56 protein-coding genes, 1 tRNA gene and 2 pseudogenes (1 of these 59 cut by a window edge) are annotated in these 54316 nt (G+C 62.8%); 31 read left to right on the forward strand and 28 right to left on the reverse strand.

Annotation, left to right across the window (positions count from 1 at the left end; all coding sequences use genetic code 11):
• A pseudogene (locus tag PH551_RS27260) lies at positions 1 to 232 on the reverse strand (SDR family NAD(P)-dependent oxidoreductase); the annotation flags it as partial.
• Positions 233 to 250: 18 nt separating this feature from the next.
• Between PH551_RS27260 and PH551_RS27265 the strand changes: the two are divergent.
• Positions 251 to 877: pseudogene (locus tag PH551_RS27265) on the forward strand (SDR family oxidoreductase); the annotation flags it as partial.
• 385 nt (positions 878 to 1262) lie between these two features.
• On the opposite strand, the gene PH551_RS27270 reads toward PH551_RS27265, so the two are convergent.
• Genes PH551_RS27270 through PH551_RS27280 form a run of 3 tightly spaced genes read right to left on the reverse strand, consistent with a single transcriptional unit; the run spans position 1263 to position 2446 of the window.
• Positions 1263 to 1556, reverse strand: coding sequence for a hypothetical protein (locus tag PH551_RS27270; protein ID WP_285195805.1), 294 nt, complete (start codon positions 1554 to 1556; stop codon positions 1263 to 1265).
• 31 nt (positions 1557 to 1587) lie between these two features.
• Positions 1588 to 2151, reverse strand: coding sequence for a DUF2971 domain-containing protein (locus PH551_RS27275; RefSeq protein WP_285195806.1), 564 nt, complete (start codon positions 2149 to 2151; stop codon positions 1588 to 1590).
• Complete coding sequence (locus PH551_RS27280) at positions 2111 to 2446, reverse strand: hypothetical protein (protein ID WP_285195807.1); 336 nt, start codon at positions 2444 to 2446, stop codon at positions 2111 to 2113. Before PH551_RS27280 ends, PH551_RS27275 begins: the two co-directional genes overlap by 41 nt.
• Before the next feature lie 695 nt (positions 2447 to 3141).
• Here PH551_RS27280 and PH551_RS27285 point away from each other — a divergent pair.
• Positions 3142 to 3657, forward strand: a complete 516-nt coding sequence (locus PH551_RS27285; RefSeq protein WP_285195808.1) for a hypothetical protein — start codon at positions 3142 to 3144, stop codon at positions 3655 to 3657.
• Between the two features lie 283 nt (positions 3658 to 3940).
• Here PH551_RS27285 and PH551_RS27290 read toward each other — a convergent pair.
• Positions 3941 to 4015 (reverse strand) — tRNA-Gln (locus tag PH551_RS27290).
• Positions 4016 to 4181: 166 nt separating this feature from the next.
• Between PH551_RS27290 and PH551_RS27295 the strand changes: the two genes are divergently transcribed.
• Genes PH551_RS27295 through PH551_RS27305 form a run of 3 tightly spaced genes read left to right on the forward strand, consistent with a single transcriptional unit; the run spans position 4182 to position 7280 of the window.
• Complete coding sequence (locus PH551_RS27295) at positions 4182 to 5090, forward strand: MBL fold metallo-hydrolase (RefSeq protein ID WP_285195809.1); 909 nt, start codon at positions 4182 to 4184, stop codon at positions 5088 to 5090.
• Between the two features lie 22 nt (positions 5091 to 5112).
• A complete protein-coding gene (locus tag PH551_RS27300; RefSeq protein WP_285195810.1) occupies positions 5113 to 5562 on the forward strand; it encodes a thiol-disulfide oxidoreductase DCC family protein in 450 nt (149 codons plus the stop codon).
• Positions 5559 to 7280, forward strand: coding sequence for a saccharopine dehydrogenase family protein (locus tag PH551_RS27305; protein ID WP_285195811.1), 1722 nt, complete (start codon positions 5559 to 5561; stop codon positions 7278 to 7280). The genes PH551_RS27300 and PH551_RS27305 overlap by 4 nt, the downstream gene beginning before the upstream one ends.
• Before the next feature lie 299 nt (positions 7281 to 7579).
• Here PH551_RS27305 and PH551_RS27310 read toward each other — a convergent pair whose 3' ends face one another.
• A complete protein-coding gene (locus PH551_RS27310) occupies positions 7580 to 7978 on the reverse strand; it encodes a VOC family protein (protein ID WP_285195812.1) in 399 nt (132 codons plus the stop codon).
• 103 nt (positions 7979 to 8081) lie between these two features.
• Between PH551_RS27310 and PH551_RS27315 the strand changes: the two genes are divergently transcribed.
• From PH551_RS27315 to PH551_RS27330, 4 genes are all read left to right on the forward strand, one after another.
• Positions 8082 to 8789, forward strand: coding sequence for a helix-turn-helix transcriptional regulator (locus tag PH551_RS27315; protein ID WP_285195814.1), 708 nt, complete (start codon positions 8082 to 8084; stop codon positions 8787 to 8789).
• Between the two features lie 207 nt (positions 8790 to 8996).
• On the forward strand, positions 8997 to 9326 hold the full coding sequence (locus PH551_RS27320; protein ID WP_350223865.1) for an NUDIX hydrolase: 330 nt from the start codon (positions 8997 to 8999) through the stop codon (positions 9324 to 9326).
• Between the two features lie 114 nt (positions 9327 to 9440).
• Positions 9441 to 10439, forward strand: coding sequence for an extracellular catalytic domain type 1 short-chain-length polyhydroxyalkanoate depolymerase (locus PH551_RS27325; protein WP_285195816.1), 999 nt, complete (start codon positions 9441 to 9443; stop codon positions 10437 to 10439).
• 114 nt (positions 10440 to 10553) lie between these two features.
• Entirely contained in the window at positions 10554 to 11249 is a 696-nt protein-coding gene (locus PH551_RS27330; protein WP_285195817.1) for a peroxiredoxin-like family protein, read from the forward strand.
• 356 nt (positions 11250 to 11605) lie between these two features.
• Here PH551_RS27330 and PH551_RS27335 read toward each other — a convergent pair whose 3' ends face one another.
• On the reverse strand, positions 11606 to 12514 hold the full coding sequence (locus PH551_RS27335; protein WP_183706725.1) for a DUF1499 domain-containing protein: 909 nt from the start codon (positions 12512 to 12514) through the stop codon (positions 11606 to 11608).
• Between the two features lie 220 nt (positions 12515 to 12734).
• On the opposite strand from PH551_RS27335, the gene PH551_RS27340 reads away from it, so the two are divergent.
• Entirely contained in the window at positions 12735 to 13121 is a 387-nt protein-coding gene (locus PH551_RS27340) for a hypothetical protein (RefSeq protein ID WP_085777257.1), read from the forward strand.
• Positions 13122 to 13128: 7 nt separating this feature from the next.
• Here the strand turns inward: PH551_RS27340 and PH551_RS27345 are convergent, their stop codons facing one another.
• Positions 13129 to 13374, reverse strand: a complete 246-nt coding sequence (locus PH551_RS27345) for a hypothetical protein (protein ID WP_097597612.1) — start codon at positions 13372 to 13374, stop codon at positions 13129 to 13131.
• A gap of 104 nt (positions 13375 to 13478) precedes the next feature.
• On the opposite strand from PH551_RS27345, the gene PH551_RS27350 reads away from it, so the two are divergent.
• Both PH551_RS27350 and PH551_RS27355 read left to right on the forward strand, forming a co-directional pair.
• Positions 13479 to 13676 carry a hypothetical protein gene (locus tag PH551_RS27350; protein WP_085777255.1) on the forward strand — a complete coding sequence of 66 codons (198 nt, stop codon included), beginning with the start codon at positions 13479 to 13481 and terminating at the stop codon, positions 13674 to 13676.
• Positions 13677 to 13968: 292 nt separating this feature from the next.
• Complete coding sequence (locus PH551_RS27355; protein WP_198175505.1) at positions 13969 to 14244, forward strand: hypothetical protein; 276 nt, start codon at positions 13969 to 13971, stop codon at positions 14242 to 14244.
• Positions 14245 to 14263: 19 nt separating this feature from the next.
• Here PH551_RS27355 and ppdK read toward each other — a convergent pair whose 3' ends face one another.
• Positions 14264 to 16930: a pyruvate, phosphate dikinase gene (gene ppdK / locus PH551_RS27360; protein WP_285195820.1), complete on the reverse strand. Its 2667-nt coding sequence runs from the start codon at positions 16928 to 16930 to the stop codon at positions 14264 to 14266.
• Between the two features lie 899 nt (positions 16931 to 17829).
• Here ppdK and PH551_RS27365 point away from each other — a divergent pair.
• Together PH551_RS27365 and PH551_RS27370 are read left to right on the forward strand one after the other, a co-directional pair.
• Entirely contained in the window at positions 17830 to 18813 is a 984-nt protein-coding gene (locus PH551_RS27365) for a phosphotransferase enzyme family protein (protein ID WP_285195823.1), read from the forward strand.
• Positions 18814 to 18974: 161 nt separating this feature from the next.
• Positions 18975 to 19628, forward strand: coding sequence for a glutathione S-transferase family protein (locus PH551_RS27370; RefSeq protein WP_285195824.1), 654 nt, complete (start codon positions 18975 to 18977; stop codon positions 19626 to 19628).
• A 528-nt stretch (positions 19629 to 20156) separates the two neighbouring features.
• Here PH551_RS27370 and PH551_RS27375 read toward each other — a convergent pair.
• The 9 genes from PH551_RS27375 to PH551_RS27415 form a co-directional block, all read right to left on the reverse strand.
• Positions 20157 to 23618, reverse strand: a complete 3462-nt coding sequence (locus PH551_RS27375; RefSeq protein ID WP_285195825.1) for a chromosome segregation SMC family protein — start codon at positions 23616 to 23618, stop codon at positions 20157 to 20159.
• A gap of 255 nt (positions 23619 to 23873) precedes the next feature.
• Positions 23874 to 24644 (reverse strand): DsbA family protein, encoded by a 771-nt coding sequence (locus tag PH551_RS27380; protein ID WP_483315448.1) that lies wholly within the window; start codon positions 24642 to 24644, stop codon positions 23874 to 23876.
• A 151-nt stretch (positions 24645 to 24795) separates the two neighbouring features.
• Positions 24796 to 25095: a type II toxin-antitoxin system RelE/ParE family toxin gene (locus PH551_RS27385; protein ID WP_285195873.1), complete on the reverse strand. Its 300-nt coding sequence runs from the start codon at positions 25093 to 25095 to the stop codon at positions 24796 to 24798.
• Positions 25088 to 25363 (reverse strand): type II toxin-antitoxin system ParD family antitoxin, encoded by a 276-nt coding sequence (locus PH551_RS27390; RefSeq protein WP_285195828.1) that lies wholly within the window; start codon positions 25361 to 25363, stop codon positions 25088 to 25090. The genes PH551_RS27385 and PH551_RS27390 overlap by 8 nt, the downstream gene beginning before the upstream one ends.
• Before the next feature lie 191 nt (positions 25364 to 25554).
• Entirely contained in the window at positions 25555 to 26556 is a 1002-nt protein-coding gene (locus tag PH551_RS27395) for a substrate-binding domain-containing protein (protein WP_285195829.1), read from the reverse strand.
• A 26-nt stretch (positions 26557 to 26582) separates the two neighbouring features.
• A complete protein-coding gene (locus tag PH551_RS27400) occupies positions 26583 to 27518 on the reverse strand; it encodes an ABC transporter permease (RefSeq protein WP_097597634.1) in 936 nt (311 codons plus the stop codon).
• A 13-nt stretch (positions 27519 to 27531) separates the two neighbouring features.
• Positions 27532 to 29019, reverse strand: a complete 1488-nt coding sequence (locus PH551_RS27405; RefSeq protein ID WP_285195830.1) for a sugar ABC transporter ATP-binding protein — start codon at positions 29017 to 29019, stop codon at positions 27532 to 27534.
• Position 29020: 1 nt separating this feature from the next.
• Positions 29021 to 30025, reverse strand: coding sequence for a LacI family DNA-binding transcriptional regulator (locus PH551_RS27410; RefSeq protein ID WP_285195831.1), 1005 nt, complete (start codon positions 30023 to 30025; stop codon positions 29021 to 29023).
• A gap of 35 nt (positions 30026 to 30060) precedes the next feature.
• Positions 30061 to 30207 (reverse strand): hypothetical protein, encoded by a 147-nt coding sequence (locus PH551_RS27415; protein ID WP_285195833.1) that lies wholly within the window; start codon positions 30205 to 30207, stop codon positions 30061 to 30063.
• 52 nt (positions 30208 to 30259) lie between these two features.
• Here PH551_RS27415 and PH551_RS27420 point away from each other — a divergent pair, with 52 nt between their 5' ends.
• Positions 30260 to 30703 (forward strand): RbsD/FucU family protein, encoded by a 444-nt coding sequence (locus PH551_RS27420; RefSeq protein WP_285195835.1) that lies wholly within the window; start codon positions 30260 to 30262, stop codon positions 30701 to 30703.
• Between the two features lie 46 nt (positions 30704 to 30749).
• On the opposite strand, the gene PH551_RS27425 is transcribed toward PH551_RS27420, so the two are convergent.
• Complete coding sequence (locus PH551_RS27425) at positions 30750 to 31241, reverse strand: DUF721 domain-containing protein (protein WP_285195836.1); 492 nt, start codon at positions 31239 to 31241, stop codon at positions 30750 to 30752.
• Between the two features lie 96 nt (positions 31242 to 31337).
• On the opposite strand from PH551_RS27425, the gene mutY reads away from it, so the two are divergent.
• The 3 genes from mutY to PH551_RS27440 are packed head-to-tail and all read left to right on the forward strand — an operon-like array spanning position 31338 to position 33417.
• Positions 31338 to 32429: an A/G-specific adenine glycosylase gene (gene mutY / locus PH551_RS27430; protein ID WP_285195837.1), complete on the forward strand. Its 1092-nt coding sequence runs from the start codon at positions 31338 to 31340 to the stop codon at positions 32427 to 32429.
• A gap of 2 nt (positions 32430 to 32431) precedes the next feature.
• On the forward strand, positions 32432 to 33046 hold the full coding sequence (locus PH551_RS27435) for an HAD family hydrolase (protein ID WP_183705295.1): 615 nt from the start codon (positions 32432 to 32434) through the stop codon (positions 33044 to 33046).
• A gap of 5 nt (positions 33047 to 33051) precedes the next feature.
• Positions 33052 to 33417: a nuclear transport factor 2 family protein gene (locus tag PH551_RS27440; protein WP_285195838.1), complete on the forward strand. Its 366-nt coding sequence runs from the start codon at positions 33052 to 33054 to the stop codon at positions 33415 to 33417.
• 229 nt (positions 33418 to 33646) lie between these two features.
• On the opposite strand, the gene PH551_RS27445 is transcribed toward PH551_RS27440, so the two are convergent.
• The 3 genes from PH551_RS27445 to PH551_RS27455 all read right to left on the reverse strand — a co-directional run bounded on the left by PH551_RS27445 (position 33647) and on the right by PH551_RS27455 (position 35574).
• Positions 33647 to 34777, reverse strand: coding sequence for a site-specific DNA-methyltransferase (locus PH551_RS27445; RefSeq protein ID WP_285195839.1), 1131 nt, complete (start codon positions 34775 to 34777; stop codon positions 33647 to 33649).
• Between the two features lie 120 nt (positions 34778 to 34897).
• On the reverse strand, positions 34898 to 35248 hold the full coding sequence (locus PH551_RS27450; protein ID WP_285195840.1) for an antibiotic biosynthesis monooxygenase family protein: 351 nt from the start codon (positions 35246 to 35248) through the stop codon (positions 34898 to 34900).
• On the reverse strand, positions 35245 to 35574 hold the full coding sequence (locus PH551_RS27455; protein WP_285195841.1) for an NIPSNAP family protein: 330 nt from the start codon (positions 35572 to 35574) through the stop codon (positions 35245 to 35247). The genes PH551_RS27450 and PH551_RS27455 overlap by 4 nt, the downstream gene beginning before the upstream one ends.
• 68 nt (positions 35575 to 35642) lie before the next feature.
• On the opposite strand from PH551_RS27455, the gene PH551_RS27460 reads away from it, so the two are divergent.
• Positions 35643 to 36326, forward strand: a complete 684-nt coding sequence (locus PH551_RS27460) for an ArsR/SmtB family transcription factor (protein ID WP_285195842.1) — start codon at positions 35643 to 35645, stop codon at positions 36324 to 36326.
• A gap of 51 nt (positions 36327 to 36377) precedes the next feature.
• On the opposite strand, the gene PH551_RS27465 is transcribed toward PH551_RS27460, so the two are convergent.
• Entirely contained in the window at positions 36378 to 36809 is a 432-nt protein-coding gene (locus PH551_RS27465; protein ID WP_285195843.1) for a hypothetical protein, read from the reverse strand.
• 270 nt (positions 36810 to 37079) lie between these two features.
• Complete coding sequence (locus tag PH551_RS27470; protein ID WP_221113489.1) at positions 37080 to 37301, reverse strand: hypothetical protein; 222 nt, start codon at positions 37299 to 37301, stop codon at positions 37080 to 37082.
• 254 nt (positions 37302 to 37555) lie between these two features.
• On the opposite strand from PH551_RS27470, the gene PH551_RS27475 reads away from it, so the two are divergent.
• Genes PH551_RS27475 through PH551_RS27485 form a run of 3 tightly spaced genes read left to right on the forward strand, consistent with a single transcriptional unit; the run spans position 37556 to position 38980 of the window.
• Positions 37556 to 38128 (forward strand): hypothetical protein, encoded by a 573-nt coding sequence (locus tag PH551_RS27475; RefSeq protein WP_085777238.1) that lies wholly within the window; start codon positions 37556 to 37558, stop codon positions 38126 to 38128.
• 54 nt (positions 38129 to 38182) lie between these two features.
• Positions 38183 to 38527, forward strand: a complete 345-nt coding sequence (locus tag PH551_RS27480; RefSeq protein ID WP_285195844.1) for a hypothetical protein — start codon at positions 38183 to 38185, stop codon at positions 38525 to 38527.
• Between the two features lie 9 nt (positions 38528 to 38536).
• On the forward strand, positions 38537 to 38980 hold the full coding sequence (locus PH551_RS27485) for a hypothetical protein (RefSeq protein WP_097597665.1): 444 nt from the start codon (positions 38537 to 38539) through the stop codon (positions 38978 to 38980).
• Positions 38981 to 39195: 215 nt separating this feature from the next.
• On the opposite strand, the gene PH551_RS27490 is transcribed toward PH551_RS27485, so the two are convergent.
• Positions 39196 to 40095, reverse strand: a complete 900-nt coding sequence (locus PH551_RS27490) for a LysR family transcriptional regulator (RefSeq protein ID WP_285195845.1) — start codon at positions 40093 to 40095, stop codon at positions 39196 to 39198.
• A 118-nt stretch (positions 40096 to 40213) separates the two neighbouring features.
• Here PH551_RS27490 and PH551_RS27495 point away from each other — a divergent pair, with 118 nt between their 5' ends.
• Together PH551_RS27495 and PH551_RS27500 are read left to right on the forward strand one after the other, a co-directional pair.
• The gene (locus PH551_RS27495) at positions 40214 to 41605 is read left to right on the forward strand and encodes an MFS transporter (RefSeq protein ID WP_285195846.1); all 1392 of its coding nucleotides are present in this window, start codon (positions 40214 to 40216) and stop codon (positions 41603 to 41605) included.
• 156 nt (positions 41606 to 41761) lie between these two features.
• Complete coding sequence (locus PH551_RS27500; protein WP_285195847.1) at positions 41762 to 42451, forward strand: HAD family hydrolase; 690 nt, start codon at positions 41762 to 41764, stop codon at positions 42449 to 42451.
• A 1592-nt stretch (positions 42452 to 44043) separates the two neighbouring features.
• On the opposite strand, the gene PH551_RS27505 is transcribed toward PH551_RS27500, so the two are convergent.
• A complete protein-coding gene (locus tag PH551_RS27505) occupies positions 44044 to 44691 on the reverse strand; it encodes a hypothetical protein (RefSeq protein ID WP_285195874.1) in 648 nt (215 codons plus the stop codon).
• Positions 44692 to 44954: 263 nt separating this feature from the next.
• Here PH551_RS27505 and thrC point away from each other — a divergent pair, with 263 nt between their 5' ends.
• The 7 genes from thrC to PH551_RS27540 all read left to right on the forward strand — a co-directional run bounded on the left by thrC (position 44955) and on the right by PH551_RS27540 (position 52913).
• Positions 44955 to 46379 carry a threonine synthase gene (gene thrC, locus PH551_RS27510; protein WP_285195848.1) on the forward strand — a complete coding sequence of 475 codons (1425 nt, stop codon included), beginning with the start codon at positions 44955 to 44957 and terminating at the stop codon, positions 46377 to 46379.
• A gap of 3 nt (positions 46380 to 46382) precedes the next feature.
• On the forward strand, positions 46383 to 47678 hold the full coding sequence (locus PH551_RS27515; RefSeq protein ID WP_285195850.1) for a M16 family metallopeptidase: 1296 nt from the start codon (positions 46383 to 46385) through the stop codon (positions 47676 to 47678).
• 28 nt (positions 47679 to 47706) lie between these two features.
• Positions 47707 to 48321 carry a GNAT family N-acetyltransferase gene (locus tag PH551_RS27520; protein WP_285195851.1) on the forward strand — a complete coding sequence of 205 codons (615 nt, stop codon included), beginning with the start codon at positions 47707 to 47709 and terminating at the stop codon, positions 48319 to 48321.
• Complete coding sequence (locus PH551_RS27525) at positions 48318 to 51230, forward strand: sensor domain-containing phosphodiesterase (RefSeq protein ID WP_285195853.1); 2913 nt, start codon at positions 48318 to 48320, stop codon at positions 51228 to 51230. The genes PH551_RS27520 and PH551_RS27525 overlap by 4 nt, the downstream gene beginning before the upstream one ends.
• Before the next feature lie 84 nt (positions 51231 to 51314).
• Positions 51315 to 51734 (forward strand): hypothetical protein, encoded by a 420-nt coding sequence (locus PH551_RS27530; protein WP_285195854.1) that lies wholly within the window; start codon positions 51315 to 51317, stop codon positions 51732 to 51734.
• Positions 51735 to 51837: 103 nt separating this feature from the next.
• The gene (locus PH551_RS27535; RefSeq protein ID WP_097597683.1) at positions 51838 to 52146 is read left to right on the forward strand and encodes a Dabb family protein; all 309 of its coding nucleotides are present in this window, start codon (positions 51838 to 51840) and stop codon (positions 52144 to 52146) included.
• Between the two features lie 74 nt (positions 52147 to 52220).
• Positions 52221 to 52913: a molybdate ABC transporter substrate-binding protein gene (locus PH551_RS27540; protein ID WP_285195875.1), complete on the forward strand. Its 693-nt coding sequence runs from the start codon at positions 52221 to 52223 to the stop codon at positions 52911 to 52913.
• 132 nt (positions 52914 to 53045) lie between these two features.
• Here the strand turns inward: PH551_RS27540 and PH551_RS27545 are convergent, their stop codons facing one another.
• Together PH551_RS27545 and PH551_RS27550 are read right to left on the reverse strand one after the other, a co-directional pair.
• On the reverse strand, positions 53046 to 53945 hold the full coding sequence (locus tag PH551_RS27545; RefSeq protein ID WP_285195855.1) for a metal ABC transporter solute-binding protein, Zn/Mn family: 900 nt from the start codon (positions 53943 to 53945) through the stop codon (positions 53046 to 53048).
• Between the two features lie 16 nt (positions 53946 to 53961).
• On the reverse strand, positions 53962 to 54316 hold the final stretch of the coding sequence (locus PH551_RS27550; RefSeq protein ID WP_285195857.1) for a metal ABC transporter permease. 518 nt of this gene lie beyond the right edge of the window; only the last 355 of its 873 coding nucleotides appear in the window; its start codon lies off the right edge, out of view; its stop codon occupies positions 53962 to 53964.

A 54316-nucleotide genomic window follows, 5' to 3' on the forward strand; every position in this document is an offset into this window, starting at 1 on the left:
AGGCCTGGCTGGCGCTCCATGGCCGCTTCTTCCAGTCGATATCGTCAAGTGCGCTGCGGCCGCTGCGGTGCATGCCGCTGGTGAGATAGATCAGCCGGTGGGGCCGCGTGATCCAGGCGGTGAGGAGATAGGGGGCGAGCGTGTTGACCGCCAGCGTCTTGGCGTGGCCTTCCGGTGTGTCGCCGCGGCTCTTCTCGAGGTAGATGCCGGCATTGTGGATAACGGCGTCCATGCGGCCGATGGCGTTGACCTCTTCGGCGATCTCGCCAGTGCTACGGAAACCCGCTCGATCGCCGAAGAGGTCAACGCCATCGGCCGCATGGACGCCGTTATCCACAATGCCGGCATCTACCTCGAGAAGAGCCGCGGCGACACACCGGAAGGCCACGCCAAGACGCTGGCGGTCAACACGCTCGCCCCCTATCTCCTCACCGCCTGGATCACGCGGCCCCACCGGCTGATCTATCTCACCAGCGGCATGCACCGCAGCGGCCGCAGCGCACTTGACGATATCGACTGGAAGAAGCGGCCATGGAGCGCCAGCCAGGCCTATTCCGAAAGCAAGCTCTACATCGCCACCCTCACCGCCGCCATCGCCCGCCACTGGCCCGACGTCCTCAGCAACGCCGTCGATCCCGGCTGGGTGCCGACAAAGATGGGCGGCGCCGGCGCGCCGGATGATCTGGAGATGGGGCATCTGACGCAGACCTGGCTTGCGACGAGCGAGGACGAAGCGACGAAGGTGAGCGGCGGGTATTGGTACCACCGGCAGCAGCGGGAGGCGGCGGCGGAGGTGAATGATGTTGGGTTTCAGGATGCGTTGGTGGAGAGGTTGGCGGGGTTGACGGGGGTGCGGTTGGTTGAAAAGCGGGATTAAGGCGCGAGACGCCGATTGCCCTTATGTCCGCCCAGCTCTTGCAGGGCGGCTCTATTTCCGCTCCCCAGAAAGCAAGCCGAGCGTCCGGAGCCGGACGCTGATCTACGGGGATGCCGATGCGGATATGCACGACCTCATGCAGATTGCCGCGCTTTCGGGGCTGCGGTTAGAAGAGATCGGGCAGCTACGCATGTGGGACTGTGCCGCCGACTTGTTCGATATCACCCGGTCCAAGACCAAGACAGGAGTTCGGAAGGTGCCAATCCACCCGGGGTCGTGGCGCGGCGTACGAAAGATCAACCACAGGACGCCTACATATTCCCCGACTTCGAAGCCTCGGGATGGGACGACGCACGCGCAATGGCGGTCTCCAAGCAGTTGCGCGCTATTTTGCAAATGCGGCAACTAGCGTAAAAAGCGCTGCAAGAAACGCTGCAATGACAGACGCAAGCATGAGCTTCGACTGCCGCTTCATCTCGGCAATTGCTGCGCGTTGCTCGTTCGTGCCGCTTATCGTCGCTTCAAGTAGCTGTTTCTGAAGCTCCAAGTTCTGTTGTTCTAATATATACAAACGTCTTCTGATTTCCGTATCGCGCCAATAGGACATTTGCGATCCCGGTTGCTCGCTCGCATCCCCGAAAACTTCGTCATCAGACCTGCGAGACCATTCGCCGGACATTGCTCTTCCTCCTATAATCCCAACCGAATTCCTAGGCTTTGGCCAGTTCATACGATTTGCCAAACAGTATTGGTTGCGCAACGAGAAGCTGTGCGTTGGGATAACTCGCCGCCATAATATCGCGAGCGCGCGTCGTCGCCTCTTGTGATGCCTTCGGCCCAAGAATAACTGCCGATACTGCGTCCCGTGGAAAGGACATAAGGTGAATCGGGTCAGCGGCGCTTCCAACAGTCTTTTCGATATGTTGTATCCCGCAGTACAGGCGCCATTCCTGCTCGTATGACCACTCAGCAGATTTAGAAATGAAGGCTCCCTGCGGATCCTGAAGCACCTCTTCTAGATCCGCGTCCAAATAGGAAACTCTTTGAAGCCTTGTTGCGGAGCCGTCTCCCCGCCGTCGGAACCATTGGTGGTTCGTATCGAATTGGATGACGAATCCCGAGTTATTTCCAGCGTAGTGCGCCCACATGACGGGGCTTTGACATGTCGCGGAAAGAGAAAAGCACAGCAGGTCGCCAGAGTAGCGTTTTAGAAGTGAAGCGATGGTCTCGGGGTCATTTAGCTGGCTGGCGAGCATTCCGATCGAGGCTTTCATCTCCCTGCCGCAGGTGATCATCTAGCGAACGTCCGTATGCCTTCCCGAAAAATTCTTTTGCTAAATGAACAGGAAATACTCCAAGGCCGATTTCCTGAAGGTGAGCTGCGATGCGGTCATCTAGCTTCTGACTATGCATCTCCTCTTCAAGCATAGCACCCATGAATTCCATGAAACGCGGTCCCGCGAATTTATCGAAAGTCCGCCTGACTTCAAATAAGTCGTTGGTGTTCATCAGGTGCGTGAAGCGAACGGTCGCGGCTTGTAGTACGTCGTCAAGACGATCGGCGACCATGTACTTGTAAAGACTTGTCGGAGGGCTCGGAGAACCGCCTAGGTCGGACAGCAATTGTGTTCTTTCGGATCGCAGCTACAGATACTCGGCGAGTGCCGCCAGTTCGGCTCCAAGTTATATCCCTGTGCGTAAAAGAGTGAAAGTCCACAACTTCTTGTCGTTAATCTTTAACCGAGATATTTTTAGGTGTCATATTTTCGAGGCGTCCCTCCTGATCGATGCACACAGTTTCCTCCATGCGGGTGCGGCCGACTTTTGATCTTCTGCGACTTGCGGCCGGCACTAGGCACAAGCTACCCAGAAGCGTTCGAACTTTTTGGGACCATGCCGTTGCCGTCTGCTCTTGATACACTGGAAAAAACAATCGAAAGGCGCATTCCCGGCGCCACCTCGACTGCCACGATTTGGCGGTCTGCTGTCTTTGCCGCTTGCGAAAAGGTCTTGGCGGCGGGCTTGTTGGATAAGGATGCGCTGTCGCGAATTAACGGGACGAACGACGGTCTATATTGGGGCGCCATTGTCTGAAATCCTTCTCGCCGATCGCTTGCTTCACGCGGGCATGAAGCCAATGCACCAAGAGCCGGGACCAGATTTCCGCCTGGAGCATGGCGGTAAGACAATGTGGGTGGAAGTCATTACACCACTTCCAGCGAACATTCCGGTCGAATGGTTGGAACACGCGCCTGGCAAATGCAGTGAGCTTCCCCGCAGAAGCTGTTCTTCTTCGATGGACGGCGGCGATCAAAGAGAAAGCTGAAAAGCTTCGAGGAAATCCTTCACAAGGAAAGGCTGGTTACTTAGCCTCCGGGATAGTCAAGGAAGAAGACGTTTACGTTATCGCGGTCAACGGCTTGTTGTTGCGTGGCGGCGGTTTCGGGCAAGGCGATGGTTTTCCGCAATTAGAGGGCATATCGCAGCTTCCCCTCGCGGTCGAAGCGACTTATGCGGTCGGCCCCTACACCATGCAAATCGACCGGAATACGCTGCAGCAGGTTTCGGCGGGGCATTCACATCGCCCGCGTTTAGCAAGACCTAAGGGCGCAGACGTGCCCGCTGATACATTTCATGATCCGAGTTTTGCGACCATTAGCGCTATATGGGCAGTTGATATCGGTTACAGCTCAACGCTTCACAAACAGCAGCCGATGGCCGTGGTGCATAACCCCCCACGCGAGGAACCCGTTGCCGTCTCGGTTTTTGCCCGCGCATGACGAATTCACTCTTCAACTCACCGCCGACGAAATGTCGGTCAATCGTCAAGACGGGCGTGAATCAGGACGTCCGCTCATCATTGTCCCATAGGGTGTACTCCAACGGACGCTACCCTTGACATACCTGAGGAGGGCAACGCATTCCTCTTCCGTCGTGAAGCGGGGCGGCAAAAAACAGCGGGGTCAGAACGGTGGGGCAGTTAATCGGCCCATCCCGAACCAATCGACCTCGCCAACTGATTCCGAACCGACTTTCCCGATCTTCTCGATCCGAAAAATAGACTGGCTGGGGCGCCTGGATTCGAACCAGGGGATGGCGGTACCAAAAACCGCTGCCTTACCGCTTGGCTACGCCCCACCAGAGCTTGAGCGGCGAACCGCTTGCTCAGAAATCGACGCCTGATTAGCAAAGCTCTTTGCCTGTCACAATGACTAAGTTGCGCCTGCGGCAGATTTATGCGCGCGAAGCGGCGGGCGGCGTGCTAGCATAAGGCGATATTATCAACCTGAGATCATCGTCCCGCATGGAAAGTCCCGCATTTGACCTTGCTTTCGAGCCGGCCTATGGGCGGGCCGTGCCGGTTGCTCCCGATATCTTGCGCATCACGGCGGAAAATCCCGGGCCGTTTACCTTTTTCGGGACGAACAGCTATCTCGTCGGCTCTTCCTCGCTTGGCGTCATCGATCCCGGGCCGGAGGACGAGGCGCATTTTCAGGCGCTGATGGCGGCGATCGGCGGGCGTGATGTGACTCATATCTTCGTCAGCCATACACATCGCGATCACTCGCCGCTTGCCCGCCGGCTGCAGGCGGCAACCGGCGCGGTGACGGTGGGGCAAGGGCCGCACCGGCCAGCGCGGCGGCTGCGGGAGGGCGAGGTCAATCCCTTTGCCGAAAGCGCGGATATGGACTTCGTGCCCCATATCGCGCTCGGCGACGGCGAGACGATTGCGGGCGATGGCTGGGCACTGACGGCGGTGCTGACGCCGGGGCATACGGCCAATCATGCCGCCTTCGCGCTCGAAGGCCGCGAGATCCTCTTTTCCGGCGATCATGTCATGGCCTGGTCGACCTCGATCGTCGCACCGCCGGATGGGTCGATGGCGGATTACATGGCCTCGCTCGACAAGCTGATAGAGCGCGAGGACGGCCTGCTGCTGCCCGGCCATGGCGGGCCGGTCAACGAGCCGAAGACTTTCCTGCCGGCGCTGAAGGCGCATCGGCTCAAACGCGAGCAGGCAGTGCTGGCGCGGGTCGCGGCCGGCGATCGGGAGATCGCGGAGATGGTGAAGGCGATCTATCGCGATACCGATCCGAAGCTGCATGGGGCGGCGGCGCTTTCCGTGCTCGCCCATATCGAGCATCTCATGGAGCGCGGCGAGATTGCAGCAGATGGGCCGCCCTCGCTTGCCGCGCGCTATTGGCCGGGGTAATGAAAGGCGGAGGGAGATCTGCATGGGCCGCGCCGATTACAGCTATCGCACCGATCCCGCCGTTCCCGCCTTTGCCGATGACCGGCCGCTGATCGTTTTCGATGGCGAATGCGTCTTCTGCTCCGGCTGGGTGAAATTCGCGCTGAAGCACGACAGGCAGCAGCGCTACCGGTTCCTCGCGGCGCAGACGCCGCTCGGGCAAGCGCTTTACCGGCATTACGGCCTCGATACGCGCGACTACGAAACCAATATCCTCATCGAAGGCGGCCGCGCCTTCTTCAAATCCGACGGCACGATCCGCATGGTGGCAAGCCTCGGCTTTCCCTATTCGCTGGTCAGGCTCTTCCGGCTCCTGCCGCGGCGCGCGGCGGACGCGATCTATGAATTCATCGCCCGCAACCGGCTGAAGATCGCCGGACGGCAGAGCTGCATGGTGCCGACACCGGAGCAGCGCAGCCGCTTCATCGCATGAGCGGCGGCACCTTTTCCCTGCTGATCATCGGCGGCTACGGCAGCTTCGGCGGCCGGCTCGCCCGGCTGCTCGGCGAGGAACAGCGGCTCAGGCTGCTGATCGCCGGCCGCTCGCTCGAAAAGGCCGATGATTTCGTCTTCGATCTCCGGTCGCCGAAAGGTGGCGCCGGGCGGCTCGGCAATAACGATCTCGGCGCCTGGCTGCAGGCGGTGGCCTTCGATCGCGACGGCGATCTCCGGGAGCAGCTGACGCGGCTCAGGCCCAATCTCGTCGTCGATGCCTCCGGGCCGTTCCAGAGCTTCACCGGCGACGGCTACAAGGTGGTGCGAGCCTGCATCGAGCTCGGCATCGATTATGCCGATCTCGCCGACAGCAGCGGCTTTGTCGCCGGCATCGGTGGGCTCGATGCTGAGGCGAAGGCCAAGGGCACCTTCGTGCTCTCCGGGCTCAGCAGCCTGCCGGCGCTCTCCTTTGCGGCGCTGGAGGCGATGGCGCCGCATTTCTCCCGCGTCGAAAGTGTGGCGGCCGGCATTGCCCCGTCGACGCATGTCAGGATCGGCCTCAATGTCGTGAGAGCGATCGCAAGTTATGCCGGCAGGCCGGTGGCGCTGCTGCGCGAGGGGCAGCCGGCCAAGGGGCGCGGGCTGATCGACGAGATGCGGGTGACGATCGCGCCGCCCGATGTGGCGCCGCTCGCCAGCCGCACTTTCCTGCTGGTCGATGCACCCGACCTGGTGCTGCTGCCCGGCCGCCTTGCCGGCCTGCAATCCACCTTCACCGGCGTCGGCACCGAGCCGCAGGCGCTGCAGCGGCTGTTGAGATTTGCCGCCCGGCTGGTGGAGGTCGGGCTGCTGCCGTCGCTCACGCCGTTCGCCCGGGCGTTGCAGGCGGCCAGCCATCGCTTCGCCGTCGGCGCCCATCGCGGCGGCATGTTCGTGCGCCTGGGCGGCCTCGATCGCGATGGGCGGCGGCTGACGGCGGATTGGTCCGTGATTGCCGAAGGTGACGACGGGCCGTTCATTCCGGTTCTCGGCGTCGAGGTGCTGGTGCGCCGGCTGCTCGACGGCCAGCGGCCGGAAAGCGGCGCGCGGCCGGCGGCGGGGGAATTATCGCTTGCGGATTTCGAAGCGGCCTTCAGCCACTTCTCGATCGCTTCAGGCATCCGGCTGGATTACCGGGAAGAGCCGCAGCCGCTCTACCGCCGCATCCTCGGCGACGCCTGGGAGAAGCTGCCGCCGGCGCTGGCGGCGATCCATGGCGGCGGCACCCGCCTTGCCTCCGGCCGGGCGCGGATCGAGCGCGGCAGCGGGCTCCTCGCCCGGCTGATCGCCGGTCTTATCGGCTTTCCCGCCGCCGGCGAGGATGTGCCGGTCGCGGTGCGCTTTGCCGCCGATGGCGAGAGGGAGATCTGGACGCGGTCTTTCGGCAGCAAGACCTTCCGCAGCTGGCAGGCTGAGGGCACCGGCCGCGAGCGCCACCTGCTCGCCGAAGTCTTCGGGCCGTTCCGGGTGCTGTTGGCGCTGGTGCCGGAGGGGCAGAAGCTCAGGCTCGTGGTGCGCGGCTGGCGCTTTTGCGGCATCCCGCTGCCGCTGTCCCTGGCGCCGGGTGGGGATACCTACGAGGAGGAGCGCGACGGGCGGTTTCATTTCCATGTGGAGATCGGCGGCCGACTGACGGGGCTGGTGGTGCGGTATTCCGGGTGGCTGGTGCTGGAGTGAGGGGCGGCGGCCAGCGCGCTGCTGTCCCGTTCGTGACGGTTGCCCCTCACCCTAACCCTTGCCGGGGTCGAGCCACTGGTCTCGACCCGTCCTGCGGACCCCCGTAAAACGGGGCGAGGGGACGTGCCCCGCGTGAGTTTGGTGGGGAACAAAAAGGTTGCGGCATGTCCCCTTCGCCCCGCGCGCGGCGGTCCGAAGGACGGGTCGAGGCCCGTGACTCGACCCCGGTCGGTGGCGGCAGCCGGATGAGGGGCGGGCGGCGTTCTCCGTGCGTAGGAGGCGGTTTCGCGGGCGGCCGATCAACGGCCGGCGAAACGCCGTCTGGCGGCGTCGGTGACGGGCGTATAGAGGGCGACGCGAGTTCCCTCGGGATCGGCAAACTGCGCCGTCCGGTTGCCCCATGGCAGATCCTTGGGTGCGTGCACGACCGTGACCTGGTCCTTGAGCCGGGCGAATTCCGCATCGACATCAGAGACCATGAATTCGAGAATGGCTGTCCGGTTGGCACCCGGCTCCGCGCTGCCCTCGCTGAACAAGGCCACCGTTTCGGCGCTGCCGATGGCGAGTGTGGCGCCCGGTGTGACGATCTCGGCGAAGACGGGCGCAAGCCATTCGGCGCGACAGCCCGTCACCAGTTCATAAAAGGCCACCATGCCGTCTATATCGGCGGCGATCAGGCGGGTGGATGCGAATTTCATGATCTTCTCCCTGCGTGCGCGACGATGGCTGCGCTGCAATTTCTTGGCTTGCCTTTGTGACACAGCCGTGCTGACAGCGTTGTGGCAGCAGGAGTCAGCAGGCATGCGAAAAGCGGATCGGCTTTTTCAGATCATCCAGATTCTTCGCCGGTCGAGCCGGCCGGTGACCTCATCGGCGCTCGCGGATGAACTGGAGGTCGCCAGGCGCACCGTCTACCGCGACATCGCCCATCTGATCGCCCAGCGCGTGCCGATCCAGGGCGAAGCGGGATTCGGCTACGTGCTCGATCCGCGATACGACATGCCGCCGCTGATGCTGACGCCCGAGGAGATCGAGGCGGTCGTGCTCGGCGTGCAGATGGCGGCAAGCCTGAATGATGCGGCGATGCGCACTGCCGCCAGCGATGTCATGGCCAAGATCACATCGGTCATGCCGCCGGACCTGCTTCCCTATATTGCCGAGCCCGCGGTCGGCATCAGACCGGAGGCTATCGGCGGCGATGCGATGGTCGACACGCGGCCGCTGAGATCGGCGATCAGGGAAGGCCGCAAACTTGAACTCGATTATCGCGCGGCGGATGGGACGGTCAGCAGCCGCATCGTCTGGCCCGTGCTGCTCGGCTATGCCGAGGCGCACAGCCTTCTGATCGCCTGGTGCCAATCGAAACAGGCCTTCCGCCACTTCCGCACCGAACGGATCCTCAAGGTCGAGATCCTCGCTGAATCCATCGGCATGTCCAGGAGCCGGTTGCGGCAGCAATGGCAGCAGTGGCGCGATGCCGAAATGCGCAAGCCGGGTGGGCTGCCGTAACTGTTTCCGGCCGGCGAGCGACGTCACTGCCTTATCGGGTTTTCGCAAAAGATCGGAACCAACGACGGCATTGCGAGCTTCTTGTGACGGTCGGTTTCGGACGACAACTTGAACTCCGGCTGCCAGTGGAAACAACTCAACGCGGAGCAGACTGTCACGGTTCGATGCTACAGCTCTGATGAAAGACAGGAAAAATCGAAAACAGCCATGCTGCACGGTGACGATCAATCCAACTCGACAATCGCAACCGACGTTCCGCAGGCGGGTGCGATCTGTTATCGAAGAAACGGAAGCGGGCAGCTTCGCATCCTTCTCGTGGGAAGTCGTCGGCATGGACGATGGGGCGTTCCGAAAGGCAATCTCGACCCCGGCGAGACGACATCGGCAGCAGCGAGGCGGGAATCCTTCGAGGAAGCGGGCGTCGTCGGCGACGTGGAGGCGACAGCCTTCGGTTCATTCAGCTACCACAAAGACAGCTCGCCGCATCACTACCATGTCACCGTTCACCTGCTGCACGTCGTCGAGGGCGCAAGCTGATTTCCCGGAGAAGGGCATGCGCAAACAGAAATGGTTCCCTTTGAAAATCGCGATCCGAGACGCCGCACAGCCCGGCTTGAAGGCTCTGCTTTCCAGGCTTGAAGGCGTGGCCCTTTGAAGCTCGGCTTCACCAAATCGCTGTCGAGATTGTTGAAGACGCGACGGCGAGCCGTACGTCTGCTGGAGAAGACATGGAGTCCGCTTCGCCACAAGCCATCGAGGCAGGAGCGACCGAGGCTCCAGACGACCTCCGCATTTGGCAGCAACCCCGGAAGGCTTGTGATGAAGACCTTCGTGCCCGCCGATCTGCCAGGCAAGCCGGCCCTTGTGGTGGTGCTTCATGGATGCCGGCAGACGCCGGAAAGCCTGGACGCCGCCAGCGGCTTCTCGAGACTGGCCAGGGAGAGAGGCTTCGTGGTGCTTTACCCGCAGCAGACCCACGCCAACAATGCCCAGAAATGCTTCAACTGGTTCCGTCCGAGCGAGGTCGCTCGCGATCGCGGCGAAGTGCTTTCCATCAAGCAGATGATCGACCATGCCCTCAAACGACATCGAGCCGATCGCACGCGCGTTTACATTGTCGGCCTTTCTGCCGGCGGAGCGATGACAGGTTCATTGGTCGCCAACTATCCCGATATGTTTGCAGGCGCCGCTATCGTCGCCGGAATGCCGGTTGGCGCCGTGCGCGATGCAATGTCAGCGCTCCATGCGATGAAGTCCGGCGCTGCACTGCCCGCGGATGGCTGGGGCGCAAGGATTGCCGAAATCTCCCCTCGCCAACGGTCCTGGCCGCCGATCAGCATCTGGCAGGGGACTGCGGATCGCACGGTCAACCCGGCAAATGCGAGGGCTTGCGTCGATCAATGGCTTGAAGCGAACGCTGTTGATCGAAGCAGCGTCCGTGTCGAGAAGAAGCCCTGGGGCGAGTTGTCCTCTTGGAACGTCGCAGGCGCCCGCCCCGTATCGCTCTATTCGATCCATGGCATGGGGCACGGTCTTCCGGTCAAGAGTCGAAAGCCGGCCCCCTCAGGAGCGACAGACCCATTCGTGTTGGCAGCTGAGATCTCGGCTCCGATCGAACTGATGCGTCTGTGGCGTCTGCCGAGGCGGTAAGCACGCCTGGCCACTCCAGCCGATCTCAACACCGGGCGCTGGGTCTTCTTGCAACGAGTGCTATATTCAATTCCGGTCGTTTCACCTGAGACGATCCGGGAAAGGAATTCTTCCATGGGAGACCAGAAGCGCCCGCTGCAACCCGGAAACACCGCGCCCGCGTTCGAACTCGCCACGGCCAATTTCGAAGGAACGGTTTCGTTGGCCGACTTGAGCGGTCGGCCGTTCCTGATCGGCTTCTTTCGCGGGCTGCACTGCCCATTCTGCCGACGCCAGCTCGAACAGCTTGCCGGCATAGCGCCCATCCTCAGCGCCGCCGGGGTGAAGACCGTGGCCGTTATCAACACGCCGGTGGAACGCGCTCGCCTGTATGTCCGCCACCGCCCGACGCCGGTGACGCTCTTATGCGATCCCGACTGCCACACGCATCGCGCCTATGGCGTGCCGCATGCCGAGTTCCTGCCCGAGGGCAGCAGCGAACAGCCCGAATGGCCGTATCTCGCGACGATGGCGCAGTTCCAGGCGGCGCGCATCAACCCCACCGGCGAGTTCCCGGAACCGCTCCAGCCGATGGAAGCCAACACGGTGCTCAACGCCAAGGACCGCTTCGAGCTTGATGAAGCCGATCATGCGATCTTCGCCAAGCACGCCACCCAGCTCGTCGGGCACTTCCTGGTCGATCAGAACGGCACCATTGCCTGGGCGCAAATCGAGGCGCTGGACGGACCCAGCAGCCTTTGCATTTTCCCGACGGCAGCGGAGATCATCGCCGCCGTGGGTGAGCTTGGACGCGAGGTTGCAGGGGCGTAGCCGGATGATTGGCGGCGCTCTGGCGGCCCGATTCACGTGGGCAAGGAACGGAGCTCGCGGCACGTCCCCTTCTCCCCTCGGGGAGAAGGTGCCGGCAGGCGGATGAGGGGGCCACACGGTACATTCTCGCATCACAACCCTAGGCGAGAATTTTCGAAGGATGCGCAGCTGTTTGGAAAGATCAGCGCGACCAGCCCCCTCATCCGCCCTACGGGCACCTTCTCCCCGAGGGGAGAAGAGGGGATCGACAGGTTGCGGCATATCAGCCTATTCCGGCCTTCGCTTTGGGCTCATGGCGTTCGCCGCTGCAATCGATTCACTGGATCGATTGCTGGCGCCTCTGGCGGCACCGCGGCTCACCCACCCGCAATCCCCAGAAGTTCGGCGTCGAGCGCCTTCAGATAATCGCCGGCGATTTCGGCGCTGAGGCCGAGGTCGTGCTGGCCGTAGCGGGAGGCGACGCGGATGTCGACGAAGGTGGTTTCGGCCTCTTCGCGCAGCCGGATCATCATATCGAAGCGCAGGCCGAGGATCAGCGTGCGGGTGGTGGCCTGCAGCGTCACGCCGTTGGCGCCGCGGATCAGCTTGGCGACATCGTCATCATAGGGGCGCGGCGTCGGCACCGGGATGATGCCCGGCGCGTCGGTCACGGCCTCGTCGCCCGGGGCGGGCTTTGCCGGTCTGTCCTCGAGATCACGGTCCGGCTCTGATGTGCCGGTGCTCCTGACGATCGTAAAGCCGCTCTGTTTGGCAACCTTGCGCACCGCTTCCAGCACGCGGTCGAGCGCGCCCTCATAACGCCGGCCGGTCAGTTCCGGATAGGCCTCCATCTGCTTCTCGCGATCTTCAGGCGTCACCACCGGATTGCGCTTCAGCCAGATCTGGTCGGATTTCGGCGGCGATAGCCAGTCCGGTGCCGACACCGGATCGGTGGAGACGTCGTAGATCGCAGGCAGGCTGATGTAGCGTTCGGCGGCCACAGCGCCAATACCAAGCGGAAAGGCGGCATAGATCAGCGCCGCCAGCGCGGCGAGCCCGCCCTCGGCGCCGGTCATCCAGAGGCTGCGCAGGCCGAGCGCGGCCAGCATTGTAGCGAGCAGCGCGCAACCGGCGGCAAAGATCAAAAGCAGCACCAGATACGGCGTGGCGAGCCCGCCGAAGCGGTGGGCGATAAGCACGGCGAGCGCCAGAACCAGCGAAAATGCCCCGAGCAGCCGCGAAAAGCGGGCGGCGCTGGAAACGGGGCGGTCGTAGCGGATGGCCATCAAACTTACCGGTTGCTCGTCAGCGCCGCGCCATGAACCACGCAAATCGCCTTATCATTGTTTAGTGCAAGATTCGGCTGAATTGAAACTGTTGTCGCAAGCATATCCGCTGGAATCTGCGGTGAAGCTGGAGCCCTTCTTCATGAGCCCTTGCTGATATGCCAAAAAAAGGCCATTCTGCCGCGGTTTCATCTCCAGGGTCACGGACAGGAGAGACGGGATGATTTCACCCGAGATAGCAGCAAGGCCGCAGGCGTCTGCGCTTGGCGCGATCGATCACACCGAGCCGTCGCTGCCGATGGAGCTCGTCGAGCTCGAACTGTCGCTCGAAGGTTATGCCGGCGGTGACGCCGGCTTCTGCGAGGCGGTGCGCCAGGCAGCCGGCCGTTCCGGCGGCGAACTGCTGTTCGACCTGCCGGCCGCCGGCCTGATCGAGGATTGCCGGCGCATCGCCGTCTTGCGCATTCCCGATGGCGAGAACATGCGCGTCGTGCTGGCGCTGCTCGATCACAACGGCACCGAGATCCGCATGCAGGCGCCCGACGAGGAGACCGCCCATCTCGTGCGTTTCGCCGACGCCTTCATCGAGGTGCTGGAGCGGATCTGAGCGCGACCTAGCGCCGCTCGGCCGCGGCTTCCGCCAGGCTGCGGAAGGGAAACTTGCGCCCGCATTCGCATTTGATCATGAAGCTTTCCTGGTGGTTGGAAGCCCGCTGCACGCCGAAGCCGCGCGGCAGGTGATCGACCGTGAAATCCGGATGCTTGCGCTTGGGATCGTCGATCTCCGAGGCCTCGGCAAAACCCGCATTGCCGCATTGCGGGCAGTTCAGTTTCTTCGAGAATCGATCGCGGATGGCCATGCTCGTTTCCAATATTTGCAAGCCCCTCATACAGAGGAATCGCCATCGGCGAAAGTGGAACCATCTGCCCGGGCTGCCGTTCCTTTTTTCAAAAGGAGGCGATCATGCCGAACAGAGACCCGATACCGACACCGACTACTGACACACCGCGCGGCCCGACGCCGACGCCGGGCGTCCCCGACCGCACCCAGGAAAAACCGCCGCTGACGCCGGCCCAAGACCCGGGCGACACCAAGAACCCGCAAGACCCGCCGCTCGACCCGGCGCTCTTGCCGATCGGGGATCCGGCCGGGGCGGCTTGAGTCTGGTGAGAGCGTTATCATCACTTGTGGGGAAGATGTGCGGCAGGCCTCGGCGTCGCCGGCCCCCTCATCCGGCTGCCGCCACCTTCTCCCCGCTGGGGCGAAGGGGATGTGTCGCGAGGTCTCGATTCCCTCTTCTCCCCAGTGGGGAGAAGGTGCCCGTAGGGCGGATGAGGGGGCCGCACGGCACACCGGTCACTTCATCTAGCCATCTCAGCGACCGCCGGATATCACTCGCCTTGACGCCCTCGCCCGAATGGCATTTCCTCAGGGAAAAGCAAGGACCAACCCGATGCGCCTCCCCCTTCTCCTCACCCTCCTCGCCGTGACCGCCGGCCTTTCCGCCTGCCAGACGATGACGCCGGAGGAGCGGCGGGCGGCGGATGAGCAGAAGTGCCTGAGCTATGGTTTCCGCCGCGGCACCGATGCGTTCGCCACCTGCCTGCAGCGCATCGAGCTCGACCGGCGGGCCGAATCGCGGGCTGCGAGTGCCGAGCTGATGCACAGCATGGCCTGGGATCTGAACGGGCCATACGTCTACCGCGATCACTGGCGCTATCACCACTGACGGCAGCCCTCGGCCGGTTTTACCGGTTTTCCGAAATGACCGCCTGCGCCGCCGCCAATCTGGCGATCGGCACGCGAAACGGCGAGCAGGAGACGTAATCAAGGCCGATCGCTTCGCAGAAGCGGATCGAGGCCGGATCGCCGCCATGTTCGCCGCAGATGCCGAGCTTCATGTCGTTGCGGGTGCGCCGGCCGCGCTCGGCGGCGATGCTGATCAACTCCCCTACCCCATCGAAATCGAGCGAGATGAAGGGGTCGTGCTCGATGATGCCCTTGCGCTGATAGGTGGGGATGAAGGCGGAGGCATCGTCGCGCGAAATGCCGAAAGTGGTCTGCGTCAGGTCGTTGGTGCCGAAGGAGAAGAATTCCGCCGCCTCGGCGATGACATGGGCGCGAAGGGCCGCGCGCGGCAGCTCGATCATCGTGCCGACGAGATAATCGATCTTCATGCCGGCTTCTCGCATCACGTCGCCGGCCACCGTATCGATGCAGGCCTTGACGTAATCGAGCTCGGAGCGCAGGCCGACGAGCGGCACCATGATTTCAGGCACGACGGCCGCCCCGGTCTCCTTAGCTGCGGCGACCGCCGCCTCGAAAATGGCACGGGCCTGCATCTCGACGATCTCGGGATAGGAGATCGCCAGCCGGCAGCCGCGATGGCCGAGCATCGGGTTGAACTCGTGCAGCGCATCGACGCGCTGGCGCAGCGCCGAGGCCTCCATGCCCATGGCAAAGGCAACCTCGGCGACCTCGTCGTCGGTCTTCGGCAGGAATTCGTGCAGCGGCGGATCCAGCAGGCGGATCGTCACCGGCAGGCCGTGCATGACAGTGAAGAGGCCGGTGAAATCGGAGCGCTGCATCGGCAAGAGCTTGTCGAGCGCCAGCCGCCTGCCCTTCTCATCCTCGGCGAGAATCATCTCGCGCATCACATGGATGCGCTCGCCCTCGAAGAACATGTGTTCGGTGCGGCAAAGGCCGATGCCCTCGGCGCCGAAGGAGCGGGCGGCGCGCGCATCGGCCGGCGTATCGGCATTGGTGCGCACCGTCATCCGCCTCGCCCGGTCGGCCCAGCCCATGATGCGGCCGAAATCGCCCGACAGCTCCGGCTGGATCATCGGCACCTCGCCCTTCAGCACCTGGCCGGCTGAGCCGTCGATGGTGATGATGTCGCCCTTCTTCAGGGTGACGCCGATGCCGAGCAGCCGTTCGTTGCGTTGATCGATGCGCATGGTGCCGGCGCCGACAACGCAGGGAATGCCCATGCCGCGGGCGACGACCGCCGCATGGCTGGTCATGCCGCCGCGCGTCGTCAGGATGCCTTCGGCCGCATGCATGCCGTGAATATCCTCCGGGCTGGTCTCGACCCTAAGCAGGATCACCTTGCGGCCCTCGGCTTCCGCTTCGACAGCTTCTTCCGCGGTGAAGACGATGGCGCCGGTCGCGGCCCCCGGCGAGGCCGGCAGGCCGGTGCCGATCACCTGGCGGTTGACGCGCGGATCGATCGTCGGATGCAGGAGTTGATCGAGGCTCGACGGTTCGATGCGCAGCACCGCCTCCTCCTCGGTAATCACTTTCTCGTCGACCATGTCGACGGCGATCTTCATCGCCGCCCGGGTCGACCGCTTGCCGGCGCGTGTCTGCAGCATCCACAGCTTGCCGCGCTCGATGGTGAATTCGATATCCTGCATATCGCGGTAATGCATCTCGAGCTCGCTGCAGATGCGGGTGAGCTCGCGGAAGGCCTCCGGCATCAGCTTTTCCATCGAGGGCTTGTCGGAGCCGGAGGAAAGCCGCCCCTCCTCGGTGATGCTGTGCGGCGTGCGGATGCCGGCGACGACATCCTCCCCTTGCGCATTGACGAGGAATTCGCCGTAGAGCGCCTTCTCGCCGGTCGAGGGGTTGCGGGTGAAGGCGACGCCGGTGGCCGAGCTATTGCCGAGATTGCCGAAGACCATGGCCTGGATATTGACCGCCGTGCCCCAGCCTTCGGGGATATTGTGCAGCTGGCGATAGGTGACGGCGCGCGCGCTCATCCAGCTGGAAAAGACCGCGCCAACCGCGCCCCAGAGCTGGACTTCCGGATTCTGCGGGAATTCCCGATCGAGCTCCTCCTCGATCAGCCTCTTGTAGAGCGAGACGATATGCTGCCATTCGGTGGCGCTGAGTTCGGTATCGAGTTCGTGACCGAGCTTGGCCTTCTCGTCTTCGAGGATCTCCTCGAAGGCGTCGTTGCCGAGGCCCATGACGACGTCGGCATACATCTGGATGAAGCGGCGGTAGCTGTCCCAGGCAAAACGTGCGTCGCCGGCATCGTGGCCGAGCGCCTGCACCGTCTCGTCGTTGAGGCCGAGGTTCAGCACCGTGTCCATCATGCCGGGCATGGAGACGCGAGCGCCGGAGCGCACGGAGAGCAGCAGCGGCTGGCTGGTGGATCCGAAATGGCGGCCGGTGATGGCCTCGATCGCAGCTATGCCGGCGCGCACCTCGGCCTTCAGCCGGTCGTCGATATGGCCGCCATTCGTGTAATAAGTGTTGCAGGCGCCGCTGACGATCGTCAGCCCCGGCGGGACGGGAAGACCGAGAGCGCACATTTCAGCGAGGTTGGCGCCTTTGCCGCCGAGAATCTCATGGTCGCGCGCGCCACCCTCAGCCTGTCCGTCGCCGAACCTATAGACCCACTTGGTCATCTTCCCCCCAACACCACAAAAGGATCAGCGTGATCCCTCAGTTTGCTGACATGTCTTGCTCCCCTCGCCGTCATCCTCGGCCTTGTGCCGAGGATCTGCTCCATATCGACTGGCTGCAGATGCTCGGGACAAGCCCGAGCATGACGAAGGAGAAGTTTAACAAACACCGACAGCGTCTGGGAAATCAGCTTAATGCCTTGGAGTTGAAATGAAAATCGACAAATGCGGCGAAAATGCTGCGTCGCACAATATTTTCACCATCACTGGCGGCTGAAAGCCATATAACCCCGCCTGAAGAAGGCATAAAAAAAGCTTTGCGGGACTGCAACAATGTCCCGCAAAGCCTTGTTTCCGTCCGGCCAGGAAAACCGGACGGGGGGTCCCTCAACCCAGGGCGATTTCATGGACCCGCCCTGATCTTTGTTTTCCGCAACTCCTCAAGAGACGCTTCGCATTTCCAGGGATTGCTCAAACAGCTTCCAGGTCCTTGCCCTCTACCTGAAAAGCGCATCGCAATTCGACAAATCCGCAACTTTGACCGCCCCGCTCTTCAGCAAAGTCATCAGGTTGCGTTGAAACAACTTCTAATGCAAGTCAGAGAAAAGAGCATCACCCAAATGGGTTAGGGACCGCAAGACAGCCGACCTTTTTTGGTGTTTATCGCCGAATGCGGGAAAATTGCACGCGGTCGGTTCTTCCCCCGGCCTCAGCTGCGGGTCCTGGTCGGCGCGTGCCGGCCATAAGACGGCCGCTCGGCCAAGCTCCGCGAGTGCTTTCCGGCCACAGAACGAATCCATCGACGCCTTGGCGGACGGCGCACCGGACACAATCAAGCGTTGCAACTATCACAGAATACCTTATCTTGTCAGGCCTCCGCAGATCCCACCCCGGACGTCCAGATGCTCGATTTTGAACCGCAATATTCCACCCCCGGGGTCGAAACGATCGGGCGGTTCATCGATCGGCATTACGGCCTTGCCGGACCGGTGGACTGCCGCCTGCTCAATCGCGGTCTCAACGACAGTTATCTGGTCATCGACAGCATCGGCGAGCGCTATGTATTCCGGCTTTCACATCGCCGCAGCCGCGGTCCGGCCGACGTCAGGACCGAAACGGCTTTCCTCAGACATCTCCAGGAGGCAGGCGTGCCGGTCGCAGCGCCCATGCCGACGCGAGACGGCTCCTTCTTCCTGCAGGGACAGGCGCCGGAGGGGCTGCGCGAAGCTGTGCTGTTCAGGGAAGTTTCCGGCCGGGAGCCGGGCGCGGCAGATGCGGGCGATGCCCAGGCGAATGGCAGGACGCTTGCCCTGCTGCACAATGCGGCGCAGACGTTCTCGTTCGAGGGAGCGCTCTATCGGCTCGACCTCGAACACCTGCTGCATCGCCCCCAGGCTCGTATCCGCGACAGCGGCCTCGTCGAAGACGCGGATGTGCTTCGCGACCTCGAAAGCATCGCCATGCGCACCGCAAAGGCGATAGACGCGTTCAGAAATCTGACCTGGACCCAATGCCACGGCGACTGTCACGGCTTCAACGCGCGCATCAATGACGCAGGCGAAGCGGTCTTTTTCGACTTCGACGACGGCGGGCCGGGATATCTCGCTTACGATCTGTCGGTCTTCCTCTGGGCAAAGGTTTCCTTTGGCCGGAGCTTGACGCCGATGTGGACGGCCTTCATCAACGGCTATCGCGCCATCCGGCCGATAACGCCTGACGATTTCGAAGCCGCTCTCCGCTTCGTGATCGTCCGCCACTTCTGGCTCATGGGCGAATATGCCAGTCGCTCGAACGAATGGGGAAGCACTGATGTCGGCTGGATCGCGCGGCAGGCGGATTTTCTCAAGACCTGGGAGGCAGAGTGCTTCGGCGATCGCCTGTTCTGACGGACGACTCGCCATGAATCCGTAGGGGAAATGGGCGTCAGGAACTATCTCATCGAAGGCGTTTCCGGCAGCGGCAAGACCGCCGTGGTCGATCGCGAATAGAAGATGTCGGATTCCCGTTTGGCCGCACGTCTTCAATACAAGGAGCCATGGAGGAAACGATGACGATCACCATCACCGCCTTTGAACGTTCGCCCGATCGGGGCCGCGGCCTGGCGCGCGACATGCGGGTTCGCTGGGCGCTCGAGGAAGCGGGCCAGCCCTATGAGGTTCGCCTCGTCACGTTCGAGACAATGAAGCAACCGGCGCATCTGGCGCGCCAGCCTTTCGGCCAGATCCCGACCTATGAGGAAGGCGATCTCACCCTGTTCGAATCCGGCGCGATCGTGCTGCATATCGCCGAGCGGCATGGCGGCCTGTTGCCTGCAGATGCCAATGGCCGGGCGCGGGCGATCGCCTGGATGTTTGCCGCGCTCAACACGGTGGAGACGCCGATCTTCGATCACAGCCTCGCCAGGATATTGGAGCGCGACGAGCCCTGGTACGAGCAGCGCCTGCGTGCCCTCGAAGGCAGCATCCGCAGAAGGCTGGACAGCCTTTCCACGCACCTCGACGATGCCGACTGGCTCGACGGTGCATTCAGCGCCGGTGACTTGCTGATGGTGTCGGTGCTGCTGCGGCTGAAGTCATCCAATATCCTCGACGATTATCCCAGCCTCGCCGCCTATGTCGCCCGCGCCGAAGCACGGCCGGCCTATCAACGCGCCTTCGCCGCGCAGCTGGCGGTTTTCCAGGCCGCATCGGCGGCGGGCTGACCAGGGATCATGGCGGGTCGGTGAACAGCGAAGGAGTTGCACCGCAGAGAAATAGAGGCCGCCTGCTTGGTATGGATCCGAGGGTCAAGCCCTGGGATGACGGAGAGTGTGGTTGGTTTTGTTGCCAGACGCACCGGCGATGCAGCTTGCTCCGCCGCGCCTGCCGTAGCTTCACCACCCCTCCGCCCTCAAGTTTGTACCATTTCTCGTCCGTCGCCCCGGCACCACCTCTCCTCCGTCAACGGGCACCACCTCCTCCGTCATCCCAGGGCTTGACCCTGGGATCCATGCGGCTGGCACTGGGTGAACAGCGAAGGCGTCCCACGGCAGAGAAATAGAAGTCCGCGTGTTTGGCCATGGATCCCAGGCTCAAGCCCTGGGATGACGGAGAGTGTGGTTGGCGTTCTCACCACGCACCGGCGATGCAGCTTGCGGCTCTGCGCCGGCCGTAGCTTCATCGCGCCCCGCACCAACTCTCATTGGTAATCCGAGGGCTTGACCCTGGAAGCACAGCCTCCTCGCAAGACCTCAGGCAATTTCGCGCAGGCGTTCGGCTGTCTGCAGGTCGACGGAGACGAGGGTGGAGACGCCTTGCTCGGCCATGGTGACGCCGAAGAGGCGGTTCATGCGGGCCATGGTGATGGGATTATGGGTGATGATGACGAAGCGGGTTTCGGTCGAAGCCGCCATTTCGTCCATCAGGTTGCAGTAGCGCTCGACATTGTGGTCGTCGAGCGGCGCGTCCACCTCGTCGAGCACGCAGATCGGCGCCGGGTTGGTGAGGAAGACGGCGAAGATCAGCGCCATTGCCGTCAGCGCCTGTTCGCCGCCCGACAGCAGCGTCATCGTCTGCGGCTTCTTGCCGGGCGGGCGGGCCAGGATTTCGAGGCCGGCCTCAAGCGGATCGTCGGATTCGATCAGCTGCAGCTCGGCGGTGCCGCCGCCGAAAAGATGGGTGAACAGCCGCTGGAACTGGCCGTTGACGACGTCGAAGGCGGCGACCAGGCGCTCGCGGCCCTCGCGGTTCAGGCTCTGGATGGCGCCGCGCAGCTTGCGGATCGCGTCGATGACGTCGTCGCGCTCCTTGATCAGCGCTTCGAGCTTCTCGCTCAGCTCCTTCTGCTCCTCGTCGGCGCGCAGGTTGACGGCGCCGAGCCGTTCGCGCTCCATCTTCAGCCGCTCCAGCTCGCGCTCGACCTCGCGCGGATCGGGCAGCGCCTGCATCGGCTGCAGGCCGGCGAGCCGAAGCGCCTCATGCGGCGGCACGTTCAGCGCCTCGCGGATGCGGACTTCACTTTCGTGCCGACGTTCGCGGGCCGAGACCAGGCGCTCCTCGGCGCGGCCGCGGCGTTCGCGGTATTCGGCAAGCTCGGAAAGCGCGGTCGCCGCCTTGTGATCGGCATCGCGCTGGATGCGTTCGGCTTCGGCCAGAAGATCGCCGGCATTGCGGCGCGCCTCCTCGGCCTTCTGTAATTCGCTGAGCAGGGCGCGACGCTTGTCGTCGAATTCGTCAGGCGCCATTTCGAGATCGGCCGCCTCTTCGCGCGCCTCTTCCTCGCGCTCGCGCAGTGTCGCGACATGATCCTCGCCGCTTGCCGCCCGCTGGCGCCAGGTCTCGCGTTCCTGGCCGATCGCCATGATGCGACGCTGGCGGGCTTCGTTTTCCCTCGCCAGGCTTTCATGACGGGCGCGGGCCTCGGCGAGCGTGCCGCGGTCGGTCGCCACCTCCGCCTGCTGGAAGCGCAAGCGCTCGTCGATCTCGGTCAGGTCAGGCGCGTCCTCCAGCTCGATGCGGGCATTTTCTTCCTGGACGCCGATCTCTTCCAGCTGCGCGCCCAGCTGGCTCGCAGCCTCGCTGACGACATCGCGGCGGCGGATGAGATCGCCGGAAGCCCGCTCGGCCGCAGCCAGCGCCTCGCGCGCTTCGGCCAGATGGCGCGCCGACAGCCGGCTCATGTCGCGGGCCTCGGCCAGCCGCCGCTCCTCGAGGCGGATCGCTTCGGCCGCCGCTGCCTGCCGCTCTTCGGCCTCGGCAAGCACATCACGGGCGATCGCCGCTTCGCTTTCGAGTTCGGCCAGGCGGTTCTTCTGGGCAAGGCGCAGCGCGGCAGCGCTCGGGGCATCGGCGCCGCTGACATGGCCGTCCCAGCGATAGACGGCGCCCTCCTTGGTCACCAGCCGCTGGCCGGGCTTCAGCGCCGCCATCAGCGACCGCGCGTCGCCATCGGCGACCAGGCCGATCTGGCGCAGGCGGCGGGTGAGAGCTGATGGCGCGCTGATATGAGCGATCAGCGGCACGGCGCCTTCGGGAAGCGCCGGATCGCCGGCGCCATCGCCATTGACAGACCAATGGGCCGGCGCCTCGGCATCGAGCGGCGATTCCAGATCGTCGCCGATTGCTGCACCGAGCGCCGTCTCGAAGCCGCGATCGACCTTCAGCTCCTCGGCAATCGGCGGGAACTTGCCGGCCGCCGCACCGGCGGCGAGCATGCGGGAAATGGTGCGGGCTTCGGTCTCCAGCGCATTCAGCCCGGCGCGGGCCTGATCGACCGGGGCGCGCGACAGGGCCTCGGTCTGGCGGGCGCCAGCCAGCGCCTGTTCGACCGTCTGGACGGCGGCGTCGGCGTCCGCAAGCGCAATTTCGCCTGCCTCGACCATCGCGCGTTTTTCATCCGGATCGGGCAGTCCCGATATCTTCTCGCCGATCGCCGACAATTCCGCATTTGCTTCGTCCATCTGGCGCTCGAGGCGCATGCGGCGGTCGGCCAGATCACGAATGGCGCGCTCCAGCTGATTGCGGCCGGCGGCCGCCTCAGCGCGCTCGGCCGTCAGCTGCGTGAAGATGCGCTCGCTGTCGGCAAGTTTTGCCGCCGCCGCTTCGAAGGCTTCTCGGGTCTCCTCGGCATGACGGCCGGAATCGGCGAGGATGTCCGAAATCTCCGCCTCTTCGGCATCGAGCTTGGCGAGGATGACGGCATTATCGGCCACCAGCCGCTCCTCGCGGCGGATATCCTCGGCAAGCTGGGCGAGACGGCGGGTCAGTTCGTCGCGGCGGCGCAGGATGCGGCCGGCATCCTCCTCCAGCTGGCTCCTGGCGATCTGCAGGCGCTGCAGGGCGGCGGCGGCGCGAGCCTCGCCGTCGCGCAGTTCCGGCAGCTTCAGGCTGGCGATGCCCTGCTGCTTGGCGGCCTCCATCTGGATCTGCGCCTTTTCGGCGACGATGACGGTTGCCTGATTGAGAGCGCTGTCGGCCTCGGCCTCAGCCTCCTTAGCCTGCACCCAGCGGATATGCAGGAGCATCGCCTCGCGGGCGCGGATATCGGCCGACAGCGTCTTGAAGCGATTGGCCTGTCGGGCCTGGCGCTTCAGGCTCTCGATCTGGCTTTCGAGCTGCGACGTGACGTCGTCGAGGCGCTCGAGATTGGTTTCGGCGGCGCGCAGGCGCAGCTCGGCCTCATGGCGGCGCGAATGCAGGCCCGAAATGCCGGCCGCTTCTTCCAGGAGCTGGCGGCGGGCCTGCGGCTTTGCCTGGATCAGCTCGCCGATGCGGCCCTGGCCGACCATCGAGGGCGAGCGGGCGCCGGTCGAGGCATCGGCAAACAGCAGCTGCACATCCTTGGCGCGGCTTTCCTTACCGTTGATGCGATAGAGCGAGCCCTGCTCGCGCTCGATGCGGCGGGTGACCTGGATCTCGTCGCTGTCGTTGAAGGCGGCAGGCGCGGTCCGCTCGCCATTGTCGAGATAGAGGGCCACCTCGGCGGTATTGCGGGCCGGGCGGTTGCCGGAGCCGGAAAAGATCACGTCGTCCATGCCGGAGGCGCGCATGTTCTTGTAGGAATTCTCGCCCATCACCCAGCGCAGCGCCTCGACGAGATTGGACTTGCCGCAGCCGTTCGGGCCGACGACGCCGGTCAGCCCCCGCTCGATGATGAATTCCGTCGGCTCGACGAAGGATTTGAAGCCGACCAGGCGCAGCTTGTTGAACTTCATGCGGAAATATCCACGGCAGGAAGCCCCCTCATCCGCCTGCCGGCACCTTCTCCCCGCTGGGGCGAAGGGGATTTGCCGCAACGTCTCGATTCCCTCTTCTCCCCTGTTGGGGTCCGAAGGACCGGTCGAGACCCGCGGCTCGACCCCGATGAGTGCCCGTAGGGCGGATGGCGGGGCCACGCCCGCAAACTGCGCTGAAAACGAAAAACGGGCACACGGCTTTCGCCGTCGCCCGTTGTGGTCGAACGATCCGGTTCAGATGAGGCTGTCGATGAGCTTCGACATGGTGTCAACCGGCATGTCTCCAGAATAGCGCTTGCCATTGATGAGGAAGGTTGGCGTGGCGTTGACGCCGAAATCCTTCGATCCCCTTTCCCGCGTGGCGTTCACTTCATCCAGAAGCTTCTGGTTCGTCAAGCATTTCGTGAAGCTATCCTCAGTAAATCCGGCAAGCTTCGACATCTGCAGCAGTGCGGCGCGGCCGTCATCGGCGGCGGCCCAGACCTGCTGCTGCTTGAACAGCATCGAGACCATCGGGAAATACTGTTCCGGCGTGCTCAACTGCTCCGGATTGGAGGAACTGCAGCGGGCGAGCATGAAGGCGGCCGCCGCACGCGGATCGAAGGGAAATTCGCGGATGATGAACTGCACCTTGCCGGTGTCGACATATTTCTGCTTGATGGCGTCGAAGGTGGTGTTGTGGAAATGGGCGCAATGCGGGCAGGTCATGGACATATATTCGACGATCTTGACGGGCGCGTCGGCCTTGCCAAGCGCCATTTCCGGCAGCGCGCCGGGCTTCAGCACTTCGGCCATGTCGACATCGCCGTCGGATTGCGGCATGTCGGTCGCCGAGGTGGCTGCCGTCTGCATGGTGTCGACATTGGTGCCGTCGGCCATGGTCTTGCCGGAGGACAAAGCATCGGCAGCGTCCTTGCTGTCGTTGCAGGCGGCAAGCGCTGCGGCAGCTGCGGCGATGGCGATCCCACCCAGAAGGCGGCGTTTCGTCAGTTGCATTTCGGACATCTGCATGGGTTCCCCATAAATGAGATTGACGGCGTGACTGTGCGATATAACGGCTGGCGGCCGCTCACAAGGCACTGATCAGCAACTTCCTTCAAAGAATTGTGACCGTGATGGGACCGAAAGCAGATGCCGTAGCCGAAATGAGCGATTCTCAGTTTTCACGGAAGGCCGAAGGCGTATTCCGGCCAGCATAAAACAGCCTCAGTATCTGCACCTGCTCCTTCACGACCCGATAAGCAATGGTCACGCGCCGCTCGAAAACCAGAATGCGAACACCCGGGGCAAAATCCTCACGCGGCGCTCCCCTTTCCGGCATGTCTTCCAAGCCATGACAAAACTGTCTCAGCCGGCGAACGAGTTCTATTGCCGCCATTGGATTGTCTGCAGCGATGAATTCGTAAATATCGAGCAGATCCTTCTCCGCCCTAGGGCGAAATACCACCTTAGGCATCATCGCCCTGGGGCTTCATTCGATCGGTGTGCAGACGTTCGAGTCGCTCGAAGACCACATCAGCTTCGATATCCGAACCCGGATCGTCCATCGCCTCACGGATTTTCCGACGCATGATTTCGTCGATCGCATTCTCTTCCCGGTCGAGCGCGCGCAACGCGGCGCGGATAACCTCGCTCGCCGAACTATAGGCGCCAGATTCCAGCCGCGCTTCCAAGCTCTTCTGCTGGCTCCCGAGCGTCACCGTAATGGGTTTGCTGCTGCGCATTCCTGTTCACTCCTCTCAGGTGATTACAGTGTAATACACTTGCGATGGAGTTCAAGACCGGCTTCATGCCCAGGCTTTCTAACTGACGTCGGGCTGCTCGACCAGCCGCCGACCAGGCAGCTTGATCGTCGGATCTCAACCGAAAGTCCGGCGCTCCCCATGGATCGCGCCGGACTTCGACGTCTCTCGGATCACTTGCATTCAGGGTCGTCGCCGAAGCCCTTGCAGAAGAACTCGGCGGCGTTTTCCTTGGTGATCATTTTCGATGCGATCTCGATTTCCATCGAGCCATCGTCTTTCTTCGTCAAGGTTCCGAGCTTTTCAAGCGCCGCGGTATCGTTGGTGGCGAGCGCGTGCGCGGCGATGACGCCTTCCGGCGCGACGGTGGAATAGGTGAAGGTCGCTGTGAGGTCACCCTTGGCGACGGCACGGATGGCGGCATTTTCGCCGTCGATGCCGATGATGAGGATACCTTCCTTGTCACGGCCGGCGGCCTGGATCGCCCGCAGCGCGCCAAAGGCCATATTGTCGTTATGGGCGTAAACGGCCTGGATTTGTCCGGCCGGGAAACGCTGGAGCGTATCCTCCATGAACTTCAGCGCTTTTTCCTGGTCCCAGTCGGCGTGGGTCTCGGCGATCACCTTGATGTCGGTGCCGGCGATAGCTTCGGCAAAACCTTCATGACGCTCGACCGCGGGAGCGACAGCCGGGTCGCCCTTGATCTCCACGACATTGCCCTTGCCTTTCAGGGCTTCAGCTATGTATTTGCCGGCAAGCGTCCCGATGGGTTTGTTGTGCGGGCCGACATGCAGCGTCACGGGAATATCAAGGCTGCGCTCGAGCGTGATGACCGGAATGCCGGCGGCCAGCACCTGCTTGACGGTCGGAGCGATCGCGGCGCCATCCTGCGCCGAGATCATCAGAACCTTCATGCCCTGAACCATGAGGCTTTCGACGTCCGAAATCTGCTTTGCGGACTTGCCTTCGGCGTTGGTGACGATCAGATCGACATCCTTGAAGTTTTCCGCGGCATAGGCCTGGTTGCGTTTGGTCATCGTGTTGCGATGCGCCGAATTCGAGCTCGCCTGCGAGAAGCCGATGACGATCTTGTCCGCACTGAAGGCGGGAACCGCTGTCAGGACGGTGGCGAGTCCGGCGGAGATAATGAGCATGCGTCTGGCGATATTGAGCATTTTTAGTTCTCCCTCTGTTGAACACGCTAGCTGCGTGGCTTTCTTCCGGCTTCGAGCAGCACGGCAAGAACGATGATCCCGCCCTTCACCACCTGTTGTGAGAATGGTGAAACGCCTGCGAGATTGAGAATGTTTGCGATGATGGCGAGCACCATGGCGCCGCCCATCGTGCCGAGAACCGTGCCTTCGCCGCCAAACAGCGACGTGCCGCCGATCACCGCGATCGTGATCGCTTCCAGTTCGAGGCCGAGGCCGGAATTCGGGTCGCCGACGGAAAGGCGGGACAGGAAAATCAGGCCGGAAAGCGCCGCCAGCACGCCGCAGATGATGTAGACGCTGAAGATGACGAGCGGCACGTTGATGCCGGACAGTCTCGCCGCCTCCTCATTGCTGCCAACCGCATAGATCGCCCGTCCGAACGGCGTGAAGCTCAGCACGATGGCAGCGATGATGCAGACGATCGCGAAGACGTAGATCGGAGTGGGCACACCCAGAATATAACCGCCGCCGAGCACGAAGAAGCTGTCGGCGAGCTTTCCCGGATTGACGGTTCCGCCGTCGGCAATCATCAGCGCGAAGCCGCGCACCATCACCATGCAGCCCAGCGTCATGATGAAGGCCGGAATGCGGAAATGGGAAATGCCGAAGCCGTTGACGCAGCCGACGAGGGCGCCAATGGAGAGACAGATGAGCACCATCAGCGGGATGGGCATGCCCTGCTCCATCAGGACCGCGCCGGTGACGCCGACCAGCGCCACGATCGAGCCCACCGAAAGATCGATCCCCTTGGTGAGGATCACGAATGTCATGCCGATGCCGAGAATCCCGTAGAGCGCGACCTGCCTCAGAACGTTCAGAATATTGATGGGGTTGAGAAAATGAGGAGAGATCAGCGAGGCGGCGATGATCAGTACGATCAGTGCACCGGCAAGACCCGTCCCGCGCGGAAGGCTTTTTTTCATGGTGGTCCCCTCATTAATGTAGCGCCGCAAAGTGCATGACTTCTTCTTCGGTCGCAGTGCGTGCGTCGAGTTCGGCCGTTATTTCGCCCTCTCTCAAAACATAGAGCCGGTCGCACAGACCCAGGATTTCCGGTAATTCGGAAGAGGCGATGACGATCGCCAAGCCGCGGGCTTCCGCCAACTCGACCAGCAGATCGTAGATCTCACGTTTGGCCCCGACATCGACGCCGCGCGTGGGCTCGTCGGCTAGCAGGATCTCGCATCCGGCGCTGACTAGCCTCGCCAGCACGCATTTCTGCTGATTGCCACCCGAAAGGTTTTGCGTCGCCGCTGCGGCGTTCGGCGTCCTGATCCGCAGCCGCTCGATGAGACCGCTGACTATTCGGCGCTCGCGGCCAACGGATAGAAGTCCGAACCGGACGATCTGCGCGAGGCTGGCCGACATGATGTTGAAACCGACGCTCTGTATCAGGAAGAGGCCTTCGGTCTTGCGGTCTTCCGGCACGAGGCCCAGTCCCTTGACGATGCCGGCGCGCGGCGAACCGATGCTGGTGCTGGCGCCGTTGATGCTGACCTCGCCGGCATCGCGCGGGTCGGCACCGTAGATGGCGCGCAAAAGCTCCGTGCGGCCGGCGCCGGCCAACCCGAACAGACCGACGATCTCGCCTTTTCGAACGTGGATACTGACGTTCCTGAGCAGCGCGTGCGTCGAAATATCCTTGGCGGACAGGGCTTCCTCGCCGATCCGGGGCGTGCGCTTGGGAAAAACGTCGCCCACCTCCCGGCCCACCATGCTGCGAATGAGATCGTCCGTCGTGAGCCCATTGGAGGGTCCGTTGTGGACGACCGACCCATCACGCAGAACGGTCACTGTATCGCTCAGTTCGAAAACTTCGCGCAGGCGATGCGAGATATAGACGAAAGCAACGCCGCTCTCGCGCGCCAGCTGCCTGACGACCCGGAACAGCTGGTCGATCTCCGCCTGCGCCAGTACGGCCGATGGCTCGTCGAGAACGATGATCTTCGCGTTGCGCGCAAGCGCCTTGGCGATCTCAACCATCTGGCGCTTGGCAACGGAAAGCGTTCCGATACGGGCCGTCGGATCGACATCGAAACCGAGCCGATCGACGACCTCGATGGTCCGGCGCTTTGCTTCGCCCCAGTCGATCAGGGCGCCCTTGCGCGGCAATCGCCCCATCAGAACGTTTTCGGCGACGGTCAGGTGCGGCGCCTGAGCCAGTTCCTGATAGATAACCGCCACACCCCGTGCGATCATGCCCGCCGGAGTCGGATCGAGAACCTCTTCGCCAAAAAGCTCGATACGCCCCTCATCGGCGGAATAGGCGCCGGAAAGGATCTTCATCAGCGTCGATTTGCCGGCGCCGTTTTCCCCCACCAACGCCCTGATTTCTCCGGGCTGCAGAGAAAACGACACGCCCTTCAGGGCGCGCACGCCCGGAAAGGATTTGGTGATCCCTGCAAGAGCCAGCGCCGACGTCATTTCAGTGTCCTCCGCAGCCGCAGGAGCGGCGAATTGTCAGTTTTGCCGGCAGACGAACCTGTCGCACGCTTTCGGTGCTCGATTTGATCCGCCTGGACAGCATTTCCGCCGCCTGCATGCCGATCATCTCGCTCGGCTGCGCCATGACGGTCAGCCGCGGTTCGAAACAGTCGGCCCAATCGAAATCATCGAAGCCGATCAGCGCCAGATCCTCGGAAATGCGCAGGCCGAGGTCCCGCACCGCGCGCATGACGCCGATCGTCGCCAAATTGTTGCCCGAGGCGATGGCGGTCGGACGATCGGACCGACCAAGGATGGCAAGCGCGGACTGGTGAGCATCCGCGCTATTGGCATTGCCTTCGCTCATCAAAGTGGGATCAATCTCGAGACCGTTCTTGCGCATCGCATGCACGTATCCACGCACGCGCTCGAGCGTGGACCGCAGCCCCGGCTCACCGGCGATGAGGCCTATGCGGCGATGCCCGTGGCCCACCAGATGGTCGATCAGCGTTTCCATCGCCGCCTCGTTGTCCAGGCAGACCCCGTCCGCATCCTCAACGGTCAGACGGTCGACGAGCACAAAGGGCATGCGAGCCGATCTGAGATATTCAACGGCGCGGTTTTCCGGATCGCTTGACGGAGCCAGAATCACTCCATCCACACGCCGCTGGACCAATTCGCGGACCAGCTTCAGTTCGGTCGCCGGATCGTTCTGCGTGTCGCAGAGAAAGACGAGCTGCCCGATCGCGGCGCAGGCCCGTTCGATCGAGGATACGATATCGTTGAAATAGTAGTTGGTGCTGATCGAAATGGCGATCCCGACGGCATCGGTCGAGGATCGCACCAGTGACCGGGCCACGGCATTCGGCACGAATCCGAGGTTTTCGATCGCCTCTTTGACGAGCTTCGCGGTCGCCTCGTTCACATGCCGCGTGCCATTGATGACGTGCGAAACGGTAGAGACCGACACGCCCGCGGCGCGCGCGACATCAGTGATTGTCGCCATGATTGCAGACCTCCTCCCCCACCGACGCGACAGCTTCAAGCCGTCGCCGCGTCGCCTTCCGAACCAAATCGAAATATCCAGCCGATCCAGAACAAGCCACAGCCCGCCGGTCGCTTTCTGTCCGCTTCATCCTCCAATGAAACGATCGCAATCAGCGTATGGCCATCGAAACGTTTGCGCAAGCGTTTTCTTCGGTGATTTATAGTGATATACGGGCGTAAGGGAGGAACGCACATGGCGCTGAAAAACATCCCCGGGATTCTCTGTCCGGATCTTTTGTGGACACTGAGCGCGATGGGCCATGGCGACGAGATCGCCATCGTCGACAAGAATTTCTCGGCGTCCCGCGTGTCGAAAAAGACCGTAAGCGGCAAACTCATATCGATGAATGCGGCCAGCGCCACAGAGACCATAGAAGCGATCCTGGCGGTCATGCCGCTCGATCACTTCGTCGAACAGCCGCTCATGCACATGGAGGATCCGGATCAGGCCGGGATATTATTGCCCGTTCATTCGGATGTGGAATTGCTTTGCGCGACCGCCGAACAGCGCGGCATCAGGAGCAAGCCTGTCGAGCGCTTCGCCTACTATCCGATTGCAGAAGCCTGCTTCGCGGTGGTTCAGACGGGTGAAACACGGCCCTATGGAAACTTCATCCTGAAGAAGGGTGTGATTTAGGAACGCCCCTGGAACCGCGCTAGAGCCGGATGCTTGTCCACTGCATTCATCGTCCCCGCTTGCCCATCACCGCCGTGCCCAGTCGCTCAATCGCCTGGCGCAGCTTGTCTCCCTCTATCCCCTCCATCATGCCTTTGAGCTTGCGGGCGGCTTCGCCCTTCAGCGGCGGCGGGGTGCGGGAGCGGCGGACGGCTTGCGACACCGGCTTCTGGACGATGCGGATCTGGTGGATGGCGGCGAAGCCGAAGAAGCTGTTGATGCGCTGGATGAGTTCGCCCTGGGCATGAGTGAGGAAAAGAGCGCGCGCGCCTTCGCAGGCGATGGTCAGCACGCCGGGGCGGAAGCTGCCGTCATCGCCGCCGCCGCGAGCCCAGGCTATCTTTTCCGGGCGGGTGCAATCGGCGAAATCCTCGCCGGCGATTTCGCTCCACGAGCCGAGCAGCGCCGTGTTGATGCCGGCGCGGCGCGCCAGGACCGGATCGATCAGCCCGTTCGCCAGCTCAGAAATCTGTTTCACATCTTTGCGTGGATAACTCATCGAAACCCTTGGACGGAGCCGCGAATTGGTGCGTCCGACTTGATCGCGCGGCGTTGCTTCGCCAAGTATAGGGCCTTCCCCCCAATGCGGCAAATCATGACGACCACCACACTCGACACCCCCTCGGCAAAGCCCCTCCTCGACTGGTACGACCGCCATCACCGCGACCTGCCCTGGCGCGTTTCGCCCGGCATGGCGGCGCGCGGCGTCCGCGCCGATCCCTATCGCGTCTGGCTGTCGGAGGTGATGCTGCAGCAGACCACGGTGCAGGCGGTCAAACCCTATTTCGAGAAATTTCTCCGGCGCTGGCCTGACGTCACCGATCTCGCCGCCGCCGACAACGACGAGGTGATGGCCGCCTGGGCGGGCCTCGGCTATTACGCGCGCGCCCGCAATCTGAAGAAATGCGCCGAAGCGGTGGCGAGGGAACATGGCGGCGTCTTTCCCGATACCGAGGAGGATCTGAAATCGCTCCCCGGGATCGGCGACTATACGGCAGCGGCCGTCGCGGCCATCGCCTTCAACCGGCAGGCTGCGGTCATGGACGGCAATGTCGAGCGGGTGATCTCCAGGCTTTATGCGATCGAAACGCCGCTTCCGGGCGCCAAGCCGCTGATGAAGGCGAAGGTGGCGCTGCTGACGCCGCCGGGCCGGCCGGGCGATTTCGCCCAGGCGATGATGGATCTTGGGGCGACGATCTGCACGCCGAAGCGCCCGGCCTGTTCGCTCTGTCCGTTCCGAGACGTCTGCCAGGCGCTGAAATTGTCCGATCCCGAGCTCTTTCCGGTCAAGGCGGCGAAGAAGGAAAAGCCGGTGCGCCATGGCGCGGCCTTTATCGCGGTGACCAGAGAGGGCGAAATCCTGCTCAGGCGGCGCGGTGAAAGCGGCCTGCTCGGCGGCATGACCGAGGTGCCGACGACGGCCTGGACGGCGCGGCTCGACGGCGAAACCTCGGCGGCGGCCGCTCCTTTCGCCGCCGGATGGCAGGCCAGCGGCACTGTTACCCATGTCTTCACCCATTTCGAGCTCAGGCTTGCCATCTGGCGGGCGGCGATTGCCCAAAAGCCTGACATGGATGACGGATGGTGGGAACCCGTTACAAATCTTGAAGCGCAGGCCTTGCCGACCGTCATGAAAAAAGCGATCGCAGCGGCTATTCCTCTCGCATTCAAAACATCCAGGGCATAAACATGACCACCGAAATAAAGCATATCGTTTTCGATATCGGCAAAGTCCTCATTCATTACGATCCCAATCTTCCTTTCGCCCGCCTCATTCCCGACGAGGCCGAGCGCAACTGGTTCTTCGCCAATATCTGCACCCATGACTGGAACGTCGAGCAGGACCGCGGCCGCACCTGGGCGGAGGCCGAAGCGCTGCTGATCGAAGCGCATCCGACGCGCGAGGAGCATATCCGCGCCTTCCGCAAATACTGGCACGAGATGGTGCCGCACGCCTATGAGGAGAGCGTCGCGATCATGGAGGGACTGATCGAGGAGGGCCGTGACGTGACGATGCTCACCAACTTCGCCTCCGACACGTTTCGCGAGGCGCAGGTGCGTTTCCCCTTCCTGACGAAACCGCGCGGCGTCACCGTTTCCGGCGATGTCGGCCTCATCAAGCCTGACATCGCGATATACGAGACGCATACGAAGAGCTTCGGCCTCGACCCCGCCGCGACGATCTTCATCGACGACGCGCCGGCCAATGTCGAAGGCGCCAAGGCTTTCGGCTGGAACGCAGTGCTGTTTTCGGGCGCGGATAAACTGCGCAGCGATCTCGCCGCCCATGGCGTGAGGGTCTGAGACCCATGGCCTTCGACCCGGCAAAAGAAATCGAACGCTTCCACGCCGCCATCAACGCGCTGGATTTTCCCACAATCGAGGACTATTTCGCCGAGGACGCGACCTATATCTCGAACGGCGTAGGCAGCCTTGCCGGGCGCACCGAGATCATGGCCGCCTTCCGGCGCTATTTCGACGATTACCCCGATCAGACGGCCGAGAATTCGCTGGTGGAAAACCTGACGCCCCTCTCCGGCCGCGCCGTCTGGTCGCTCCGCGCCACCCACAGCCGGAACGGCAAGCCGCTGCTGCGCGAGGGCGAGGAGACGATCACCTTCAATGAAGACGGCCGCATCACGCGCGTCGAGGTCACCGATTACAAGTCGTTTTGACGAGGCAATCCGAATGTTGAAATAGAAGACGCCCGAGGCTTGAACCCCGGGCGCCTTGGTCTTCTTCCGCAACTGGAGGAAACCGGAAGAAGGTATTTCGATCCCCAGAGCATGATGCCGAAAAGTGTAAGCGGTTTTCGGACGACATCATGCTCTCATTTTCTGACTTAGATCCGGATTCAGATTTTAGGCCAATCTGGCCTAAAATCATCCGGATCTAGGGCGCTGCTCAATCCACCCTTGCCAGATCACTGCGGATAACGGACCTGAGCTCGTCGATCGGGCGCAGGGACTGCCCGTCTTCGAAATGCCAGAAGGTCCATCCGTTGCATGCATCGAGACCCTGCACCTTGGCGCCGAGACGATGAATGGAGCCGGCCTCGCCGCCGGAGGCGACGGTGCCGTCGGCGCGCACGATGGCGCTGTAGCGGCGCTTGGCGTCGGTCAGCACCTGGCCGGGCTTGATCAGGCCGCTTTCGACAAGCACGTTGAAGGCAACGCGGACCTCGGCCTTCTTGCCGGTCATGACGGTCAGTTCCGCCTTGCCGAGCGGCTCGACCGCGGCAATGCGGGCTGCGGCCGCATCGATATAATCCTGCTCACGCTCGATACCGACGAAGTGGCGGCCCAGACGCTTGGCCACCGCACCCGTCGTTCCCGAACCGAAGAAAGGATCGAGGACGATATCGCCGGGTTTGGTCGAGGCCATGAGGACACGGGCCAGCAGCGCCTCCGGCTTCTGAGTCGGATGCACCTTTTTGCCGTCCTCACCCTTCAGCCGCTCGGCTCCATTGCAGATCGGGAACAGCCAGTCCGAGCGCATCTGCACGTCGTCATTGGCCGCCTTCATCGCATCGTAGTTGAAGGTATAGCCCTTGGCCTTGGCATTGGGGCTCGCCCAGATCATCGTCTCATGGGCGTTCTGGAAACGGCGGCCCTTGAAATTCGGCATCGGATTGGTCTTGCGCCAGATGATGTCGTTGAGGATCCAAAAATTCAGATCCTGCAGCGTGGCGCCGACGCGGAAGATATTATGATAGGAGCCGATCACCCAGATCGAGCCCGTGGGCTTGAGGACGCGGCGGCAGGCGAGCAGCCAGGCGCGGGTAAAGGCGTCATAGGCCTCGAAGGAGGCGAACTGATCCCATTCGTCGTCGACCGCATCGACCAGCGACTGATCGGGACGATGCAGCGTTCCGCCGAGCTGGAGATTGTACGGTGGGTCGGCGAAGATCACGTCGACGGAGTGGTTGGGCAAGGCTTCAAGGGCGCTCACGCAGTCGCCCTTGATGATCGTGTCAACCCAGGAGTCCGCCTTGACGGAAGCCTTGAGGTCGGCAAGCGGAAAAACTGACGCCATTCTGATACTCGCTCATACGCTTTACGCTTAACTCTCCGTTATGGTTACCCAACTTAGTTACCAAAGCCTGAAGCGCTGACCGAATTCGGGAATTTATTGTGGCGGGCACCCCTTCCCTCATCAAGCGGCGTCATGAACCTTGCGGCTGTCGGCCGGCGCCTCGTCGCGTTCGAACATGCCGTAATCGCGCACGACACTGGCGATCCGCAGGCGGTAATCCGCGAAGACGCCGCCGCGGCCGGCCTGCTGGGCGGCCCGGTGGCCCTCGCCATTGCGCCATTCCTTGACCGCCGCCTCGTCGCGGAAGAAGGACAGTGACAGCAGCTTGCCGCGATTGGTGAGGCTTTCGAACCGTTCGATCGAGATGAAGCCGTCGATGGTTTCGAGCTCGGCGCGCAGCCCGCCGGCGAGGTCGAGATATTTGTGGCGTTCGCCCATATAGGGCACGACTTCGAAGATGACGGCGATCATGGCAGCACCAGCTTGGCGTGGGGAGCGGAGACGTTTTTCAGGAAGATGCGGTCCTCCTTGAGGATGAAGCGTTCGCGTCTGGCAAATTCGTAATTCTCGCGGCCGAGTGGGTCGGCGGCCAGCCTGGCGCGATAGGCTTCGTAGGCGGCGAGGCTTTCGATGTTGTAGACGCCGTAGGCCGTCGTCGCCGAGCCCTCATGCGGGGCGAAATAGCCGATCAGATCGGCGCCGTTGCGAGGAATCGTCTGGCCCCAATTCTCGGCATATTCGGCAAAGGCTTCCTTCCTGAAGGGGTCGATCTCATAACGGATAAAGCAGGTGATCATCGGGTTCTCCTTTGTGCTTCCCGTTTTCGCACATTGCCGGACGGCGATGCTTCGGTTACGATCGAAGTATGAAGGAAGGTCCTGATATTGCGCAGATCGGCGCGTTGATCGGCGATCCGGCGCGGGCCAATATGCTGGCGGCGCTGACCGGCGGGCGGGCGCTGACGGCGACCGAGCTTGCCGGCGTCGGCGGCATCACCGTGCAGACGGCAAGCACCCATCTGGCCAAGCTCGAAGCCGGCGGCCTGATCGCCCAGCGCAAGCAGGGGCGCCACCGCTATTTCACGCTGGCCGACGAGGCTGTCGCCCGGCTGATCGAAAGCATGATGGGCTTTGCCGCCGGCCGCGGGCATCTGCGCCACCGGCCCGGTCCGAAGGAGCCGGCGCTGCGCAAGGCGCGCATCTGCTACGATCATCTCGCCGGCGATTACGGCGTGCGCATGCTCGACAACCTGATTGCCTCAGGCGCGATCGAGGCGGTCGGAGAGGGTCTTGCGCTGACTGATAAGGGCGAGAGCGATCTCGCCCGCATCGGCATCGACGTCGGCAATCTCAGATCCTCGCGCCGGCCGCTCTGCCGCTCCTGCCTCGACTGGAGCGAAAGGCGCGCCCATCTGGCCGGCAGCCTTGGCAAGGCGCTGCTTTCAAGTTTCCTCGACAGGGGCTGGGCGCGGCGAACGACGGAAAGCCGCTCGATCCTCTTTACCCCGGAAGGCGAGCGGCAATTTCTATTGCTTTTTCCGGTTGGATAGACTGGCTGCAGATCTGCAAAAACCTGCCACGAAGTTGCGGACGGTGCTCCATTATGCCCTTGCGGTCTTTTCACCTTCCTGCCGCACATGCGCCCGCAGCGCCGCCAGCGTCAGCGCCAACGCCGCGTGATTGCTCTCGGCTTCACCCAGGACGCTTTGGCCTTCCGCCGTTTCACGCAGTTGAGCACCGTAAAGCGGATCATCCGGCGTCTGTCGGGCGCGGGCGAGGTGCCAGATCGCATCCGGCCGAATTTCCCGGCATAGATCGATGGCGTGATTCACGTCATGGGTGAACGGCCGCGCCATCAGGAAGCCGTGCTCAGACCTGATGCTGCTCGGCAGGTAGTCGCGAGGGCCGTTGAAATCCTTCGGCTCGGCCGGCCGGAACTGCTTCAGCATAAAGGCGCAGGTGATGAAGGCGTCGATCCGGCCGTCGGGCATATCCGTCCTTTCCAGGGTTTCAATGATATCCTCGATCGTCATACAGTCTTCCTCTTCGTTCACTTTCGGGCATGCCGCGTCCCTCCCACGGCGGCGGTGGTTTCATTTTCCCGGAGCGCCATCTAGTGCACGAAAAGTCCAAAGGTAGTCCTGGCAATGTAGCTGGTTGCCGATCGACCGAATTTCATCGATTTCCCACTCGCCTCGCTTGAGTTGCCGCCCCTGCGCGCCCGCTCCGGTCGAGCCACGCTCGCATTCGGCACGAGTGCGGGCTCCATCCGGCGTCCTTTGCCGGCGCGCGAAGCCATCAAGCTAGCAGCCTTTTTTCCGCATCTTCTTTTCGATCTTTGCCTTCCTTTCAGGCCCGTCGCCGGCATGTTTTCCGCCGGTCAAACCATGATCCATCATCGCCTGCAGCTGCGCACAGCTCTTGTGATTGTGGTGCTTGCCGCCCTTGGCGGTGGCATCGGCGGACGTGAAGGCAAATAGCAGCGCTGCGGCCGCCGCTGATTGAAAAAGAGCTGACAGCCTCATGGTCCCCCTCCTCTTGTCGCCCATAGTAGGATCAAGCCCTTGGACAGGCAACGCTGCTCGTGTCGCGCCGCTGCAGAACAGCATTGCTAATTTCTTCGCCGCCAGCCGATCGCGATCGGGATCAGACCAAAGTCGGGGTTTTATCCGACCGAGGGCTTAAGAGAGGAACAGTGAGGTTTAACCGAAGTTTGCCATGGAGCTATCCATCCACTCCGGATGCGAAAGCGCTTCAAGAACAAACGGAGGAATATCCTATGATGAAGGTAACACATCTGGCATTGGCAGCGGCCCTTCTGGCCGGCACGGCGGCGTCCGGCTACGCCCAATCGTCAAGCACGGTCGGAACCGGCGGTTCGTCGGCAGGCGGCGGAACTGCGAGCAGCACCGTCGGTACTGGTGGCAGCTCTGCCGGGGGCACCTGCCCGGCCGGCACGACCAACTGCAATTCCGGCTCGTCCTCGACCCTCGGCACCGGCGGCTCGTCGGCTGGCGGCGGCACATCCAGCAGTTCCGTCGGCACCGGCGGTAGCGCTGCTGGTTCGGGGTCCGGCTCGGGCTCTGCTTCGACGCTCGGCACCGGCGGTTCATCGGCCGGCGGCGGCACGTCCAGCAGCAGCGTGGGAACCGGCGGTAGCGCCGCAGGTTCGGGCGATGCCAATTCCGCTTCGAGTGTCGGAACCGGCGCATCGTCGGCGGATGGAGACAAGACCGGCAGTACTGTCGGCACCGGCAGCAGTGCTGCAGGCTCTTCGCACGACAACAAAGGCAAGAAAGGCTGCGCACCGGGCCAGGTCAAGAAGGACGCCGCTGGCACTAAAGGTTGCTGACGATGTCGGCCGGCGCCTTGATGGCGCCGGCCAAAACCTTTGGAGATGAAAGCAATGACCAGATTTCCGACAATCGCATTGACGGCATCGCTCGTGGCGATCGGCGGGCAGGCCATGGCCGAGGAGATCAAGCTCGACGACGGAACGACGTGCACCGTCGTCCAGTCCCAGGCGGGCGACATGTCCACTACCGTCACCGCCGGCAACGGGCATGTGTCCTCGTCGACCACGACGGGGAGCGGTTCGGCCGGCTCCACCTCGTCATCGGCCTCCGCCGGATCCTCGTCGAGTTCGGGAAGCGTCGACAGCTATTCGACCGCCAGCGTTACCCGGCCCGACGGCACCGTCATCACCAAACGCTCCGATGGAACCTGTTCGGTGACGAAACCGCAAAAATAGGAGATGGCAATGAAACCTATCAATCTTATCGCTGCCGCCTCGATCGCACTGCTCGCATCGAGCCCGGCCGTTCTTGCAGAAGAGTGTAACGCCGCAGGAACCGTGGGAACGGCGGGAAGCGCTGCTGTCGGCGGCACATCCGCGAGCTCCGTCGGGACGGCCGGCGCCTGCCAGACTGACGGCGGCACGACATCGTCGATCGGATCCGGCGGAAGTGCCGCGACGGTCGACGGAAAGGCGCAAAGCAAGACCCACATCAATGACAATGGCGACAAGCTGAAGGCGCAGACCAAGGCCCAGGCGGTCGACCAGGGCACGTTCAGCAAGTCGCGCACCAAGACCAGCACGGACGGCGACAGCTTGCAAAGCACAACGCGTACGATGTCGCATGTTCCCGGCGAGAAGCCGGTGAAAGGCACGACCACTCAGAAGATCATCTTGCCGCAACAATAAGGTAAGTGGGCTCACCTCTCTTGAACAAGGTGAGCCGTGCCTCGCCGCCATTGCGGACCGGCGCTCAATGTCGGTCCTCCCCGCCGCCAACACAGAGCATTCATCCATCGAGCGAGACCGCTACAACCTGTGGAGCTGCAAAGCTGCGTGAGCTCGTTTCCCGATTCAAGCTGCGTTCGACAGCTTCGGCGCAGCCTGCGGCGTGCCTCGCTTCCTCAGTTCATGGCGTTGTGGAAAGTCTCGAAAATCAGCGCCCGCAACCAGCGATGGGCGGGATCTGCATCCATGCGAGGGTGCCAGGCCTGGACGATGTTGAAAACCGGCACGGCGACTGGCAGGTCAAAGGTCCTGATCCCGCTGACCGGGGAAGACTTGCAATAGGACTTCGGGATAGAGCCGATCAGATCGGAAGCCGCTGCAACGGCGATCACCGCCGGGAAACTCGGGACGATCAGCCTGACATCCCGGTAAAGGTCCAGCTCGGCGAGCGCCCTGTCGACGGGACCGGCATAGTCCGCTTGCGGCGAGAAGACCACATGACCACAGGCGGCATAGCCCGCAGCCGTTAGCCCTGCATCGAAGATCGGATGCCCCGCCCTTGCGACACCGACGAACCGGTCCTCGAAAAGGCTCTGGCAACGCAGCTCCCCGCCGTCGCGCGGCAAGACACCGATATCCAAATCGATTGCCGCGTCCCGCAAAGCCTGAACGTCCTTGTCCGATCGTGGCGCAAAACGAAGCCTTATCCCCGGTGCGGCGTTAGTCACGGCGGCGCTGAGATCGGCGGCGTAGAGAAGCACGAAGGCCTCATTGGCACGGATGGTGAAGTCGCGCCGCACTTCCCGGATTTCCACGGTCGATGGCGGACTCAGCACCGCTTTCACGGCGTCCTTCAACACCTGCACCTCTTCGGCAATCGCCAGGGCATGCGGTGTAGCGACCATGCCGCGCCCGGCCGGCACCAGGATCGGATCGCCGAGTGCCGCCCGCAAGCGCGACAGCGTCCGGCTCATGGCCGATGTGCTGAGGCCAAGCCGGCGAGCGGCGGCCGATACGCTCTGCTCGCGCAGCAACGCATCCAGCGCCACCAGAAGATTGAAATCGAGATCGGACATGGCGCTATTCTATCAGGCATGGCGCTGTATGCAACGGTCAATTGCTTCAGTTGCGTCTGGCGCAGGAGATCGACGAGGGCTAATGAATCGGCCATCCCATAAGCATCCCGGAGTTTCCATGTCCCTCACCTGCACCCCCCCCCCGATCTCTCAAGATGGCCTGGCGTCACCCCGACGGTACCTGGCTGTCGCCCTCCTGCTTCTGGCAATTGTTCTCGTCGTTCTGGATGGGGCGATCGCCAATGTCGCCTTGCCTTCGATCGCGCTTTCGCTGCACGCGCAAGCGGATAGCACCGTATGGGTCGTCTCCGCCTATCAGCTGGCCGTGCTCGTCGCCATTCTTCCCTGCGGGGCGCTCGGCGAGATCTACGGCGCGCGCAGGGTCTTCCTGATCGGCGTCGCGCTGTTTACCGCGGCGTCCGCAGCCTGCGCCTTGGCGGGCGATCTGCCCGTGCTGATCCTTGCTCGTTTCGCGCAGGGCCTTGGCGCGGGCGCGATCATGGCCCTCGCGATGATGAACCTGCGCCAGGCCCTGCCGCAGCACATGCTGGGTCCGATCATCGGCGTCAATGCCATGATCATCGCCATTTCCTCGGCGGCGGGCCCGGGCCTTGCCGGCGCCATCCTTTCCGTTACGAACTGGCCCTGGCTGTTTGCGGTCAACATACCGCTAGGCATGATCGTTCTCTTCGGCGGCGGCCTGCTGGGGCAGGTCGAAGGCGCGAAGCGGAAGCTGAATGCGAAGGTGTTGCTGGCCAATACAGCGATGTTCATCCTGTTCTTTTCAGGCGCCGACCGGATTGCGACCGCGCCGGTCAGCGGTGCCGCCCTCATCGTGGCGTCGCTCGCCTGCCTGTTCAGCCTGCTGCGCCTCGAACGGAACAGTGACGTCCCGCTCATTCCGACCGATCTCCTGGCCGCACCGGCATTCCGCGTATCGGTCATCGCCTCGATTTTCTGCTTCTGCGGTCAGATGCTGGGCACCATCGCGCTCCCCTTCTACCTGCAGCACAGGCTGCACATGACGCCGGTTCTGGCCGGTCTCTACATGATGGCCTGGCCGGCCGCGACTGCGATCATTGCGCCCGTCTCCGGACGCCTGGCAAACCGCGTCAAGACGGCATGGCTTTGCGCCATCGGCGGGGCGCTGTTGGCGCTTGGTCTGCTGGTGGCGGGCCTGACGCCGCCCGATCCGCGCGGCATCGCCTTTGTCGTCGGCACCGTGGTCGCCGGCCTCGGTTTCGGATTGTTCCAGACGCCGAACAACCGCGTTCTGCTTCTTTCGGCACCGAAAGCCAGAAGCGGTGCGGCCGGCGCCATGCAGGGCACCGCGCGGCTTCTCGGCCAAACCCTGGGCGGGATCTCCATGTCAATCCTATTTGCAACATTGCCGTTGTCGACGGCACTCGACTTTGCGGTGGTCATATCGGGCGGCTGCGCTGCCGCAGCCGGTTTGGTCAGCCTGAGCCGGGCGCGCTACGAAGTGGCGGGACAGCCAGGACCGACCTGAACGCGCTTCTGGTCGTCCGGGTGGAAGCGGGCTTCACGGAGTCCATCACCTGCCGCATCGCAGCCATGCTTGGGATCCGGTTGAGCTTTGGCTGGCCATCGTGTAAAGCCCCAGTATCCTCGGATAAGACCCAGACTTTCAGCAAGGCGTGAACATATGGACGGCTTCGACCTCATCATTTTCGATTGCGACGGCGTTCTCGTCGATTCCGAGATCATCGCGGCGGAAGTCGAATCCGCGCTTTTGACGGAAGCAGGGTATCCGATAGGCGCCGAGGAGATGGGCGAGCGTTTCGCCGGCATGACCTGGCAAAATATTCTGCTGCAGATCGAGCGTGAGGCGAGCATCCCGTTTTCGGCATCGCTGCTCGACAAGTCCGAGAAGCTGCTCGACATCAGGCTGGCGAATGACGTCAAGGCGATCCCGGGCGTCGAATTCGCCGTCTCCAGGCTGCCGATGAAGCGCTGCATCTGCTCGAATTCGAGCACGAAGCGTCTCGACATGATGCTGGGCAAGGTCGGCCTGAAGCCGCTGTTTGCGCCGAACATCTTCTCCGCCAAGGACCTCGGCCCCGACCGCGTCAAGCCGAAGCCGGATATCTTCCTGCACGGCGCAAGCCGCATGGGTGTTTCACCCGACAAGACTGTCGTGGTCGAGGATTCCGTCCACGGCGTGCACGCCGCCCGCGCCGCCGGCATGCGCGTCATCGGCTTCACCGGCGCCTCGCACAGCTACCCCGCCCATGCCGACAAACTGACCGATGCCGGCGCCGAGACGGTGATCTCACGCATGAACGACCTGCCGGGCGTCGTTGCCGCGCTGGCCGCCTGGGAAGGCGTGCTTTAAGGCCTCGGCCATTCGCTCGGCTGCTGGGCCCGATGCGGTCGCGGCACGCCCCTCCTCCACGCCGACGGGCGTATGCCTCCCGGCAACGCCTCTCCTCCGTCATCCCAGGGCTTGACCCTGGGATCCATGCGGCGGGCACGGCGTGGAAAGGCACGGCATCAAACTGCAGGAAAATTACAAAAGCCGAATGCCGGGTCGTGGATCCCAGGGTCAAGCCCTGGGATGACGGAGTGTGGGGTTGGCGTTCTCGCCAAACGCATCGGCGGCGCAGCTTGTGAGACGTTGCTATTGCCGAGGTTTGTGAAGGACGCTCCTGCCAAACGTACCGCCGAAGCAGCTTGTGAGACGTCGCTTTCGCCGAAGCTTGTGGGCGCCGAATCTGGCGTCGCTTCATCGTCGGAGCTGTGCCGATGAGCCCAGACACCACCTCTGATGCGCCGGCGGACTAATGCATCCGGCACCATCTCTCTCCGCGCCGCGGAGTTATCGATCGCGGCACCACCTCTCCTCCGTCATCCCAGGGCTTGACCCTGGGATCCATGCGGCGGGCGCTGCGTCAGGAGCGATGGAGTGCAGCTGCAGGGAAATTATTGAAGCCGCGTGCTTGGCCGTGGATCCCGGGGTCAAGCCCTGGGATGACGGAGTGTGGGGTTGGCGTTCTCGCCAGACGCATCGGCGGCCGTAGCTTGTGAGACGTCCCTTTCGCCGAAGCTTGTGGGCGCCGGATCTAGCGTCGCTTCATCGTCGGAGCTGTGCCGATGAGCCCAGACACCACCTCTGATGCGCCGGCGGACTAATGCATCCGGCACCATCTCTCTCCGCGCCGCGGAGTTATCGATCGCGGCACCACCTCTCCTCCGTCATCCCAGGGCTTGACCCTGGGATCCATGCGGCGGGCACGGCGTCAGGAGCGATGGAGTGCAGCTGCAGGAAATTATTGAGGCCGCGTGCTTGGTTGTGGATTCCAGGGTCAAGCCCTGGGATGACGGAGTGTGGGGTTGGCGTTCTCGCCAAACGCATCGGCGGCAGCTTGTGAGACGTTGCTATTGCCGAGGTTTGTGAAGGACGCTCCTGCCAAACGTACCGCCGAAGCAGCTTGTGAGACGTCTCTTTCGCCGAAGCTTGTGGGCGCCGGATCTGGCGTCGCTTCATCGCCGTAGCTGTGCCGATGTGCCCAGAGACGTCGCTGAGGTTTGTGAAGGACGCTCCTGCCGAAGCGCCGCATCTGCCGTCGCTTCATCGTGGCTGCTGAGCCGATGTGCCCAGACACCACCTCTGATGCGCCGGCGGGCTAATGCATCCGGCACCACCTCTCTCCGCGCCGCGGAGTTATCGATCGCGGCACCACCTCTCCTCCGTCATCCCAGGGCTTGACCCTGGGATCCATGCGGCGGGCACGGCGTGGAAAGGCACGGCATCCAACTGCAGGAAAATCACAGAAGCCGAATGCCGGGTCGTGGATCCCAGGGTCAAGCCCTGGGATGACGGAGTGTAGGGTTGGCGTTCTCGCCAAACGCACCAGCGGCGCTGGGTGAAAGGCACCCAATCAAGGGAACGCTGCTCCAAACGCTCCTACTTTTCCCGGCAGTAACTCAGCTGCTCTTCTTGCTCTTGGCCGGCTGGGTGTCGAAGCCGACGTTGACGCGCACCAGGGCGCCGGCGCCGACGGGCATCTTGATGCCTTCCTTGCGGAAGATGACCTGCGTGCCCGGCGAGCCCGCCGGGATTTCAGTCGGGAATTTAGTGACCTCGGAGTAGAGCACATTCTCGCCGTCGAGAACGCTGACGCGGATCGGCAGCGTCACCGGGCCGGGGGCGCCGGCCGGGCCGGTGATCAGGCGCAGCTGGGCGACGACCGTCATCGTCAGGTTCGTGTCGTTCAGCATGCACTGGCGGGTGTAATCGCCGAAGGCGGCCTGGACGGCGATCTGCTGCGGATCGTCCTTCTTGCCCTTGGCATAGGTGCGGAAGATCGCATCCTGATCGCGCATGAAGATCTGCGGGCAGGCGCCCTGGACGACCGGGGCAGTCGTGCCCTGCGCGGTCTTGGCAGTGCCGATCGAAGGATTGTTCGACGAGGGGTTGGCGGGTGCCAGCGGCATGATCTGGGCGTTGCCGTTTGGCTGGGCGGGCGCAGCCTCCGGTTTGCTGTCGCCGCCGATGCCGAGCGAATTGCAGCCGGCGAGCAGGCCGACAAGAGAAGCGGAGACGATGAGACGCGAGACCTTGCCGAGCACGATATTCCACCCCTTGCACAAGCGTTTCTTGGCGGCCCCATGTCTTTTGCGTGAGGCCTTTCACGACGGTTTGCGATGGTCTATATCAGCGGCTCAAACAAAAATCGATTGGGTACGCGCCGTTTTGATGCACTTTTCGCCGCCGGATGCGGGCAACTTCAACAAGATAACGGCGATCGTATGTCCGCAGGGCCACGCCTTCTCGGTTTCCGGCAAGGCAAGCCATGGCCGCGCCCGGCCCGATGTCTTTCAGCGATAGATCAAGGATGATGAACGTGGACTATATCTCGACCCGCGGCGAGGCCCCTTCCCTCGGCTTTTGCGACGCCCTCTTGACCGGGCTGGCGCGCGACGGCGGGCTCTATGTTCCCCGTGAATGGCCTCACTTCTCCAAGAAGGAGATCCGTGCGCTCAGGGGCAAGACCTATCAGGAGATCGCCTTCACCATTCTCTCGCCCTTCACCAATGGCGAGATCCCCGAGGCGACCTTCCGGGCAATGATCGACGAGGCCTACGGCACCTTCCGCCATCCGGCGATCGCGCCGCTCATCCAGACCGGGCCGAACAGCTTCGTCATGGAACTGTTCCACGGTACGACGCTCGCCTTCAAGGACGTGGCGATGCAACTGCTGGCGCGGCTGATGGATTATGCGCTGGAAAAGCGCGGCGAGCGGGCGACGATCGTCGGCGCCACTTCGGGCGACACCGGCGGGGCGGCGATCGACGCCTTCGCCGGGCGCGAGCGCACCGATATCTTCATCCTCTTCCCGCACGGCAAGGTCTCGCCGGTGCAGCAGCGGCAGATGACGACCTCAACCTCTTCGAACGTGCATGCGCTCGCCGTCGAGGGCAATTTCGACGATTGCCAGAACCTCGTGAAGGCGATGTTCAACGATGCGGCCTTCCGCGACAAGGTCCGTCTCTCCGGCGTCAACTCGATCAACTGGGCCCGGATCATGGCCCAGATCGTCTATTATTTTACGACGGCGGTGGCGCTCGGCGGCCCGGACCGGAAGATCTCGTTCACGGTGCCCACCGGCAATTTCGGCGATATCTTCGCCGGCTACTGCGCCAAGCGCATGGGCCTGCCGATCGACCGGCTTGTCATCGCCACCAATGAAAACGACATCCTGACGCGGACGCTGAAGACCGGCCGCTACGATATGAAGGCGGTGAAGGCGACAAGCTCGCCGTCGATGGATATCCAGATCTCGTCGAACTTCGAGCGGCTGCTGTTCGAAGCCTATGGTCGAGACGCCTCGAAGGTACGCGCGGCGATGGAAAGCCTCAGGCAATCCAACGGCTTCGAGATCGGCGGCCAAGCGCTCAAGGCGATTCGCCGCGACTTCCGGGCCGGGCGCGCGAGCGAGCGGCAGGTGGCCGAGACGATCCGCAAGACCCATGCCGAGACCGGCTACCTGCTTGATCCGCATTCGGCGATCGGCGTCTTCGTGGCAAAGAAGAAAGAGAAGCCGAATACGCCGATGGTGACGCTTGCGACCGCGCATCCGGCGAAATTCCCGGTTGCCGTAAAATCGGCCAGCGGTATTGACCCGGCGCTTCCGACGTGGCTTGCTGGTCTGATGCAAAGGGAGGAGCGTTTCCAGATCATCAAACCGGAGCTGAAAGCCGTTGAGACCTTCATCGGCAAACACGCCCGCAGCGAGACGACGGCAGGCGCAGAAAGATAGCCAATGACAGTTGAGTGCACCCGGCTCAAATCCGGGCTGACAGTAGTCACAGAAACCATGCCGCACCTGGAAAGCGTTGCGCTCGGAGTCTGGATCAAATCGGGATCGCGCAACGAGACGGAAGATGAGCACGGCATCGCCCACCTGCTCGAACACATGGCCTTCAAAGGCACGGCGCGCCGCTCGGCCCGCCAGATTGCCGAGGAGATCGAGGATGTCGGCGGCGAGGTCAATGCCGCCACCTCGACCGAAACGACCTCCTATTATGCTCGGGTGCTCAAGGACCACGTGCCGCTCGCCGTCGACATTCTCGCCGACATCCTGACGGAATCGGCCTTCGAGGAGGAGGAACTGGAGCGCGAGAAGCAGGTGATCCTGCAGGAGATCAACGCCGCCAACGACACGCCCGACGACGTCGTGTTCGACCGTTTCTCCGAGGCCGCCTATCGCGATCAGACGCTCGGGCGCGCGATCCTCGGCACGCCGCAGACCGTCGTCTCCTTCACGCCCCAGCAGATCCGCACCTATCTCGGCCGCAATTACACGACCGACCGCATGTTCGTGGTGGCGACCGGCGCCGTCGACCACCAGGAATTTCTGCGCATGGTCGAGCAACGTTTCGCCAGCCTGCCGACGCAGCCTTCGGCGCCGCCGGTCATGGAAACGGCCCGTTATATCGGCGGCAGCGTGCGCGAGCCGCGCGACCTGATGGACGCGCAGATCCTGCTCGGCTTCGAGGGCAAGCCTTACCACGCGCGCGACTTTTACTGCTCGCAGATCCTCGCCAATATCCTCGGCGGCGGCATGTCCTCCAGGCTGTTCCAGGAAGTGCGCGAATTCCGCGGCCTCTGTTATTCCGTCTATGCCTTCCACTGGGGCTTTTCCGATACCGGCATCTTCGGCATCCATGCCGCCACCGGCGGCGAAAACCTGCCGGAGCTGGTGCCTGTCATCATCGACGAGCTGCATAAGTCTGCCAACGAGATCCACCAGAAGGAGATCGAACGCGCCCGCGCCCAGATCCGCGCCCAGTTGCTGATGGGCCAGGAAAGCCCGGCCGCGCGAGCCGGCCAGATCGCACGGCAGATGATGCTCTACGGCCGGCCGATCTCCAATCCGGAGATGATGGAACGGCTGGAGGGCATCACCATCGAGCGGCTGACCGACCTCGCCGGCCGGCTGTTCTACGATACTGTGCCGACGCTTTCGGCGATCGGGCCGCTGGAACAGCTCGCGCCGATGGAAGACATCATCGCCTCGCTTTCGGTCCCGGCGCCGAAGACGATGCAGGCCAGCTGAGCCGACGTCCGTCTGCCGGGAGTGATCGATGCCAAAATCGGTGTTTCGGTTTCTGTCGCGGCAGCCGGATGCGGTGGAGCTGGAGAACGAGAAATACCTCTTGCGCTTGCCGCGCTATCAGGATTTCAACCAGTGGCACCGGCTGCGCGCCGAAAGCCGCAAGTTCCTCGAACCCTGGGAGCCGACCTGGCGGCGCGATGAGCTGACGGAGGGCGCCTACCGCGCCCGCGTCATCCGCGGCAAGCAGGAATATGCCTCGGGACAGTCGATCCCGCTGTTCATCTTCCTCAAGGAAAACCGGACGCTCGTCGGCGGCATCACCATCGGCTATATCAGGCGCGGTGCGGCACAAAGCTGCATGATCGGCTACTGGATGGGCGAACGCCATGCCGGCCAGGGGCATATGTACGCTGCCCTTCAGTTGGTTATTCCTTACATCTTCTCCGGGCTTGAGTTGCACCGTATTGAAGCAGCCTGTATTCCAGATAACGCGCGCAGCATGCGCCTGCTTGAAAAGGCCGGGTTTCAGCGGGAAGGTTATCTGCGCGGATATTTGAAGATCAACGGTCAGTGGCACGACCACGTGATGTTTTCACGGCTCGCCACCGATACGGATAAAGGCAGGAAAACCGACAGCCGATGACCAGAAACAGCATGCTGCCCAAGTCACCGTCCGGACGAGTGATCGCGGTGATCGCAGCCCTTTTCCTGGCGGTCTTCGCCCTTTCAGCGGGCGTTTCGCAGGCGGCCGAACCGGTGAAGATTTCCCGCGACGATACCGCGCTCGACCTGACGGCGACGACCGAAATCTACGCCAACCAGGGCGAGGCCTTCCAGGTGTCCACGGCCGCCGGCGCCGACGGCATCCGCCGGCGCATCGAGGTCCGGGCGAGTTCGGAGAACCATCAGGGCGACTGGGCGGTGTTTGCGCTCGCCAACGTCTCGGAGGAACAGCTGGAGCGCGTCATCGTCGCGCCGCATTTCCGTCTGGTCAATTCCAAGCTGTTCTGGCCGGATCTCGGTTCGCAGCGCATTATCGCCATTACCCCGAGCGAAGGCTTTGCGCTCGACCGCCAGCCCAGCGACGAGGCCGACGTCTTCCGCATCACGCTCAATCCGGGCGCCGTCATCACCTTCGTCGCCGAACTGTCGACGCCGCAACTGCCGCAGATCTATCTCTGGGAACCGAACGCCTACAAGGATACGATCAACGCCTTCACGCTCTATCGCGGCATCGTGCTCGGCATTGCCGGCCTGCTCGCCGTGTTCCTGACTATCCTCTTCGTCGTCAAGGGCACCTCGATGCTGCCGGCAACGGCGGCGCTCGCCTGGGCAGTGCTCGGCTATATCTGCGTCGACTTCGGTTTCCTCGGGAAGCTGATCAGCGTCGCCTCGGCGGACCAGCGAATATGGCGCGCCTGCGCCGAAGTGGCGCTCGCCTCCAGTTTCGTCATCTTCCTCTTCACCTATCTGAACCTCAATCGCTGGCACGCCCATCTCGGCTACGCCACGCTCGCCTGGGTGCTCGGCCTTGCCCTGCTCTTCGGCGTGGCGATCTACGATCCGTCGATCGCCGCCGGGATCGCCCGGCTGTCCTTTGCGCTGACAGCCGCGACTGGCCTGCTGCTCATCATCTATCTCGGCTTCAATCGCTATGATCGCGCCATTCTGCTGGTGCCGGCCTGGGCGCTGACGCTCGTCTGGCTGTTCGGGGCGTGGCTGACCGTGACCGGACGGCTGGACAACGACATTATCCAGCCGGCGCTCGGCGGCGGCCTAGTGCTGATCGTGCTCCTGATCGGCTTCACCGTCATGCAGCACGCCTTTGCCGGCGGCGCCTTTCAGCAGGGACTGTTTTCCGATCTCGAGCGGCAATCGCTGGCCCTGACCGGCTCCGGCGACATGGTGTGGGATTGGGACGTGGCGCGCGATCGCGTCGTCACCATCCCTGACGTCTCGGTCAAGCTTGGTCTCTCCCCCGGCACCATGCACGGAGCGGCGCGCAACTGGCTGCCGCGGCTACACCCCGACGACCGCGACCGTTTCCGCGCCACGCTCGACGTGCTGCTTGAACACCGGCGCGGCCGGCTGAATCACGAATTCCGCATCCGCGCCGAGGACGGGCATTTCCATTGGCTCTTGATCCGCGCCCGGCCGGTGCTCGGCTCCAACGGCGAGATCATCCGCTGTGTCGGCACGATCGTCGACGTCACCGAGCAGAAGAATTCCGTCGAGCGGCTGCTGCATGATGCGCTGCACGACAATCTGACTGGCCTGCCGAACCGGCAGGTCTTCCTCGACCGGCTGCAGTCGGTGCTGGCGCTGGCGCCGGGCGGCGAGACGCTGCGCCCGACTGTGATGGTGATCGATATCGACCGCTACAAGCTGGTCAATGATTCCCTCGGGGTTGCCGCCGGCGACAACATCCTGATTGCGCTGACGCGGCGCCTGCGGCGTCTGATGAAGCCGCAGGATACGCTGGCGCGGCTTGCCGGAGACCAGTTCGGCCTTATCCTGGTCTCCGAGCACAATCCGGCCAAGGTCGCCGATTTCGCCGATGCTGTGAGCAAGGCGATCATGGTGCCGATCAATTTCGCCAATCGTGAGATCATCCTGACGGCCTCGATCGGGCTCGCCTCCTGGGTGGACCGGCAGGAGAGCGCCAGCGGCCTGCTCAGCGACGCCGAGCTTGCCATGTATCGGGCAAAACGGGCCGGCGGCAACCGCGTTGAGCCGTTCCAGCCGGCCTTCCGCGACTTCGGCACCGACCGGCTGCAGCTCGAAACAGACCTGCGCCGCGCCATCGAGCGCAGGGAATTGTCGATGGTCTACCAGCCGATCGCCCGGCTTGAAGATGTCGAGGTCGCCGGCTTCGAGGCGCTGATGCGCTGGGAGCATCCGAAACGCGGCAATATCCCGCCATCGGAATTCATTCCGCTTGCCGAGGCGTCCGACATCATCGGGGCGCTCGGCATGTTCGCGCTCGAACAGGCGACCAATGACCTGATGAGTTGGCAGAACCAGACCGGCGAACTGCCAATCTTCGTGTCGATCAACCTGTCGAGTGTGCAGCTGCTCAACAACGAGCTTTATGACGATGTGCGCTCGGTTCTCGCCAAGACGCATTGCACGCCCTCGCGGCTCAAGCTGGAACTGACGGAATCCATGGTGATGGAAAATCCGGAACAGGCCCGCCTCGTTCTGCAGAAGCTCAAGGAAGCCGGCATCGGGCTGGCGCTCGATGATTTCGGCACCGGCTATTCGTCGCTTGCCTATCTCACCCGCTTCCCCTTCGATACGATCAAGCTCGACAAGGCGCTGGTGCGCGACAGCAGCGACAAGAAGGCAACCGTGCTCCGTTCGGTGATATCGATGGCGGCCGAGCTCGAGATGAAAGTGGTGGCCGAGGGAATCGAATCCAACGAGGATGCGATCGAGCTTGCCAAAATGGGCTGCAGCTACGGGCAAAGCTATCTCTTCGGCCCGCCGATGCCGTCGGATTCGGTGCTGCGGCTGCTTCGCGATCGGTTTCCGCTGACGAAACGGGCGTGATCACTGGCAGTGATCTCCCTAGAAATGGCGATTGACCGTCGGCCGGCAATATGCGCCACTCGCTTATCATATAAGGAATTTGCGATGCTCAAACTTCTGCTCGCCCTGTCGATCGGCGTCTTTTTCGTTTCGCCGCTTCAGGCCGGTGACGTCCATCCCGTCATGAAAGCCTGCGTGCCTGGGGTGAAGCATTGTGAACGATGGACCCAGGAATTCCAGACGGCGCTGGCGCTGGCACAGAAGGGCGATCATGCCGCACAGCAGACCGTGGCTTTCTGCCTGTCTTCCGGATGTCATGGCGCGGTGGTCGTCGACAAGGTCGCCTCCTGCACCTGGCATCTCGTCATCGCCAATTCAGGTGCGGCCACCGTGCTCGACCGGTCCAACCTCAGGAACACCTGCCGGCCGATGACGCCGGCTCAGAAGGACGAAGCCCGTGCTCACGCCGGCGAGCTCGTCCGCAAGATCTATAATCGTGACATGGCGGCGACCGACCAGATGTAGGCTCGGCCTCCTGCGGCGCTCGGCCAACGACACGTAAAATAAATCTCATTGCCCTTGCGGCTTTGGCCGCTATTCTCCTCTCAAGAAAATCGGGAGGACCATAATGATCCTGCATTGCGTGTTCCTGCGGCTGAAGACGGCGCTGACGATGGACGACAAGCAATCGCTGTTCGACGCGATCGTCGCGCTAAAACAGGTCATCACGGGCATATTGGATATCAAATACGGGCCGAATGTTTCGCCCGAAGGCCTGCATGCCGGCTTCGTCGACGGTTTTGCCGTAACCTTCGAAAGCGCCGAAGCCCGGGACGCCTATCTCGTCCATCCCGAACATGTGGCGGTCGGCGAGCGTATCGTCTCCTCGACGGACGGTGGGCTTGCCGGCATCCTGGTCTTCGACCTCAATTTGTGAGGGCCGCGGGGCAATTGCAGAATGCGGGCTGGATTCGTATTCTGGGGCCGTTTCCACCGATCTTGGGTTGGGCCATGCCTCAGGAAATCCGGCTTTTTGGCGCTGTCGCGGTCCGTCCCGGCGTTCTTGCCCTCATTCCCCAGTTCGAATCCGCCATCGGTTTCAAGGTTGAAGTTAAGTGGGAGGTCAATCCGGCAGTCAAGAAGCAGATTGAAGCCAGGGAAGCCTTTGACCTTGTGATCATCAATCCGCCCATGGTTCAGGATCTGACCGCCTTGGGAAAGATCAAGCCGGGGAGCGAAGTCGGGTTTGGCCGAATAGGGATGGGCGTGGCAACCAAGGCAGGCGGTCGACCGCTCGACATAGGCTCCGTCGAAGCATTCAAACATGCATTGAAGAGCGCCAGATCGATTGCCTATGCCAGTGACGGAAGCAGCGGCGGTTACTTCTCCGGTCTGCTGGATCGCTTGGGCATAGCCGATGAGGTGAAACCCAAACTCGTGGGCATATCGGGAGGGCAGACAGCGTCGGCCGTCGGACGTGGTGAAGCCGAGCTGGGCGTGGTTCCCGTGACGTCGATTCTCGCCGCCGCTCCAGAGGTCATGCTCGTCGGCCGGTTTCCGGCAGAACTCCAAAGTTACATCGACTTCGCCATTGGCGTCAGCGCCTCTTCCACGGTCGCGGAAGCAGCCGGGCAGCTGTCGGCCTTCCTGGCCTCGCCTGCCGTCGACGGGATCCTGGCGGCAAAGGGTGTCGAGCGCCGCTAGAGCATTTCCGTTTTTCTTCGAATCACGGAAAATGCTCTAGCGCTTTGTTTTCACGCAATTCCGGACGCAAAACCGTTACACACTTTTGCTGGAATTGCTCTAGAGCGGCGGCGCACGACCTCAGTCCTTTTCTCAGCTCGATTTCGCCATGGCGGCGGCGAGCTGGTCGACATTGTAGCGGAACATCTTCTCATAGGTCGGGGCCGGGCCCTTGGCGTCGGAGAGAGATTCGACATAGAGCTCGCCGCCGGGCTCCGCGCCGGTGGCCTTGGCCACCTGCTTGACGAGGCGCGGATCGTTGGAATTCTCGAAGAAATAGGCCTTCACGTGCTCGCTCTTGATCTGATCGATCAGCTTGGCGACATCGGCGGCCGAGGCTTCGCTTTCGGTGGAAAGACCGAGCGGCGCGAGGAAGCTGATCTTATATTCGCGGCCGAAATAGCCGAAAGCGTCATGGCTGGTCAGCACCTTGCGGCGGTCGTCGGCGATCCCATCGAATTTCGCATGGGCATAGGTGTTCAGTTCATCGAGCGTCTTCGTGTATTTCTCGGCATTGGCCTTGAAGGCGGCGGCATCGGCCGGATCGGCTGAAGACAGCGCCTTCTCGATATTGGCGACCCAGATCTTGACGTTGACCGGGCTGTTCCAGACATGCGGGTCGGTGATTTCGGCGCCATCCTCTTCCATGGTGCGGGTGGCGATACCTTCGGACACCGTCACCGGGTTGCCCTTGTAGCCCGAGGCGGTGATCAGCCGGTCCATCCAGCCTTCCAGGCCCTCGCCGCTGACAAAGGCGACGTCGGCCGCCTTCAAATTCTTCGCATCGGCCGGCGACGGCTCGAATTCATGGGGGTCGCCGTTCGGTCCGACCAGGCTCATCACATGCACATGGTCGCCGCCGACCTGTTTGACGACATCGGCAAGCACGGTGAAGGAGGCAACCACCTTCAGCGTTTCGGCGGAAGCCGGGGCGGCCGAGAGCGCCATCAGCGCGGGAAGTGCGGCGGCAAGAAGCAGTCTGCGCGGGTTCATCGAAGTCTCCTTGAGATCAGCCCTTCAGATGCGGGCGGGGAAAGAAGCGCCAGGCGAGGCCCGAGGGCGCGAAAAGGATCGAAAATGTGTAGATCGCCGCCGCCGTCATGATGATCGTCGGGCCGGAGGCAAGTTCGAGATGGTAGGAAGCGATAAGGCCGAAATAGCCGGAGGCGGCAGCACTTGCGGCCGCGATCGCCATCATCACCGCCAGGCTGCGCGACCAGAGCTGGGCGATGGCGGCCGGTAGCATCATCAGGCCGACCGCCATCAGCGTGCCGAGCGCCTGGAAGCTGGCGACAAGGTTCAGCACCACCAGCAGCAGGAAAAGCACATGATAGGCCGGGCCGCGGCCGCCGACGGCCCTGAGA

It is taken from the genome of Rhizobium atlanticum, assembly GCF_030182485.1.
Taxonomy (GTDB): Bacteria; Pseudomonadota; Alphaproteobacteria; order Rhizobiales; family Rhizobiaceae; genus Rhizobium.

Excerpts from the sequence above, each read along its gene's own strand:
- PH551_RS27525 (WP_285195853.1), top strand. The coding sequence starts at position 48,318 with ATGACCAGAAACAGCATGCTGCCCAAGTCACCGTCCGGACGAGTGATC.
- PH551_RS27400 (WP_097597634.1), bottom strand. The coding sequence starts at position 27,518 with ATGAAAAAAAGCCTTCCGCGCGGGACGGGTCTTGCCGGTGCACTGATC.
- PH551_RS27445 (WP_285195839.1), bottom strand. The coding sequence starts at position 34,777 with ATGGCGTCAGTTTTTCCGCTTGCCGACCTCAAGGCTTCCGTCAAGGCG.
- PH551_RS27305 (WP_285195811.1), top strand. The coding sequence starts at position 5,559 with ATGAGCGGCGGCACCTTTTCCCTGCTGATCATCGGCGGCTACGGCAGC.
- PH551_RS27385 (WP_285195873.1), bottom strand. The coding sequence starts at position 25,095 with ATGCCTAAGGTGGTATTTCGCCCTAGGGCGGAGAAGGATCTGCTCGAT.
- PH551_RS27350 (WP_085777255.1), top strand. The coding sequence starts at position 13,479 with ATGCCGAACAGAGACCCGATACCGACACCGACTACTGACACACCGCGC.
- mutY (WP_285195837.1), top strand. The coding sequence starts at position 31,338 with ATGACGACCACCACACTCGACACCCCCTCGGCAAAGCCCCTCCTCGAC.
- PH551_RS27365 (WP_285195823.1), top strand. The coding sequence starts at position 17,830 with ATGCTCGATTTTGAACCGCAATATTCCACCCCCGGGGTCGAAACGATC.
- PH551_RS27450 (WP_285195840.1), bottom strand. The coding sequence starts at position 35,248 with ATGATCGCCGTCATCTTCGAAGTCGTGCCCTATATGGGCGAACGCCAC.
- PH551_RS27480 (WP_285195844.1), top strand. The coding sequence starts at position 38,183 with ATGACCAGATTTCCGACAATCGCATTGACGGCATCGCTCGTGGCGATC.
- PH551_RS27425 (WP_285195836.1), bottom strand. The coding sequence starts at position 31,241 with ATGAGTTATCCACGCAAAGATGTGAAACAGATTTCTGAGCTGGCGAAC.
- PH551_RS27515 (WP_285195850.1), top strand. The coding sequence starts at position 46,383 with ATGACAGTTGAGTGCACCCGGCTCAAATCCGGGCTGACAGTAGTCACA.
- PH551_RS27355 (WP_198175505.1), top strand. The coding sequence starts at position 13,969 with ATGCGCCTCCCCCTTCTCCTCACCCTCCTCGCCGTGACCGCCGGCCTT.
- PH551_RS27455 (WP_285195841.1), bottom strand. The coding sequence starts at position 35,574 with ATGATCACCTGCTTTATCCGTTATGAGATCGACCCCTTCAGGAAGGAA.
- PH551_RS27545 (WP_285195855.1), bottom strand. The coding sequence starts at position 53,945 with ATGAACCCGCGCAGACTGCTTCTTGCCGCCGCACTTCCCGCGCTGATG.
- PH551_RS27465 (WP_285195843.1), bottom strand. The coding sequence starts at position 36,809 with ATGACGATCGAGGATATCATTGAAACCCTGGAAAGGACGGATATGCCC.
- PH551_RS27530 (WP_285195854.1), top strand. The coding sequence starts at position 51,315 with ATGCTCAAACTTCTGCTCGCCCTGTCGATCGGCGTCTTTTTCGTTTCG.
- PH551_RS27535 (WP_097597683.1), top strand. The coding sequence starts at position 51,838 with ATGATCCTGCATTGCGTGTTCCTGCGGCTGAAGACGGCGCTGACGATG.
- PH551_RS27370 (WP_285195824.1), top strand. The coding sequence starts at position 18,975 with ATGACGATCACCATCACCGCCTTTGAACGTTCGCCCGATCGGGGCCGC.
- PH551_RS27520 (WP_285195851.1), top strand. The coding sequence starts at position 47,707 with ATGCCAAAATCGGTGTTTCGGTTTCTGTCGCGGCAGCCGGATGCGGTG.
- PH551_RS27295 (WP_285195809.1), top strand. The coding sequence starts at position 4,182 with ATGGAAAGTCCCGCATTTGACCTTGCTTTCGAGCCGGCCTATGGGCGG.
- PH551_RS27475 (WP_085777238.1), top strand. The coding sequence starts at position 37,556 with ATGATGAAGGTAACACATCTGGCATTGGCAGCGGCCCTTCTGGCCGGC.
- PH551_RS27490 (WP_285195845.1), bottom strand. The coding sequence starts at position 40,095 with ATGTCCGATCTCGATTTCAATCTTCTGGTGGCGCTGGATGCGTTGCTG.
- PH551_RS27300 (WP_285195810.1), top strand. The coding sequence starts at position 5,113 with ATGGGCCGCGCCGATTACAGCTATCGCACCGATCCCGCCGTTCCCGCC.
- PH551_RS27420 (WP_285195835.1), top strand. The coding sequence starts at position 30,260 with ATGGCGCTGAAAAACATCCCCGGGATTCTCTGTCCGGATCTTTTGTGG.
- PH551_RS27310 (WP_285195812.1), bottom strand. The coding sequence starts at position 7,978 with ATGAAATTCGCATCCACCCGCCTGATCGCCGCCGATATAGACGGCATG.
- PH551_RS27485 (WP_097597665.1), top strand. The coding sequence starts at position 38,537 with ATGAAACCTATCAATCTTATCGCTGCCGCCTCGATCGCACTGCTCGCA.
- PH551_RS27280 (WP_285195807.1), bottom strand. The coding sequence starts at position 2,446 with ATGGTCGCCGATCGTCTTGACGACGTACTACAAGCCGCGACCGTTCGC.
- PH551_RS27500 (WP_285195847.1), top strand. The coding sequence starts at position 41,762 with ATGGACGGCTTCGACCTCATCATTTTCGATTGCGACGGCGTTCTCGTC.
- thrC (WP_285195848.1), top strand. The coding sequence starts at position 44,955 with ATGATGAACGTGGACTATATCTCGACCCGCGGCGAGGCCCCTTCCCTC.
- PH551_RS27375 (WP_285195825.1), bottom strand. The coding sequence starts at position 23,618 with ATGAAGTTCAACAAGCTGCGCCTGGTCGGCTTCAAATCCTTCGTCGAG.
- PH551_RS27470 (WP_221113489.1), bottom strand. The coding sequence starts at position 37,301 with ATGAGGCTGTCAGCTCTTTTTCAATCAGCGGCGGCCGCAGCGCTGCTA.
- PH551_RS27395 (WP_285195829.1), bottom strand. The coding sequence starts at position 26,556 with ATGCTCAATATCGCCAGACGCATGCTCATTATCTCCGCCGGACTCGCC.
- PH551_RS27330 (WP_285195817.1), top strand. The coding sequence starts at position 10,554 with ATGGGAGACCAGAAGCGCCCGCTGCAACCCGGAAACACCGCGCCCGCG.
- PH551_RS27315 (WP_285195814.1), top strand. The coding sequence starts at position 8,082 with ATGCGAAAAGCGGATCGGCTTTTTCAGATCATCCAGATTCTTCGCCGG.
- PH551_RS27540 (WP_285195875.1), top strand. The coding sequence starts at position 52,221 with ATGCCTCAGGAAATCCGGCTTTTTGGCGCTGTCGCGGTCCGTCCCGGC.
- PH551_RS27405 (WP_285195830.1), bottom strand. The coding sequence starts at position 29,019 with ATGACGTCGGCGCTGGCTCTTGCAGGGATCACCAAATCCTTTCCGGGC.
- PH551_RS27340 (WP_085777257.1), top strand. The coding sequence starts at position 12,735 with ATGATTTCACCCGAGATAGCAGCAAGGCCGCAGGCGTCTGCGCTTGGC.
- PH551_RS27275 (WP_285195806.1), bottom strand. The coding sequence starts at position 2,151 with ATGAAAGCCTCGATCGGAATGCTCGCCAGCCAGCTAAATGACCCCGAG.
- PH551_RS27380 (WP_483315448.1), bottom strand. The coding sequence starts at position 24,644 with ATGTCCGAAATGCAACTGACGAAACGCCGCCTTCTGGGTGGGATCGCC.
- PH551_RS27345 (WP_097597612.1), bottom strand. The coding sequence starts at position 13,374 with ATGGCCATCCGCGATCGATTCTCGAAGAAACTGAACTGCCCGCAATGC.
- PH551_RS27335 (WP_183706725.1), bottom strand. The coding sequence starts at position 12,514 with ATGGCCATCCGCTACGACCGCCCCGTTTCCAGCGCCGCCCGCTTTTCG.
- PH551_RS27410 (WP_285195831.1), bottom strand. The coding sequence starts at position 30,025 with ATGGCGACAATCACTGATGTCGCGCGCGCCGCGGGCGTGTCGGTCTCT.
- PH551_RS27460 (WP_285195842.1), top strand. The coding sequence starts at position 35,643 with ATGAAGGAAGGTCCTGATATTGCGCAGATCGGCGCGTTGATCGGCGAT.
- PH551_RS27320 (WP_350223865.1), top strand. The coding sequence starts at position 8,997 with ATGCTGCACGGTGACGATCAATCCAACTCGACAATCGCAACCGACGTT.
- PH551_RS27270 (WP_285195805.1), bottom strand. The coding sequence starts at position 1,556 with ATGTCCGGCGAATGGTCTCGCAGGTCTGATGACGAAGTTTTCGGGGAT.
- PH551_RS27435 (WP_183705295.1), top strand. The coding sequence starts at position 32,432 with ATGACCACCGAAATAAAGCATATCGTTTTCGATATCGGCAAAGTCCTC.
- PH551_RS27495 (WP_285195846.1), top strand. The coding sequence starts at position 40,214 with ATGTCCCTCACCTGCACCCCCCCCCCGATCTCTCAAGATGGCCTGGCG.
- PH551_RS27390 (WP_285195828.1), bottom strand. The coding sequence starts at position 25,363 with ATGCGCAGCAGCAAACCCATTACGGTGACGCTCGGGAGCCAGCAGAAG.
- PH551_RS27440 (WP_285195838.1), top strand. The coding sequence starts at position 33,052 with ATGGCCTTCGACCCGGCAAAAGAAATCGAACGCTTCCACGCCGCCATC.
- ppdK (WP_285195820.1), bottom strand. The coding sequence starts at position 16,930 with ATGACCAAGTGGGTCTATAGGTTCGGCGACGGACAGGCTGAGGGTGGC.